This window comes from Corynebacterium sp. HMSC06D04 (assembly GCF_001807315.1).
Taxonomy (GTDB): Bacteria; Actinomycetota; Actinomycetes; order Mycobacteriales; family Mycobacteriaceae; genus Corynebacterium; species Corynebacterium simulans.
This window is the reverse complement of sequence record NZ_KV788540.1, coordinates 1-57,546: the sequence shown is the minus strand read 5'-3', so window position 1 is coordinate 57,546 and position 57,546 is coordinate 1. Positions and strand designations below refer to the sequence as shown.

Annotated in this window: 49 protein-coding genes, 2 tRNA genes and 2 pseudogenes (1 of these 53 only partly in view); 19 read left to right on the top strand and 34 right to left on the bottom strand. The window is 58.8% G+C overall.

The window, feature by feature from the left end; translation table 11 throughout:
- Both HMPREF3155_RS05360 and HMPREF3155_RS05355 read left to right on the top strand, forming a co-directional pair.
- A protein-coding gene (locus HMPREF3155_RS05360; protein ID WP_061921352.1) for an ABC-F family ATP-binding cassette domain-containing protein crosses the window boundary here: on the top strand, positions 1-90 show its end. Its footprint begins 1,761 nt before the window's first position; the window shows 90 of its 1,851 coding nt (coding positions 1,762-1,851); its start codon lies off the left edge, out of view; it ends in the stop codon at positions 88-90.
- Positions 91-180: 90 nt separating this feature from the next.
- Positions 181-762 carry a hypothetical protein gene (locus tag HMPREF3155_RS05355; RefSeq protein WP_201040673.1) on the top strand — a complete coding sequence of 194 codons (582 nt, stop codon included), beginning with the start codon at positions 181-183 and terminating at the stop codon, positions 760-762.
- Here the strand turns inward: HMPREF3155_RS05355 and HMPREF3155_RS05350 are convergent.
- Both HMPREF3155_RS05350 and HMPREF3155_RS05345 read right to left on the bottom strand, forming a co-directional pair.
- Positions 755-1,171 carry a hypothetical protein gene (locus HMPREF3155_RS05350; protein WP_061921358.1) on the bottom strand — a complete coding sequence of 139 codons (417 nt, stop codon included), beginning with the start codon at positions 1,169-1,171 and terminating at the stop codon, positions 755-757. The genes HMPREF3155_RS05355 and HMPREF3155_RS05350 overlap by 8 nt on opposite strands.
- Positions 1,168-1,542 carry a hypothetical protein gene (locus HMPREF3155_RS05345; RefSeq protein WP_141744799.1) on the bottom strand — a complete coding sequence of 125 codons (375 nt, stop codon included), beginning with the start codon at positions 1,540-1,542 and terminating at the stop codon, positions 1,168-1,170. Before HMPREF3155_RS05345 ends, HMPREF3155_RS05350 begins: the two co-directional genes overlap by 4 nt.
- Before the next feature lie 226 nt (positions 1,543-1,768).
- On the opposite strand from HMPREF3155_RS05345, the gene HMPREF3155_RS05340 reads away from it, so the two are divergent.
- Positions 1,769-2,095, top strand: coding sequence for a putative quinol monooxygenase (locus HMPREF3155_RS05340; RefSeq protein ID WP_070432755.1), 327 nt, complete (start codon positions 1,769-1,771; stop codon positions 2,093-2,095).
- An 85-nt stretch (positions 2,096-2,180) separates the two neighbouring features.
- On the opposite strand, the gene HMPREF3155_RS05335 is transcribed toward HMPREF3155_RS05340, so the two are convergent.
- The 3 genes from HMPREF3155_RS05335 to HMPREF3155_RS05325 all read right to left on the bottom strand — a co-directional run bounded on the left by HMPREF3155_RS05335 (position 2,181) and on the right by HMPREF3155_RS05325 (position 7,782).
- The gene (locus HMPREF3155_RS05335) at positions 2,181-2,882 is read right to left on the bottom strand and encodes a DUF1648 domain-containing protein (protein WP_168161736.1); all 702 of its coding nucleotides are present in this window, start codon (positions 2,880-2,882) and stop codon (positions 2,181-2,183) included.
- Positions 2,883-3,034: 152 nt separating this feature from the next.
- Complete coding sequence (locus tag HMPREF3155_RS05330; protein WP_246817683.1) at positions 3,035-6,772, bottom strand: acyltransferase family protein; 3,738 nt, start codon at positions 6,770-6,772, stop codon at positions 3,035-3,037.
- Positions 6,773-6,957: 185 nt separating this feature from the next.
- Positions 6,958-7,782: an HAD family hydrolase gene (locus tag HMPREF3155_RS05325; protein WP_210385644.1), complete on the bottom strand. Its 825-nt coding sequence runs from the start codon at positions 7,780-7,782 to the stop codon at positions 6,958-6,960.
- Positions 7,783-7,838: 56 nt separating this feature from the next.
- Between HMPREF3155_RS05325 and HMPREF3155_RS05320 the strand changes: the two genes are divergently transcribed.
- The gene (locus tag HMPREF3155_RS05320) at positions 7,839-8,891 is read left to right on the top strand and encodes a 3-hydroxyisobutyryl-CoA hydrolase (protein ID WP_062035559.1); all 1,053 of its coding nucleotides are present in this window, start codon (positions 7,839-7,841) and stop codon (positions 8,889-8,891) included.
- 17 nt (positions 8,892-8,908) lie between these two features.
- Here the strand turns inward: HMPREF3155_RS05320 and HMPREF3155_RS05315 are convergent, their stop codons facing one another.
- The 5 genes and pseudogenes from HMPREF3155_RS05315 to HMPREF3155_RS05295 form a co-directional block, all read right to left on the bottom strand.
- A complete protein-coding gene (locus HMPREF3155_RS05315; RefSeq protein WP_062035558.1) occupies positions 8,909-10,135 on the bottom strand; it encodes a DUF6882 domain-containing protein in 1,227 nt (408 codons plus the stop codon).
- Positions 10,136-10,151: 16 nt separating this feature from the next.
- Entirely contained in the window at positions 10,152-11,291 is a 1,140-nt protein-coding gene (locus tag HMPREF3155_RS05310; protein ID WP_070432754.1) for a glycosyltransferase family 4 protein, read from the bottom strand.
- Positions 11,292-11,306: 15 nt separating this feature from the next.
- Positions 11,307-12,518 (bottom strand): NAD-dependent epimerase/dehydratase family protein, encoded by a 1,212-nt coding sequence (locus tag HMPREF3155_RS05305; RefSeq protein ID WP_061921377.1) that lies wholly within the window; start codon positions 12,516-12,518, stop codon positions 11,307-11,309.
- A 196-nt stretch (positions 12,519-12,714) separates the two neighbouring features.
- Entirely contained in the window at positions 12,715-13,314 is a 600-nt protein-coding gene (locus tag HMPREF3155_RS05300; protein WP_070432753.1) for a TetR/AcrR family transcriptional regulator, read from the bottom strand.
- A gap of 2 nt (positions 13,315-13,316) precedes the next feature.
- Positions 13,317-15,705: pseudogene (locus HMPREF3155_RS05295) on the bottom strand (MMPL family transporter).
- A gap of 136 nt (positions 15,706-15,841) precedes the next feature.
- On the opposite strand from HMPREF3155_RS05295, the gene HMPREF3155_RS05290 reads away from it, so the two are divergent.
- Positions 15,842-16,495 (top strand): hypothetical protein, encoded by a 654-nt coding sequence (locus HMPREF3155_RS05290; protein ID WP_070432764.1) that lies wholly within the window; start codon positions 15,842-15,844, stop codon positions 16,493-16,495.
- Here the strand turns inward: HMPREF3155_RS05290 and HMPREF3155_RS05285 are convergent.
- Complete coding sequence (locus HMPREF3155_RS05285; RefSeq protein WP_061921388.1) at positions 16,492-17,034, bottom strand: gamma carbonic anhydrase family protein; 543 nt, start codon at positions 17,032-17,034, stop codon at positions 16,492-16,494. The two genes, HMPREF3155_RS05290 and HMPREF3155_RS05285, sit on opposite strands and share 4 nt — an antisense overlap.
- A 2-nt stretch (positions 17,035-17,036) precedes the next feature.
- Entirely contained in the window at positions 17,037-17,417 is a 381-nt protein-coding gene (locus tag HMPREF3155_RS05280) for a hypothetical protein (protein WP_061921390.1), read from the bottom strand.
- Positions 17,418-17,852: 435 nt separating this feature from the next.
- On the opposite strand from HMPREF3155_RS05280, the pseudogene HMPREF3155_RS12855 reads away from it, so the two are divergent.
- A pseudogene (locus HMPREF3155_RS12855) lies at positions 17,853-18,026 on the top strand (GntP family permease); the annotation flags it as partial.
- Here the strand turns inward: HMPREF3155_RS12855 and HMPREF3155_RS05270 are convergent.
- The 9 genes from HMPREF3155_RS05270 to pth (HMPREF3155_RS05230) all read right to left on the bottom strand — a co-directional run bounded on the left by HMPREF3155_RS05270 (position 18,004) and on the right by pth (HMPREF3155_RS05230) (position 29,579).
- Positions 18,004-18,753 carry a response regulator gene (locus HMPREF3155_RS05270; protein WP_070432751.1) on the bottom strand — a complete coding sequence of 250 codons (750 nt, stop codon included), beginning with the start codon at positions 18,751-18,753 and terminating at the stop codon, positions 18,004-18,006. The pseudogene HMPREF3155_RS12855 and the gene HMPREF3155_RS05270 sit on opposite strands and share 23 nt — an antisense overlap.
- A complete protein-coding gene (locus tag HMPREF3155_RS05265) occupies positions 18,753-21,428 on the bottom strand; it encodes a DUF4118 domain-containing protein (RefSeq protein ID WP_061921398.1) in 2,676 nt (891 codons plus the stop codon). Before HMPREF3155_RS05265 ends, HMPREF3155_RS05270 begins: the two co-directional genes overlap by 1 nt.
- Positions 21,429-21,532: 104 nt before the next feature.
- Positions 21,533-22,270 carry a potassium-transporting ATPase subunit C gene (locus HMPREF3155_RS05260; protein WP_082778573.1) on the bottom strand — a complete coding sequence of 246 codons (738 nt, stop codon included), beginning with the start codon at positions 22,268-22,270 and terminating at the stop codon, positions 21,533-21,535.
- A 3-nt stretch (positions 22,271-22,273) separates the two neighbouring features.
- Complete coding sequence (gene kdpB / locus HMPREF3155_RS05255; RefSeq protein ID WP_061921401.1) at positions 22,274-24,406, bottom strand: potassium-transporting ATPase subunit KdpB; 2,133 nt, start codon at positions 24,404-24,406, stop codon at positions 22,274-22,276.
- The gene (gene kdpA / locus HMPREF3155_RS05250; RefSeq protein WP_061921404.1) at positions 24,403-26,055 is read right to left on the bottom strand and encodes a potassium-transporting ATPase subunit KdpA; all 1,653 of its coding nucleotides are present in this window, start codon (positions 26,053-26,055) and stop codon (positions 24,403-24,405) included. Before kdpA ends, kdpB begins: the two co-directional genes overlap by 4 nt.
- Entirely contained in the window at positions 26,052-26,144 is a 93-nt protein-coding gene (locus HMPREF3155_RS13465) for a potassium-transporting ATPase subunit F (RefSeq protein ID WP_061921406.1), read from the bottom strand. The genes kdpA and HMPREF3155_RS13465 overlap by 4 nt, the downstream gene beginning before the upstream one ends.
- A 159-nt stretch (positions 26,145-26,303) precedes the next feature.
- On the bottom strand, positions 26,304-27,944 hold the full coding sequence (locus HMPREF3155_RS05240; RefSeq protein ID WP_061921410.1) for a peptide chain release factor 3: 1,641 nt from the start codon (positions 27,942-27,944) through the stop codon (positions 26,304-26,306).
- 52 nt (positions 27,945-27,996) lie between these two features.
- Positions 27,997-28,827, bottom strand: coding sequence for an SDR family NAD(P)-dependent oxidoreductase (locus tag HMPREF3155_RS05235; protein WP_070432750.1), 831 nt, complete (start codon positions 28,825-28,827; stop codon positions 27,997-27,999).
- Positions 28,828-28,865: 38 nt separating this feature from the next.
- A complete protein-coding gene (gene pth, locus HMPREF3155_RS05230) occupies positions 28,866-29,579 on the bottom strand; it encodes an aminoacyl-tRNA hydrolase (protein WP_083281254.1) in 714 nt (237 codons plus the stop codon).
- 65 nt (positions 29,580-29,644) lie between these two features.
- On the opposite strand from pth (HMPREF3155_RS05230), the gene HMPREF3155_RS05225 reads away from it, so the two are divergent.
- The 3 genes from HMPREF3155_RS05225 (at position 29,645) to HMPREF3155_RS05215 (ending at position 33,588) form a co-directional block, all read left to right on the top strand.
- Positions 29,645-30,637, top strand: a complete 993-nt coding sequence (locus tag HMPREF3155_RS05225) for a nitronate monooxygenase (protein WP_070432762.1) — start codon at positions 29,645-29,647, stop codon at positions 30,635-30,637.
- A 37-nt stretch (positions 30,638-30,674) separates the two neighbouring features.
- Entirely contained in the window at positions 30,675-32,153 is a 1,479-nt protein-coding gene (locus tag HMPREF3155_RS05220) for a glyceraldehyde-3-phosphate dehydrogenase (protein WP_210385643.1), read from the top strand.
- 418 nt (positions 32,154-32,571) lie between these two features.
- On the top strand, positions 32,572-33,588 hold the full coding sequence (locus tag HMPREF3155_RS05215) for a glycosyltransferase 87 family protein (RefSeq protein ID WP_083281253.1): 1,017 nt from the start codon (positions 32,572-32,574) through the stop codon (positions 33,586-33,588).
- Between the two features lie 28 nt (positions 33,589-33,616).
- Here the strand turns inward: HMPREF3155_RS05215 and ppk2 are convergent, their stop codons facing one another.
- The 9 genes from ppk2 to HMPREF3155_RS05165 form a co-directional block, all read right to left on the bottom strand.
- Complete coding sequence (gene ppk2, locus HMPREF3155_RS05210) at positions 33,617-34,525, bottom strand: polyphosphate kinase 2 (RefSeq protein WP_070432748.1); 909 nt, start codon at positions 34,523-34,525, stop codon at positions 33,617-33,619.
- A 71-nt stretch (positions 34,526-34,596) separates the two neighbouring features.
- Positions 34,597-35,463, bottom strand: coding sequence for a fumarylacetoacetate hydrolase family protein (locus tag HMPREF3155_RS05205; RefSeq protein ID WP_070432747.1), 867 nt, complete (start codon positions 35,461-35,463; stop codon positions 34,597-34,599).
- A gap of 108 nt (positions 35,464-35,571) precedes the next feature.
- A complete protein-coding gene (locus HMPREF3155_RS05200) occupies positions 35,572-36,642 on the bottom strand; it encodes an HNH endonuclease signature motif containing protein (protein ID WP_070432746.1) in 1,071 nt (356 codons plus the stop codon).
- Between the two features lie 102 nt (positions 36,643-36,744).
- Positions 36,745-37,284, bottom strand: a complete 540-nt coding sequence (pth, locus tag HMPREF3155_RS05195) for an aminoacyl-tRNA hydrolase (RefSeq protein WP_070432745.1) — start codon at positions 37,282-37,284, stop codon at positions 36,745-36,747.
- 121 nt (positions 37,285-37,405) lie between these two features.
- Positions 37,406-38,053, bottom strand: a complete 648-nt coding sequence (locus HMPREF3155_RS05190) for a 50S ribosomal protein L25/general stress protein Ctc (RefSeq protein ID WP_070432744.1) — start codon at positions 38,051-38,053, stop codon at positions 37,406-37,408.
- Positions 38,054-38,534: 481 nt separating this feature from the next.
- Positions 38,535-38,777, bottom strand: a complete 243-nt coding sequence (locus HMPREF3155_RS05180) for a TM2 domain-containing protein (RefSeq protein WP_062041439.1) — start codon at positions 38,775-38,777, stop codon at positions 38,535-38,537.
- A gap of 143 nt (positions 38,778-38,920) precedes the next feature.
- Positions 38,921-39,895: a ribose-phosphate diphosphokinase gene (locus HMPREF3155_RS05175; RefSeq protein ID WP_062035541.1), complete on the bottom strand. Its 975-nt coding sequence runs from the start codon at positions 39,893-39,895 to the stop codon at positions 38,921-38,923.
- Between the two features lie 15 nt (positions 39,896-39,910).
- Positions 39,911-41,356, bottom strand: coding sequence for a bifunctional UDP-N-acetylglucosamine diphosphorylase/glucosamine-1-phosphate N-acetyltransferase GlmU (gene glmU, locus HMPREF3155_RS05170; RefSeq protein ID WP_062035540.1), 1,446 nt, complete (start codon positions 41,354-41,356; stop codon positions 39,911-39,913).
- Positions 41,357-41,476: 120 nt separating this feature from the next.
- Positions 41,477-42,721 carry an MFS transporter gene (locus HMPREF3155_RS05165; RefSeq protein WP_061921440.1) on the bottom strand — a complete coding sequence of 415 codons (1,245 nt, stop codon included), beginning with the start codon at positions 42,719-42,721 and terminating at the stop codon, positions 41,477-41,479.
- 79 nt (positions 42,722-42,800) lie between these two features.
- Between HMPREF3155_RS05165 and HMPREF3155_RS05160 the strand changes: the two genes are divergently transcribed.
- Positions 42,801-44,432, top strand: a complete 1,632-nt coding sequence (locus HMPREF3155_RS05160) for a multicopper oxidase family protein (protein ID WP_070432743.1) — start codon at positions 42,801-42,803, stop codon at positions 44,430-44,432.
- A 67-nt stretch (positions 44,433-44,499) separates the two neighbouring features.
- Here the strand turns inward: HMPREF3155_RS05160 and HMPREF3155_RS05155 are convergent.
- Positions 44,500-44,574 (bottom strand) — tRNA-Gln (locus HMPREF3155_RS05155).
- An 84-nt stretch (positions 44,575-44,658) separates the two neighbouring features.
- Between HMPREF3155_RS05155 and HMPREF3155_RS05150 the strand changes: the two genes are divergently transcribed.
- On the top strand, positions 44,659-45,267 hold the full coding sequence (locus HMPREF3155_RS05150) for a TetR/AcrR family transcriptional regulator (protein ID WP_062039053.1): 609 nt from the start codon (positions 44,659-44,661) through the stop codon (positions 45,265-45,267).
- A gap of 12 nt (positions 45,268-45,279) precedes the next feature.
- Positions 45,280-48,924 (top strand): transcription-repair coupling factor, encoded by a 3,645-nt coding sequence (mfd, locus tag HMPREF3155_RS05145; protein ID WP_070432760.1) that lies wholly within the window; start codon positions 45,280-45,282, stop codon positions 48,922-48,924.
- 102 nt (positions 48,925-49,026) lie between these two features.
- Here the strand turns inward: mfd and HMPREF3155_RS05140 are convergent, their stop codons facing one another.
- Entirely contained in the window at positions 49,027-50,526 is a 1,500-nt protein-coding gene (locus tag HMPREF3155_RS05140) for an amino acid permease (RefSeq protein ID WP_061921540.1), read from the bottom strand.
- Between the two features lie 82 nt (positions 50,527-50,608).
- On the opposite strand from HMPREF3155_RS05140, the gene HMPREF3155_RS05135 reads away from it, so the two are divergent.
- Complete coding sequence (locus tag HMPREF3155_RS05135) at positions 50,609-51,235, top strand: MazG nucleotide pyrophosphohydrolase domain-containing protein (protein WP_061921542.1); 627 nt, start codon at positions 50,609-50,611, stop codon at positions 51,233-51,235.
- A gap of 22 nt (positions 51,236-51,257) precedes the next feature.
- On the opposite strand, the gene HMPREF3155_RS05130 is transcribed toward HMPREF3155_RS05135, so the two are convergent.
- Complete coding sequence (locus tag HMPREF3155_RS05130; protein ID WP_061921545.1) at positions 51,258-51,701, bottom strand: hypothetical protein; 444 nt, start codon at positions 51,699-51,701, stop codon at positions 51,258-51,260.
- 203 nt (positions 51,702-51,904) lie between these two features.
- Here HMPREF3155_RS05130 and HMPREF3155_RS05125 point away from each other — a divergent pair, with 203 nt between their 5' ends.
- The 6 genes from HMPREF3155_RS05125 (at position 51,905) to HMPREF3155_RS05100 (ending at position 56,668) form a co-directional block, all read left to right on the top strand.
- The gene (locus tag HMPREF3155_RS05125; protein ID WP_061921548.1) at positions 51,905-52,696 is read left to right on the top strand and encodes a lysozyme family protein; all 792 of its coding nucleotides are present in this window, start codon (positions 51,905-51,907) and stop codon (positions 52,694-52,696) included.
- Positions 52,697-52,838: 142 nt separating this feature from the next.
- The gene (eno, locus tag HMPREF3155_RS05120) at positions 52,839-54,116 is read left to right on the top strand and encodes a phosphopyruvate hydratase (protein WP_061921551.1); all 1,278 of its coding nucleotides are present in this window, start codon (positions 52,839-52,841) and stop codon (positions 54,114-54,116) included.
- A gap of 176 nt (positions 54,117-54,292) precedes the next feature.
- Positions 54,293-54,886 (top strand): septum formation initiator family protein, encoded by a 594-nt coding sequence (locus HMPREF3155_RS05115; RefSeq protein ID WP_070432742.1) that lies wholly within the window; start codon positions 54,293-54,295, stop codon positions 54,884-54,886.
- A gap of 93 nt (positions 54,887-54,979) precedes the next feature.
- Positions 54,980-55,528 carry a DUF501 domain-containing protein gene (locus HMPREF3155_RS05110; protein WP_061921554.1) on the top strand — a complete coding sequence of 183 codons (549 nt, stop codon included), beginning with the start codon at positions 54,980-54,982 and terminating at the stop codon, positions 55,526-55,528.
- Positions 55,529-55,568: 40 nt separating this feature from the next.
- The gene (locus HMPREF3155_RS05105) at positions 55,569-56,525 is read left to right on the top strand and encodes a Ppx/GppA phosphatase family protein (protein ID WP_070432741.1); all 957 of its coding nucleotides are present in this window, start codon (positions 55,569-55,571) and stop codon (positions 56,523-56,525) included.
- Positions 56,526-56,594: 69 nt separating this feature from the next.
- Positions 56,595-56,668, top strand: a tRNA-Leu gene (locus HMPREF3155_RS05100).
- A 297-nt stretch (positions 56,669-56,965) separates the two neighbouring features.
- Here HMPREF3155_RS05100 and HMPREF3155_RS05095 read toward each other — a convergent pair.
- Positions 56,966-57,247, bottom strand: coding sequence for a hypothetical protein (locus tag HMPREF3155_RS05095; RefSeq protein WP_070432740.1), 282 nt, complete (start codon positions 57,245-57,247; stop codon positions 56,966-56,968).
- Positions 57,248-57,546: the final 299 nt, after the last annotated feature.

The following is a 57,546-nucleotide window of genomic DNA, read 5'->3' as shown; positions in this document are numbered from 1 at the left end:
GAGTTAGACAGCAAGCTGAAGGAAGTAACCTCTCAGCGCGAGGAGCTTGAGATGGAGTGGCTAGAGCTTGGCGAGAAGCTCGAAGGCTAAGAATGCGTAGATAACAATGCTATTGCGATCTCGCTTTCAGCACTGCCTAATACTATTCAGCTCGCCCCAGTGTGTGGCACGGTGGAGGATATGAAACTGACGCGCCGTATTCTCCCCGTTTCCATCGCCCTTACTCTCGCAGCCGGCAGCTTGGCTCCTGCACACGCTCAGCTTCCGGATTTCTCCTCCCAGCTACCTGCGGGCATCCCGGCAGATGTCACCGCTGGCAGCTCCCAGTTCATTCCAGCTGGCGTCCCACAGGTCGAACTGCCACCGCAGGCTTATGACCTTGCAAAGCAGTACAACATTCAGCTTCCGCCGTTTGTCAAGCAGCCAGCTCCGGAGGTAGCTCACCACCTCGTCGGCGCCACCACTGAGCACCTGCGCAAGCAGGGCCACGTTGAGGATCCGAACGCTCGCAACATCGCTCAGGAATGGGCTGACCAGGGCGCGGCTGGTGCTCTTACCTACCGCAGTAACGTCGGTGACGGCCGCACTCACTTGAACGAAGGCAGCGGCAACGTCTACCGCCTGACCATTCAGGAAGCTCACGACCGCCTCAACTGGCTCAACCGTGACGTTCCAGTTACCCCAGCACCGGGCAAGCACTTCGGCGTAGCCACCAGCTTTGACGGCAACTTTGTCTACCTCGCCGAGTACTTTTTCAACTAGCTAATGCGGCCGGCTCTACGCCTAATAGCGTGGCGCTCGAATCAACGAAATTGGTGCTCGCGCGCAGATCTACAGAGCAGCTAAAGAAACCCACGTTTCGGGTACCGGCTGCGTCCTCCATAGTCACGCTGCCGGTGCCTGCATAGTGGACGATTCCGTCCTTTAAGATACGGTCGGTGACCATGTCAGGCGCGCCGGGAAAGTTCACTGTCTCGGGGCGGGCGGCAAGGTCTTGCACGGTGGCCTCACAGACCTGAGCCGCACGGTTGATATTGATCCATCCGTAGTACTTCGAAATTGAGCGGGTCATCGACAACGCAGTCACCGCGACTGCTCCCACCACAAGAAGAGCGACGCCGAGTTTTTGACGGCGTCGCCTAGCGCTTAGTTCCTTCGCCAGCGAACTCATGAAGCCTCCACTAGGGCAGCGGGGGCAATGCCAGAGACTTCGGCGCGGCTCGTGACAAAGCTATGGGTACGGAAACTCACCAAGCAGTCATAGGTGCCTTCATCCTCAACGCCCTCATCGTTGATGAAGATGACCTCACCGTGGGCGGTATAAACACGCATGGGCGCGCTGATCTTTGAATCCGTTTCCGGGATGGTCTCAGTAAGGAACATTGCGCGCTCCGGAATCTTGGCCTGCTTGAGCACCTCGCGCTCACACAGCGGGCGTGCTGCGTGATAATCGGCCCAGTTGCGGGCAGCCTCTCTGCCAAGGATCGTACCTACGCACAAAATCAGTCCGCAGACGACGATAAAACCCCGAGTGCAATCCATCGGCGAAGCCTCCGGCGCCACAGCGCGCGGCCTTCGTCCAAAGAGATTTGCGTAGTTACAGGAGGGTAGGGGCCTTTCTAAAGAGGATTCTTACACAATATAGTATTTGGCTACTGTTGCCGAAGGCGATCTGGGTGGCGCGTGCTGTGCTCGTTGGTGAAACCCCCAATCATGCCGCTGTGCTGCATCGTGGCGGACGAAAATACACATACGTACGATGGGGCTCATGATTTTGATTAACGTAAAATTCCACGTAAAGCCTGAATACGCAGAAACCTTCCTCGAGGAGATCGACTGGTACACCCAGGCTTGTAATGCGGAGCCGGGTTGCCTGAACTTTGATTGGTACCGTGATCCGGAGGACCGTCAGCGCTTCCTCCTCTTTGAGGCTTATGCCGATGGCAAGGACGTCGAGCACGTCGAGGGCGAGCACTTCAAGCGCTCCTGCGAGGAGTTCCCGAAGTACCTGCTTGAGACCCCAGAAATCATCAACGTCCACATCGACGGCAAGACTGAGTGGGACCGCATGGCCGAATACAAGGTCGAGTCCTAAGGCACTGGCTTAAAAGTAATCTGCCTCCCTGCACCGTGTATACAACCACGCAGCGCAGGGAGGCGGACTTTTTTATTTGGGCAATCTAGGCCGCGACGCTAAGAAGGATAATCAATAGGGCCGCAGGTACTAAGAGCCCAGCGAGGATAAACCAGGAATTTTTCTGCCCAAAGTTGAATTGGGAAGAACCGCTGGGAAGGGGCACCATCGCGCGGGTATCTGTGGGGTCGTAGTAGAACAATCCGTAACGAAGCTTGCCCGCTGTAGAGGAGTCAGGAAATTGTTCATCCAGCTTTTTATTTATGCTATTCAACCTGAACACGAGCCAGACGCAAACCACAAGGATGGCAACGACTAAGCAGGGGAAAATTAGCGGTCTAGGGCCGCTGAGAAAGATTCCAGTGAGCGCGAACGCCGTGCAGATCGCCGTTAGGGCGAAGAACCAAAAGCTTAACGTGGGAAGGATAGCAGCGGAGTGAGCACGGCTACGCTCGATATCAACCGCAGAAGCCTGCGAATAGCTGCTTGTGGTTGTCTTGGTGCTTTGTTGCGTTATTCCGATAGTTACTGCTGATGTAATCGTGAGAACGAGAGGTACAAGTAACGCAAAACCAATTGCATTTCGATAGGTCTTTGGCATCCATGCATCAGGTTCGCCTCGACCATTGAAATGCTTGGGTAGCGGGTCTGGGAGGCTGTCCCAGCCGAGAATTACAACTATTGCGGCGACTAGCGCAAGCGCTGCCGTGGCGGCCAACCAAATCCATTCCTTGCGTAGAGCTGTCAACAGGAAGTTCCTCGTGTGTTCAGTTTCCTACATAAATCCAAAAACATGATAACGAAGATATCGGCTCAAGCGTTAGACAAACGAAAAGGCGGACAGTCCGTTGTAAGGGACCGTCCGCCTTTTGCGTTCTAGGAGCTTTGGCTAAAGAACTACTAGATCTGGCACTTGGAATCCAAGTTCTTGTCGTAGTTGGAGTACTGCAACAAGGCGTAGTGGAACGCCAGGGCGTATTCCGAGGCGCCTTCCGGAAGCGGGTGAATGCCGTCGGAATAGAGCAAGTTCGGGTTGTTCTGTGCGTGGGTGCACCAGTCAGCGAGGTAGACGTTGTCGTACTTTTTCGCAGCGTCGATGACGTCGCTTTGAGACTGTGCCATCCATTCGCGGTCGCCGTAAGGAACGGCCATCACGATGGTGTGGTCTGGGCCGATGAGGTCAACGACTTCCTGAATCTGGTCGGGGAATGCCGGGCCATTGGTGCCGAAGCCAAGGAAGACCGTGGAGCGCAGGTCGCCGGCTGCCTTCAGCTGCTCGATGATTGGTGGGGCAGCGCTGTAGTGGCGGGAGACCTCAGCGTCGATGTAGATGCCTGGGTAGCGCTGCTGCAGTGCCTCGGAGGCAGCCAACATCACCGAGTCACCGATGGCGGTAATTTCATTGCCGGTTGGCATCGGGCGACGCGTCTTTTCCGTCTGCGTGCTTGGTGCGGCAGCAGGCGCTGGGCCGCCGTTTTGCGTGGACTTATTCTGCTTCTGCAGTTGCTCGAGCTGCTGCTCCAGCTCAGACTTATCGCTGGAGGTCGCCAGCGCATAGCCCACGCCCACTAGGGAAGCGACGACGATCAACGGCACGAGCGGCCAAAAGGCCTTGGCAAATCCGTCCTTCATCTCGGACATGGATGGGCGGGCCGCCCAGTAGCCAGTCCACGTCTTCTTGTAACCGCCGCGGCGGAAAGGATTCTCCACGAACTGGTAGGAAAGCTCTGCCAGCAAGAAAGAGATCGGTACCGCGACAAGGCCCAGAATCCACGGCTTGTCGGAGGAGTGGTTTCCGTCGAAAATCGCGCGCAAAATCATCACGACCGGCCAGTGCCACAGGTACAGCGAGAAGGAGCGTTGGCCGAGCCAACGCATGACGGCGGTGCTGAAGATCCACTTGAGCGGACCGAACTCACGGATAACGCCCCAGATCATCAGTGCGCCGAGAACGCTGGTGAGGATGAGGCCGCCGCGGTAGGTGAACTCAGCATCGTCCGGCATGAGGAACAGCTGCGCGATGTAGCCGGCCAAGGCGAAGGTGCCGATGACACCGGCCATTACCTGCTCAGACTTGCCAGGGCTTGGCCAAGAATCTGCCTTCGGGTGGGACTTGGTGCTGGTAACAATCAGGGACAGAATAGCACCGATGAGCAGGCCGAAGGCGTGGGTATCGGTGCCGTAGTAGACGCGAGTTGGGTCTTGGCCCGGGGCGTAAATCAGCCACATTGCTACGCCGGAGGCGATAGCTAGCAGCAGCGAGATTGCGATTGGTAGACGGCGCGGCTGTCGGCGGGAGATGGCAAAGATACCAAAGATAAGCAGCGGCCAGATGACGTAGAACTGCTCTTCTACGGCCAAGGACCAGTAGTGGGCAAAGACCTGGATCTCATTGTCCGCGAAGTAGGACTGGGAGGTGGCAATCTGCGTCCAGTTGTTGACGAAGAAGAACGTGCCCAGGAACTGCTCACGGATACCGACTGCGATATCGCCGCCGATGAGAGCAACGATCGCCGTGCAGATAATCAAAACGGTCAGCGCTGCGGGCAGGATGCGGCGGAATCGACGTACCCAGAAGTCCTTCAGGCTGATTCGACCGCTCACACGGAACTCACGCACCAGCAGGGAGGTGATGAGGAAGCCGGAGAGGACAAAGAACATGTCCACGCCAAGGTAACCACCAGGCAGCACGTCGCCGAAGAAGTGGTAGATAACCACAGCAAGAACGGCCAAGCCGCGCAGACCATCAAGGCCCTTAACCTGGCGCAGGCGTGCGCGCTTGGTGCGTTTTACTTCCTTGCTATCGTGCGGCGTCTTCAACGCTTCCGGTTCGTGCGGGAAGTGGTCCACCATCACCGGCTTTGCCGGTTTGGAGTCTTGCTTTGGCTGCGATGCTTTCTGCGGCGGCTGCACGTAGGAGGTCTTCTTTGGAGCCTCGCTTGCCGACGCCGTGGAAGCACCAGCCTCGCTTGCCGACGCCGTGGAAGCACCAGCCGCGCCTGCTGCCGCACCAGCCACAGCACCAGCGGCGGCTGTCTTAGCAGTTGCCGAACCCTTGCCAGCATCGTCGTGCTGATCAGAGTTTCTGCGCGCCTCGCGTGATGGCTTCGGCGCCTTCATCTGCTGCGGGGTAGGAGTGCCAACCGGCTGGGAACGGCGTGCGAGCGCACGTTTGATTTCTTGATCGGCCGCTGGTGCCTTCGCCGACGGAGACTTTGCTGCGGAAGCACCTGCTGCGCCTGCGGCACCAGCTGCGCCTGCCGCTGCAGCAGCGCCAGCAGCGCGACCAGCACCGCCAGCGCCGTCAGTGTTCTTTTTCGGTTGAGACGGCTGCGGCTTCTTGCCCGACTTCCGCTCGGTCTGTGGTGCAGACTTAGCAGCAGGCTTAGGCTTTTCGGCTGGCTTCTCAGCAGACTTAGCCTGCGGTGCCGACGGCTTCGACTGAATTGGTTTCTGAACAGAAGCTTTCGGAGCTGGCTGAGCCTGCGGCTGGGGCTTTTGCTGTGCAGATTTCTGTGCAGGCTGCTGAGGCTTATTGCTTGGTTGAGCCTTGGCGCCTGGCTGAGCATTCTTGGCAGGCAGAGACTTCGGGTTTATCGGCTTTTGAGTAGGAGTCTTTTGGGGTTGGTTGGCCTGCTTTTGTGCCGGTTTCTGTTGCTGCGCAGTTTGTGGCTTCTGCTGTTGAGTGGGTTGGGGCATCTGCTGCGCAGGCTGCTGAGGCTTATTGCTTGGTTGAGCCTTGGCGCCTGGCTGAGCATTCTTGGCAGGCAGAGACTTCGGGTTTATCGGCTTTTGAGTAGGAGTCTTTTGGGGTTGGTTGGCCTGCTTTTGTGCCGGTTTCTGTTGCTGCGCAGTTTGTGGCTTCTGCTGTTGAGCGGGCTGAGGCTTCGCAGCGGCAGTTTTCTGCTGGGGAGCTTGAGAAGTTTTTGGTTTCTGTTGCTGGGCAGGCTGAGACTTCTGAGGTGCTTGCTTTGGGGGCTGCGTCGGCTGTGCCTTTTGTGCAAACTGCTTTGGTTTTTCTGCAGCAGGCTTGTTGGCCTTCGCATCCTTGGATGAGGAGGCTGCGGAATCTGCAGAATTCTTAGGTGCAGAGTTCTTCGGCGCTACGCCCTTGGGGGCGGCAGGAGATTGCTTTGCCTCGGTCTTCTGTTGGGAAGCTGATGCTGGCTTGTTTGCAGCGCCCTTTTCCTGAGGTGGGTAGACCAGACGAGCATTCTTGGTGTTCTTCGGAGCTGGCTTTGCTGGAGCCTTGGAATCAGTCTGCTTCTTCTGAGGATCTGGCTGCGGCTTAGATTCAGCAGAACCTTGCTTAGGGGCTGGTGCACTTGGCTTCGGTACCGTATTGCCTGGCTTGGTATTGGAAGTGTCAGGCTTGCCCGATGCTGCGGCCGGCTTGTTTTGTGCGGCCGGCTTGTTAGGGGCAGCGGCAGGCTTAGAGTTCTCCGGCTTCTTAGGGGCAGAAGTCGACTTCTTTTGCTCAGGCTGCTTCTGTTCGGACTGCTTCTGCTGTGCTGGCTTAGAGGAGTTTGCCTTGGCAGACTTAGCCTGGGAAGGCATGTTCGCAGACTTGTCCTGCGAACCCTTGACTTGTGGCTCTGCCTTCTTTGGATCGTTGTTGTGATCCTTGTTATCCGCCACTGGTTGATATACCGGTTTCTGCGGGGCCTCCTGAGCCTGTTGCGCTGGTCGGCCGAGGAGGGACCTCAAAAACTGTTTCAAAACATTCTCCAGGGAAATAGTGGCTAGCAACTGGGTTATTCTAGCCCGCGTCGGTAAAAGAATTCTAAAAAATGGGGAGGAGTACTCACCCTTATTTGGGCAACCTAACTTGTGCCTAAATTGCTGGTAGCAGACTCCGCGAACAGCTTGCGCAGAACTGTGGACACACCGTTGTCTGCATTGGACGGGGCGATAATATCTGCGATCTCCTTCAACTGTGGATGCGCGTTTTCCATTGCTACCGCTAGGCCCGCGGCACGCAAAAGCTCGTAGTCGTTTAAGAAGTCACCGAAGGCGGCGGTCTCGGAAAGCGCGACGTCGCTAAGCTTGGCCATAGCAGTCAAAGCCTTGCCCTTGTCGACGCCGTCTGCCATGACATCGAGCCAGACCTTGCCGGAGATGGCCACGGTGTGTTCCGGCACGACCTTGCGGACCGTAGGGGCGAGGTTGGCCTCTGAGCCGTCCTTACAGTAGGCCGCAATTTTAATGACGTTATCGAGCGGCACCTCATCGAGGGACTCCACCCACTTAAACGCACTGTAATACTTGGTGATTTCCTGAACCGCGTGCTCTGGTATATCGCGTTTAATAAACGCGCGCTCCGGGGTGCACAGAACCAACGTGTGCTCCGCAGGGAACTCAGACGATGCCGCTAGAACGCGACGCACAGCTGCAGCGGGTAGGGGAAAGGACGCAATGATCTCATTGTCGCGCATGACCACCGCACCGTTTTCGGCGATGAAGGCGTCAAAGTCGGGGAACATCTTCTGCAAGGTGGCAAGCTGGCGGCCCGACGCCGGGATTAGAACGGACTCATTTTCGGCAGCGAGTGCCTTAAGTTCCGCAAAGTCATGTGGAAGTTGACCCTCTGGGTTTAAGAGAGTGCCGTCCATGTCTAGTGCAATGAGCTGCGGGGCCAAATCGTCCACCAATCTGTGATTTATCGGGGTAGCCGTATCTAATGTGATATGCCACACTGGAGGGCATGTCTGAGAATAATAGTGCTGTAGAAACAAGTTCTCACGCCGAGCCAGTGAAAGTATCAGTTCGCAACCATACCGGAGTTATCGAGCTGGATCGGCCGCGCGCGCTCAATAGTTTAAATCCTGAGATGCTTGACATTATTCGCCAAGCTCTTTCCCAGTGGCGCGAGGACGAAAATGTCCAACAAGTGCTGGTTCACTCGCGAAGCCCCAAGGCCTTTTGTGCTGGAGGTGACGTGCGTGCCGCCCGCGACGGAGTCTTGGAGGAACGTTGGGGACAAGTGGATGAATTCTTTGAAAAAGAGTACAAACTGAATGGTGATATCGCCGAGTATCCCAAGCCCTATATCTCCGTTATCGACGGCGTCGTCATGGGAGGCGGACTAGGAATTTCCGCCCACGGTTCGCACCGAATCGTCACCGACAAAGCATTTGCTTCGATGCCAGAGATGGCAATTGGCTACATCACTGACGTCGGTGTCGCCTACATGGCCCAACGCATGATTGGCACCCGTGGAAAATCCGATCCCGCACTGGCAAAGTTTTGGGGCCTTAGCGGCTACCGTATGTATGCCGCAGATATGCTCTGGGCTGGCTTGGCGACGCACGTCATCGAAAGCCCCCAGGCATTCATCGATGATGTTATTGCCGTAGGCGTCGATGCCGCTGCAGAAAAGCACGCGATTAAACCGGAAGGTAAACCAGAGCTAGCAGAGCTCATTGATGACATCGATGAAGTTTTTGCCTTTGATACATGGGCCGATATCAAGCAAGCGCTTCCTGCCCATCCGCAGCTGGCAGAGGTCTTTGCAAAACTTACCGAAAAGGCTAGCCCTTCATCTTTGGTTGCGGCTACAGAACTTTTCGCTGGGGAAGCCAAAGCGAAAGACGTCCGTGAGGCCCTGCGCATGGAGCTGGCTTTGGGCAAGCACATGTTGCGCCGGCCAGATTTTGTCGAAGGCGTGCGTGCGGTCCTGGTAGATAAAACGCATGATGCCGCGTTCCCCGCAGCGGGAGAGGCCGCCGAATTCCGCGAGGTTATCGCCAACGCCTAGATGCTGGCACTAATGCTTTACCAACTGGCGACGCCGCGGTTAGCGGCGTAAGCGGCACGGGCGCGTTCGGCGTCGCAGCCTGCAGGAAGGTCGACGGCCAGCACTGCCTCGGCAACTTCCGGAGTAGGGGCAGGCAACGTCAGCGTAGGCGAGCTCGCTAGGAGGATACCGGTCTTTTCCCCCAGCTGTACGGTCAGCAAAGTCCATGCGCCGAGGATGGGCATCGCAATCTGCGGAAGAAAGGCGTCCTTCGCCCACTCCATTGGTAGGCAAGGCCGGACAAGATCTGGGACGCAGTTATCGCGCCCGAAGCGCTGCAAGTTGAAGGAAGCGCGTGCGGAATGCGTGCCCGCATAGTCCGGATCAGCCCACGCCCACGTGAACTCATCGGAGTCGACCGTTGCGATGAGATGAGCATCGACGGGCGTCGAACCGGTCGAGGTAGAAAGCATCGCGGTGGCCGTCGCGGCATCAAACTGCACGGCGGCATCAGGAAAGCGCGACTCCAGGTAGAACTGGTGCTCAACGGCGGTGAAATGGGCGTCGGCAAGCACGTGCTCTGGCAGCACACCCGAATGGGCCTTGCGGATGCCAACGATGCGCTGGCCACCCGGTGCATCCTTGGCGCTCAAATGCACGCTGGTGCCATCGCTGAGCGTGATTGTCTCCGCTGTGGCGCCGCCCTTGGCGTTACCCGGCGCGGAATCAGCTTCGAGCCGGCGCGCTTGCGCGAGGTTCAGCAAGGCCAAGCGCTCGTCGATGCCGCCGCTGAAACGCTCAAGTCCTAAGGAGATAGTGCTGGCCGTATCGTGCGGAAGACTGTTGAACGCAATGGCCACCACGGCGTCGTGATCGCCCTGCGGTACCCGGGCGACCGGGGCGTTGCCCACGAGAAAGCGCGCGATATTAAGCAGTGAGAACTCGAAAGGTTGCGGTTCGTGGAACTCCGCGATGGGCGCTTGACGCGCACCTTCCGCGCACCAGGTGAGAATGCCATCCTTGATGGTGGCAAGGCGCATGCCTGGAAAATCGCGTATTCCCTGCGCAGTGTTGAAGCGAACCTGGACCTTTTGGTCCAATTCGGTAGTCCCATCAGCGCTCGGGGAAGGCTGGAAGTTGAACTCCGTCGCTTCAACCTCGCCTAGCTGCTTTGTAAATTCCGCATCGATACCTGCTTGCACGAAGGCGCCGGCGGAGTAAATTTCTTCCTGGTTTTCAGGCAGTGGCAACGGTGGCAATGGCATGGGGCGTGAAACTTCCTCAGCGTCGGTAGGGATTATCTATCGCTTCTTCATAAGCGGCAACGAGTGCCTTTGTGGATTCTAACCATGAATAGCGCTCTGCTTCGGTACGCGCGGCCTGACCCATGCGGGCGCGTCGCGCGGGATCTGTCAATAGGCTAATCGCAGCTGCGGCCCATTCGGCGTCGGAAGCATCGCGATCGATGAGGTGACCGGTTTCGCCTTCGTCGATGACGAAAGGGATGCCGCCGGCGTTTGTACCGATGACAGGCACTCCGGCAGCAAAGGATTCAAGGGCAACCAAGCCTAAAGTCTCCGTCGCTGAGGGGAAGAGGAAAACGTCACCGGAAGCGAATGCTTGCGCGAGCTTTTCGCCGGACAAATAGCCGGTAAAGACAGTGACTTCGGGGTCGAAGGACTTCTTGAGCTGCTCCAGATAGGGGCCAGCGCCCACGATGGCCAAGCGTGCCGCGGGTACTTCCTGGCGCACGAGTTTTGTTACGTTGGCGAGCCGCTCCAGGTCCTTTTCTTTGGAAATGCGGCCGATATAGGTAAGAAGCGGTGCGTCGGGATTACCTGCGCTGAGGCGCTCACGCATGACTAGTGTGGATTTTTTCGGGTGGTAGGTCTGAGTGTCTACGGCCTTTGGCCACAACTTCACGTTGTGCATCCCAATCATGCGGGCCTTATCCACCATGGGAGCAGACGTGCACAGGTTCACCGCGGCCTGGTTGTGTAGGTAGGTGATCGCATGCTCTGTCAGCGGGCGTGTCCACCCGATGCCGAGAGCGTCAACATATTCCGGGACGTTGGTGTGAAAGCTTGCCACCAGCGGGACCGCATCGCGCCGGGCAGCGAAGACGCCTAGTGCGGCAGTCCAAATGGGGTTGACGGCATGAATTACGTCTGGGGCCCATTCGCGGATTTCCCTGAAGAATCCCCAAGTTGGAAGACCGAATTTGATCTCCGGGTAGACCGGTAAGGAAAGGCTGGGGATCGGGGAAACCTCAAAGCCTGCAAAACTTTTCGGAGGATTGCCCGGGGCGAAAATTTTGACCTCGTGCCCTAGAACAGCAAGCTGCTCTAGGGTCTTGGTCAGGCGGGTGACTACTCCGTCGATCTTCGGGAGAAAGACCTCAGTAACGATTGCGATGCGCACGGTTTAAAAGTGGGGTTAGTGAGCGGCCTTGTCGAGGAATTCCTCCGGAATTCCAACCTGTTGCTGCTTCGTCCACAGCGACTGCGCTGGAATCTTGGAGCGATCCACGCGGTCCGCGTAGCGCCTTGCTACCTCCTCGATCTCGTGGAGGAGCCCCTCGCTCAAGGTAGTTGGCTCAAGGCCAAGTTCCAAGAAGGTGTTGTTGGAAACGTGCAGCTCGTTTTCTGCCGATTCCTTGCGCGGGTTCGGCACCATGGCGAGCTTCGCACCGGAAAGCTCGGCGACGAGTTCTGCAAGGTCGCGCACGCGATGGGTTTCTGTCATCTGGTTGATGATCTTTACGCGTTCGCCCTTGGCCGGCGGATTCTCCAGAGCCAATTCGATGCAGCGGACCATGTCGCGGATGTGGATGAAAGCGCGGGTCTGGCCACCGGTGCCGTGGACAGTCAGCGGGTAACCGATACCTGCCTGGATGAGGAAGCGGTTGAGCACCGTGCCATAGTCGCCGTCGTAGTCGAAGCGGTTGATGAGGCGCTCGTCTTTAAGTGTTTGCTCGGTGTGAGTACCCCAGATGATGCCCTGGTGTAGGTCGGTGACGCGCAGCTCATCGTTCTTGACGTAGTAGGCAAAAAGGTGCTGATCCAGCACCTTGGTCATGTGGTAGACCGAGCCTGGGTTGGAAGGGTAGAGGATGGACTGCTCGATTGGCTCCTGGCCCTCCACCTTGACCTGTACGTCGAGGTAGCCTTCCGGGATTTCCATGCCCGCGGTGCCGTAGCCGTAGACGCCCATGGTGCCGAGGTGAGCCACGTGGATGTCGAGGCCGGATTCCACGATGGCGGCCAGCAGGTTATGGGTGGCGTTGATGTTGTTATCCACCGTGTAACGCTTGGTACGCGAATTCTTCATGGAATAAGGAGCAGCGCGCTGCTCAGCAAAGTGCACTACTGCATCCGGTTGTTCAGTTACCAGGAAGTCGAGCAAAGCGTCGTAGTCCTGAGCAACGTCCAAGTTGTGGAAAGCGATGGTCTTGCCGGAGACCTCATGCCATGCCGCGATGCGTTCCTCAATCGAGACGATGGGGGTTAACGAACTCGCGCCGAGTTCCTCGTCGATAGCGCGGCGTGAGAGATTATCCACGATGATGACGTCATGGCTCTGGTCGGACAAATAAAGGGATGCTGGCCATCCACAGAAACCGTCGCCGCCCAGAATCGCAATCTTCACTGTGAACACTCCAAACTTACTCGAGGGATGCATGCGAACATGCGCTGACAGGAAGGTCTATCTTTGCCCGGAGGAGCGAGGCCTGTGGGCGGAAAATACGACTTATACGACAGTACCCCGGTACCGGCAGGTGTCGCCGCCGGTCCGGGGTGAATTTTCAGTGAACTGCAGGAAAGCGCAGTGCTTGAGAAATCGATTAGGAAATCTTTTTCAGCGCTGCAAGGCATTCGCTGACGATTTGCTTCTTTTCTTCAATGCTCAAAGCATGGCCTTCCTTTTCTGCGGCATTGATTTCCATCAGGGCAAGGCGTGCGGCCGCGCCATGGGCAGTCAAAATGACGCGCATTTCTCTTTCGGAAAAGTCGGCCATTCGCGTGCTGAAGGACTTCAGGATGTCTTCGGCACAAGACTCGTAGCGTTGGCGCTCTTCGGCAGTGTGGCTAAGCCCTTCGAGACTCTCGCCGATGGCCACCAAGGTAGCAATCGAATGCAGGTTTTCGTCCTCGGATTCCAGAACATCCGAGACTAGGTGCTCAAAGAATTCGTTGATGTCAGCCTCGGGATAGAGCTCGTCGATATTTTCCGAGAAGGACTCAAGGACGCTTGCGGTGAAAAACAAAAGCGCATCGGAAGCAGAGGTGAAGTAATTGTGGAAGGTACGTGGGGAGACCCCGGCGACCTCCGCAATGCGCGCCACGGTGAGTTTTTCCGCACCTTCAGCGAGCACCAGGCGCGCGGCAGAATCTGCGATGGCGTGGCGCGTGGCCCGCTTTTTTGCTTCTCGCAAGCTCGACACTTTTATGCTCCTTTTCCGGTGGACTTCGCTTCTACCTTATCGCGCTGGAATTGTTGGAGTTCTTCACGCTGCGCGCTCAGGGCTTCTCCTTCTACATCGAGGTTGGGCAGAATCTTCTCCAGCCACTTTGGCATCCACCACGCCTTGTCATCGAGTAGGAACATGGTGGCCGGAATCAGCATCATGCGTACGACGAAGGCATCCATGAAGACGCCGACTGCCAGCGCGAAGCCCATGGTCTTAATGAAGGGGAGGTCGATGAGCATGAAGGCCGCGAACACGGAGATCATGATCAACGCCGCCGCGGTCACGGTGCGAGCGCCATGCTTGAATCCGTTGGAGGTGGCGTTGCCGGCCGTCTTGCCGTGGACAAATCCCTCACGCATGCGGGTAACCAGGAAGACCTGGTAGTCCATCGCCAGGCCAAAGGTCAGGCCGATGAGCATGATCGGCAGGAAGGAAAGAAGTGGCTGTGGGTCATCGATGATGCCGAACATGCCTTCCTGGAAGATAGCGACGGTGATGCCGAACGTGGCGGCCATTGATAGGCCGAAGCCAGCCGCGGCAATCAGCGGTACCCAGATGGAGCGGAATACCAATAGCAGCACCAGGAAGGCGAGGCCCAGGACGATGGCGATGTAGGGGACCAGGACGTCGGAAAGCTTCTGCGAAATGTCATCGAAGATTGGGGTAATGCCGGTGATGCCGTAGCTACCGCCGGTGTTTTCGCTGAACTCGCCCTGGTAATCACGCAGACGCTCCAAGGTCTGGGTGGTTTCCTCATCGGTCGCGCCGGTGGACGGGGTGATCATGATCTGCGCGGCATCTTGGGAGTCGGTGGTTGCCACGATCTGGGCATTGACGACGCCTTCGGTGTCATTGAATTCCTGCAGAATCTGCTGGAATGCAGGCAGGCGGTCTTGCTCGGCGACGTTCGCGACGTCGACGAAAGCGATCATCGGAGCATTGCGTCCCGGGCCGAATGCCTCCTCGGTCATCTCGTAGGCATCGCGCTGGGGGGGTGCCTAGCTTGGAGGTGCCATCTGTCGGCATCGCAAGGCGCAAGTTGGCAGCCGGAAGTGCGAGGATGCCCAGCAGCACAACGCCGGCAACCAGGTGCAGGAATGGATGCGCACGCACGCGGCGTACCCACTTTAGGCCCATCGTTGGCTTTTCATCTTCTGGATCCGGAACCTTAGGACCGGGAACGCGACCTGCGAAGATCTTGGTACCCAACAGGCCGAGGAGGGCCGGTAGGAAGGAAAGTGCTACGCAGACCGCGATGACCACGGTGGCTGCGGCTGCGATGGCCATGGTGGAAAGGAACGGAATGCCGATGATAGTCAGCGCGGCGAGGGCGATGACCACGGTGATGCCGGCGAAAATGACGGAGGAACCGGCGGTGCCGAGCGCCATGCCCATTGCATGTGCGCGGGTAGCCTTGTCCATCTTCTTAAGCTCTGCGGCCAGCTCCTTGGGGTTCAAGTCATTGAGACCAGAGGAGGTAATCAGCTCGTTGCGGAAGCGAGCGACGATGAACAGGGCATAGTCGATGCCCACTGCGAGACCGATCATGGAGGCCAGCATCGGGGTCTGATCGGAGACAGAGTCCGTGAAGATGGTGGCGAGCTGGACGCCCAGCAGGCCGACGCCCACGCCAATGACGGCGGAGATAAGCGGCATGCCTGCGGCTACGAACGAGCCGAAGGTAATAAGCAGCACGACGGCCGCGACGATGAGGCCGATGACCTCGGAGACCATGTTCATCTCGGTGGCGCCGTTGAAGGCGTTGCCGCCGTATTTCACAGTGAGGTCGCCCTCGTCGTAGTCGCGCAGAATATCCGTGACCGCAGTCATCTCTTCTTGCGGGATGTCGGTGACGGTATCTGCATCGAATTCGATGGAGATGGTGCCTGTGCGCTTATCCTCGCTGAGCGGGGATAAGGCAGCCAGGTTTTCTTGGATCTGCTCTTCAGGCATGCCCTGCGCCGACATCTTTTCAGTCAGCTGCTTTTCCATGCCCATCGCGGCCACGACGGGATTGACAATCTTGTCGGAATCGCGCAGCGCGTCCGTGCCTTGCAACTCCTCGATCATGGAATCGACCTCGCCCATGACCTCTTTTGCACTGAGCTTTTCGCCTTCTGGAGCTTGAATGGTGATGGTGGCGCTAGGCGCGCTCATGGCATCGGTTTCATTACCGAAGCGCTCTATCATCTTTTCCTGAGTGACGGTGGAATCCATGTCAGGCATGGAAAAGGTTGGGCTAGGGGACTTGGCAAAAGCGCCCGCGAGGCCACCGAAGCCCACGAGGACTACGAGCCAGAACGCTAGAAATGGCCACACTTTTCGGTATGACCAACTACCGAGTCGGTAGAGGAATTTCGACATGTACAGACTTCCTTTGATTAAGTTTGCGTTACTTCTGCAATATTGCACACCTTACGCAAACTTGCAGTTGCTGTGCAAGTTTGCGATTTGGGATCAGTTTGGGGAGGCGCTGCATAAGCGCTGTAGACTTGCGCGCATGCTCCATGCCGTCCTTTACGCTCTCCTTGACTCCGTGAATGCGCTGCTCATAGGTATCCTCGTCGCGATTGGCATCATGCTGCCGCGCGGGATGTATCGCAAGATCGCTACGCTCGTGGTCGTGGGAGACTGGCTGGGCGTGCTCGCCGCGACGGCGCTCGTGTTCTCTATCTTCCTTGGCATCAAGGACCAGATCATCTCGGTGCTCGACTCGCCCATCGCGGGCATCGTGCTCATCGTGGTCGGCGTCCTCCTCGCGCTCGGCGCGTGGCGCTCCAAAGGCGAGTCGAACCCGCTCGTGGAGAAACTCCTAGGCCCGCTGCGCACCCCGTCGTTGCTTACGGCGCTTGTCGGCTTCGCGATGGGCATTATCCAATCGCTCACCTCGGTGCCGTTCTACTACGGCCTCATGCACTTGGCCGCAGGCGATCTTTCGGTGAGCTCGCGGGTGAGCGCAGGCCTGCTCTACGCCTGCCTGGCGTTGAGCCTGCCCACGCTCTGTGGCCTGGGGATCGCGATGGTGCGCCACTACCCGGACAGCCCAGCCGGGCGCATCTTCGCGGCTGCGCGCCGCAACTCGACCCAGGTCGCGCTGTACTCGGGCTACGCGGTTGCGGTTTTTCTAATCATCATGGGGGTGGTCTCGCTCTAGAACCAGACGTCCTCGAGACGCAGGGACTCGGACTCGGGCGCCTGGCCGCGGGCGGTCTCGACGTAGCGCGCGGCATGCGGGATAAACGCGGCGGATTCCTCGGGGTTCAGCTCGCGGCGGACCTTGGCGGGCACGCCAGCGGCGAGCGAGCGCGCCGGGATTTGCTGGCCTTCGAGGACCACGGCGCCGCCGGCGATGAGCGAGCCAGTACCGACATGCGAGCGTGAGAGCACGGTGGCCTGCATACCCACGAGCGTTCCGGACTCGACGTGTGCGCCGTGGACCATCGCCATGTGGCCCACAGTCACGTCGTCTTCGAGGACGCAGTCTGCGTCGCAGTCGACGTGGAGTACGCAATTGTCCTGGATATTCGTGCGTGCGCCAATGCGGATGGCGCCGACGTCGGCGCGCAGGACCGTGCCATAAAAGACGGACGCGTCGGGGCCGATTTCCACGTCGCCGATAATCGTGGCGTTCGGCGCGATAAACGCGCTGCGGTGGATGCGGGGACGGACGCCGTTGAAGGGAAGAATGAGCATGATTACTCCACGGAGATGGCAAGGGTTTTGGACAGCTCGTAGTCGCCCGGCTCGGCGCGCAGGGTCTCCAGCAGTGCGGCGCGTGTGTCCGGGTCGAGCGGGATGGCCCAGCCTTTCTTCGGGTCGCGGACGGGGACCTCGGGGCGTGGGGCCGGGGAGAAGAAGACGCGGGTGGGGGCATCGGCAAGCCAAGCGGGCTCGGCGGCGAGGGCGACCTCACGGAGGGCTGCGGCGCCGGAAGAGTCGGTGACGACGATGAGCAAGGTTCCGGCGGTGTGGACCTCCAAATGGCCGACCTCGACGACGGGCGCGCCAGCCTCGGGCGTGGCGAGGCGCGGGGCCTTGGGGCCGGTGAGCGAGCGGAGCGCGTCAAGTAATCCCATGTGAACATCGTAAGCAGCCGCGTGCGGTAAAACAACGTGATTGATGCAAGAACTTCCCCCTAATTTTTGAAGGCGGCGTGTCCGCGGGGGCCTCGCACACCGTGAATTATCTTTCGCGCGACGCTTGGCGGGCAAAGGATTCCTTCGTGGACTTCGCCCATAACCCGAGCTTTGGCGGGGGTGTCCTCGTTGCTGCGCGGCACGGGGTATTTCAAAGCGGAGTATATCTACGAGCGCTCCTCGGACAATGATCTGCCCTTCGACTGCGAAGCATTTCAGGCGAACTCGGAGGAGATGAACCTGGCGACGACGCGCGCGGATACCGGCGAGTCCATCTACATCACGCGCGACGATATCCACGAGCAGACCGACATAAACATGTACGTGCGCGCCCTCGACGTTGCCGCTCATTATGACGCTGCGCTTTATCGACGGCGCGTGACCGCCATGGCCTCCGTGAGCTTCGACTCGCTGCCGCAGAACGGCGCGGTGCTCACCAAGCTCATGGTCTGCGGTATGACCCACCGACTGTCCTACAAGGACGTTGCTGTCGTGACGATCATCATCCCGCTCGTGACTTTGGCCATCATGCGGGGGCGAAGCCGTTAAGGCGATAGCCCAAGCCCGGCTCGGTGAGGAAATAGCGCGGACGTGACGGATCCGGCTCGAGCTTGTGGCGCAATTGCGACATGTAGACGCGCAGATAATTGGTCTCTTGCTCATAGTTTTTGCCCCACACTGCCTGTAGCAAATCGGTGCTTTTGACGAGAGACTCGTAGTTGCGGGCCATGTATTCGACGATTTTCCATTGAATGGGTGTGAGGTGGATGCGTGAGTCATCCACGTAGACACTTGATTGGGCAAGGTCGAGGCGTAACCGGTTATCCGAGGAGACGAGTACGGGGTTCACTCGTTCGGTGGCGAAGGCGGTGGCGGCGCGGCGTAGGGCGGATCGGAGCCGGGCGAGCAGCTCACCAGTGGAAAACGGTTTGGTGACGTAGTCGTCGGCGCCCTCGTCGAGGGCGTTGATCTTGCCCTCTTGTTCATGGCGGGCGGAGACCACGATGACGGGCACAGTCGACCATGTGCGCAGCGAGCGCAGGACTTCTAGACCAGACGTGTCCGGAAGGCCGAGGTCCAACAGAACTGCCTGGGGTTGCCACTGCCCAGAGACTTTCAGGGCGGAGGCTGCTGTCTTTGCAACGCGAACTTGATAACCCCGCGCCTTGAGGTTGATTGAAACCGCAAGGGCTAGCGTATGGTCGTCTTCAACGATGAGGATGCGGGGCCCTTGGTCGGCTTCGGGTGCCGCAGAGGATGAATGGAGTTGGGACACTACTGCTTTCCACCTTCGGGTGTAGAGGTACAAGGCATTTCGATGACGATGGTCGCGCCGCCACCGGGGGTCTCGGCGGGGTAGATGTGTCCGCCCATGGCTTCAGTGAAACCACGGGCCACGGCCAGACCCAGGCCGAGCCCCAAGGCGTCATCTGATAGCCGTTGGAAAGGCAGAAACAAGCTATCCCACTGGTCTCGAGGAATGCCAGGGCCGTGATCAGCAATCCTAATCTGTACGATGTTATGGTCGTCGCGAAGGCCAGAAGGCCCGATTGAAGCGGCATCGTCGGCCACGCTGGCCAGGTGTGCCTCGCGCGCCGTGATATCGATGTGGGTGCCCGCGCCGTGGTTGACCGCGTTGGCGATGACGTTTGCTAGTACGCGCTGGACGAGGCCGTAATCCGCGAGGATCGGGGGCAGCGTGACAGGGATGTCCACACGCACGCCTCCTGCAGAGACGCTGTGCTCATCGAGCGCAGCGTCGACGATGTCCGCGACATCAATAGCCTGCGAGTTTGGTCGAAGCACCCCCGTATTGAGGCGAGACATGTCAAGCAGATGATTGATAACTATCTCGAGACGGTGCGCCGAGGACTCGATGGTGTTGATGAGGGCCTGGCGGTCGGCCTCAGAGATTTCGACGTCGCCGAGCGTGAGACCGGAGACTGCCGTGGTGATGCCGGCTAGCGGCGTTCGTAGGTCGTGCGAGACCGCGGTGAGCAGCGTGGAACCGACTCGGTTGGAGGACTCCAGGGCTGAGGTCGCCCGTCGCATCGCTTCCATTTCCTGCCGGTCGAGAATGGCGGTAATGCGAGCACCGTGGGCTTCGATCATATCGATCTCAGACGGGCTGAGTTCCCGGTTGCCGATGACTAGGCGCAGTGAGTCACCGATCCCCACGTGGTTGGCGGATTCACCGGCACGACTTTTTTGCTGTGCCACAACTACATCCGAGGACTCCGCGTTGGACTCGATGGTCCACCACTTCTTGTCTTCACTGGAATAGCGCTGAAGGAGGACCTTGTCCAACGAAAAAGTCTCGCCAAGTCGCCGCAATAGTGATTTGAGATCCGCCCCCTCGTAAATGACGCCGCGCGCAAGGTCTGCCATGATGACGGCCTGTGTTTGACGTCGTTTCGCTTCGTCTGCGCGCCGTTCAGCGTAGTCCACGATATACGCCACGGTCAGAGCGATGATGATGAAGAAGCCCACCGAGGTTATCGACTCCGGCTCGGTAATACTCAACGTGTGGGTGGGAGCGGTAAAGAACCAGTTGGCCAACAGCGAACCACTGATGACCGCGAGCAGCGCCGGCCACACGCCGGCCGCGATGGCGCTAAAGACCACGATGGTGAGAAATCCCAGCAGGATGGGGCTCAAGAACTTTTCCTCCGGATTAAAGAGCAACATGAGCACCGTAAACCCCGGGGGGAAGAGCAACGCCGCAAACCAACCGGTCAGTAGGCGGACTCGGCCGAAAATCGTGCCTCGCCGCGGCCGTTTTGGCTGGGGGTCATCTGACGAGGACAGGGAGACGATGTGGACATCAATCGTGCCCGAGCCATCGATCACACGCTCGGCAACTCCATTGGCAAGAGTGTGCCCCCAGCGTGGCCGGCGGCCGATAACCAATTGCGACGCGTTGATAGAGCGTGCGTATTCCAACAGCGTGCCGGCGACGTCGTCGCCGATGAGCACGCGCCACTGGCCATTGAGATCTTCCACCAGCTCTTGCAGACGGCGCAGCGCGGAAGGGGTTTGGTTGGAGGTCAAACCCTCGTTGCTGGCGACGTAGACCGCCACCATTTCTCTGCCCGAAACTCTTCCTGCGATACGGGCGGCGCGCCGAATGAGTGCTTCGGACCCGTCGCTGCCCGACACCGCTACGATGAGGCGCTCGCGGGTCGGCCATGTCGAGTCGATCTCGTGGTTCTCGCGGTAGGCCGCGAGACCTTCTTCGACCTTGTCAGCCAACCACAGCAGCGCCAATTCGCGCAGGGCAGTCAGGTTTCCCAAGCGGAAGTAGTTCTCCAGGGCCTTGGCCGCCATGGCTCCGTGGTAGATCTCGCCCCGCGCGAGCCTGATACGCAGCGAGTCGGGGGATAAGTCGACCAGCTCGATGTGGTCGGTATCGCGGAGCACCTGATCGGGGATGGTTTCACGCTGCCGGGTGTTTGTGACCGCCGCTACGACGTCGTTGAGCGATTCGAGGTGCTGGATGTTGAGCGTTGAGATGACGTCGATCCCGGCGTCAAGCAGCGTGTAGACGTCCTGCCAACGCTTTTGCGAGACTTCTGTGGCTGCGAACTCGGCATCACCGGTGACGACGGTGTGCGCGAGCTCGTCGACGAGAAGCACGTCTGGAGCAAGTGCCAAGCAGGCGTCGACATCTAGCTCTTCGAAGACCCGCCCGCGATAGGTGGTTTTCTTTCGCGGGATGACGGTTAAACCCTCGACCAGTTCCGCGGTGCGTTTCCGGCCGTGCGTTTCTACGACGCCGACCATGACGTTAAGCCCCTGCCGCTGCAATTCATGTGCTTCGTTGAGCATGGCGCAGGTCTTGCCCACGCCGGGGGCAAAGCCAAGGTAGACTTTGAGTTTTCCACGGTGGCTGTGGGATGGCTCGAAGGGCGCAGAGTCGGTAGTCGCTCGAGGAGACTCAGAGGCAGACATAGTTACCAATTATATCCTTGGGAGTGTTTATTCTGGGCGGCGTGTGTCGAGGGGAGAAAGACGGAGACAGACCCCGCGCGGGCGGGCACGGGGCGAAAAGAGGATTACTCGGCGACAAGCTTAGCGAGGTCGTAGTTGAGTGTGACTACGTTGACGGCCACACCATTCGGGCTTCCAGTAAAGGAGTTCATGAACCCTACCTGGTTGTCCTTGATAAGCTGACGGAGATCGTCCTCGCCTAGGCCGGTGGCCTTGGCTATGCGTGGCACCTGGATCTCGGCGTACGCGGTGGAGATGTGCGGGTCAAGACCGGAGCCGGAAGCCGTGACGGCATCGACAGGCACGCGGTCTTCACTCACGCCCTCGCGGGCAGCGACCTCTGCGCGGCGCTTTGCAATCTCGTCCTGATATTCCTGCGAGACCACGGCGGCGTTGGATGCGGACGAAGACATAGCGTCCCAGCCATTGTCGCCTGCGGCGGACGGCCGCGGCTGGAACCACTGGTCTCCCTCGACGGGGTTGGCGATGAGGCGGGAGCCGACGATCTCGTTGTTGGCGTCGCGTAGGAGGCCACCGTTGGACTTATCCGGGGATAGCTTGCCCACGCCGATGAGGACCATGGGATAGATGAAGCCCAGTATGAGCATCATCACCAACAGTGTTCGCAACGCAGTCCATTGCGCGCGGACGTTGAATCCCGTGCTAAAAGGACTTGCGCCGGCAGCGTGGTACAGATCCGGGTTGTTCCCGAATTCATCCGAGCGCGTCAGGTCGTGGCTGATGGGCTCATCCGTTGCTGTTGAGTGTGCCCTCGCGGATTGTGGAGTCTGAGGAGTGTGCATGGTTTAAATTCCTAACCCATTACCAATGATGAGGTCGATGATCTTGATGCCAATGAACGGGGCTACGAAGCCACCGAGGCCGAAAATGAGTAGGTTGCGGCGCAGCAGTGCGGAAGCACTGGCCGGGCGGTAGGACACGCCCTTGAGCGCCAACGGAATGAGCGCCACGATAATGAGCGCGTTGAAGATGACAGCGGACAAGATGGCCGAGGTCGGAGAATGCAGGTGCATGATGTTGAGGGCTTGCAGCCCCGGGAATGCGGTGATAAACATCGCCGGTAAGATGGCGAAGTATTTTGCTACGTCGTTCGCGATGGAAAAGGTCGTCAGGGAGCCACGCGTGATGAGCAGCTGCTTGCCGATTCCCACGATGTCGATGAGCTTCGTCGGGTCTGAGTCCAAGTCGACCATGTTGCCGGCTTCCTTGGCGGCGGTCGTACCGGTGTTCATCGCCACTCCCACGTCAGCCTGCGCCAACGCCGGAGCATCGTTGGTGCCGTCACCGGTCATGGCCACCATGTGACCACCGGCCTGCTCTTTTTTTATGAGCGCGAGTTTTTGGTCCGGAGTAGCCTCGGCGAGAACGTCGTCGACGCCGGCTTCCTTGGCGATGGCTTGAGCGGTCAGCTCGTTGTCACCGGTGATCATGACGGTACGAATGCCCATCTCGCGCAGCGTCTTGAAGCGCTCGACCATGCCGTCTTTCACAATGTCCTTGAGATGGATAACACCGAGGACGCGTGACAAGGAGGAATTGGCGGTCGCTTCACGAGGATCGGATCCGGGCTCCGGGGCGTTAATGAGCTCGGCGACCACGAGTGCGGTGCCGCCGTCTTGACTAATTGAGTTGACCACGTCCTCGGTCTCTGCCGGAACAGTGCCGCCGAGCTCGCGGACAGTTGTCATGATCTGCTTGGCCGCGCCCTTGACGATCATTTCGGAATCGCTGAGTTTCACCCCCGACATGCGGGTCTGCGCAGTAAATGCGATGAATTCGAGGTTGCGAAAGTGTTCCTCTGGCATTTCACCTCGGGCGGCTTCCGCCAGCTTGACAATGGAACGTCCCTCCGGGGTCTCGTCGGCCATGGAGGAAAGCTGCACCTTGTATATAAGCTCGTCTTGGTCGTACCCGCCCACAGGAATTACGTTCACGGCCTGGCGGTCGCCGACCGTAATCGTGCCCGTCTTGTCAAGCAACAGAGTGGAGACGTCACCGGCAGCCTCGACGGCACGCCCGGACATGGCCAGCACATTGTGCTGCACCAGACGGTCCATGCCGGCGATGCCGATGGCGGATAACAGCGCGCCGATGGTGGTTGGGATCAGGCAGACCAACAAGGCGACAAGAACCAGGGGATCCTGCGCCGCACCATTAAATGCCGCGGTCGGGGCTAGCGCCATGACAACGAGCAGGAATATCAGGGTCAATACGTTGAGGAGCGTGGACAAGGCAAGCTCGTTCGGGGTCTTCTGGCGATTGGCGCCTTCGACTAAACCGATCATACGGTCCATGAAGGACTGACCGGGCTCGTTGGTGACCTTGATTACGACCCAGTCAGACAACACGCGGGTACCACCGGTGACGGCGCACCGGTCGCCTCCAGATTCTCGGATGACCGGGGCGGATTCGCCGGTGACGGCTGACTCGTCCACGGAGGCCGCCCCAACGATGACGTCGCCGTCGGCTGGAATGGTCTGACCGGCTTCTACGAGGACGACATCCTCTTTGGCCAGCTCGGTTGAGGGGACTTCTTCGGTCTCGTAGTTGGCCGGGCTGAGCTCAACGTTGGTGCGGCCGGAGCCGGACCCGGCGGTGACGAGGACCGTGGAGGTGATGCGACGGGCAGTGGTGGTCGTCCGTGATCGACGTAGGGCGTCCGCCTGAGCCTTGCCACGACCTTCTGCGAAGGCTTCAGCAAAGGTTGCGAAGAACACCGTGGCCCAGAGCCAGAGAGAAATGGAGAAACTAAACAAAGTCGGTTGGGTACAGGCGATGATGAAGGTGAACACAGCGCCCACCTCTACTAAGAACATCACCGGCGTTTTAACGAGCTCTTTCGGGCTCATCTTGCGCAGAGCCAAAGGCACCGTGGCCTTGAGCTGCTCTGCGGAAAAAGTAGATGTGGTCGAGCTCATAGAGTCGCCTCCAAAATCGGTCCTAGGACGAGAGTGGGAAGGAATGTTAGTGCACCGACGATGAGAACGACGCCTATCAGCAGGCCGACGAATAGCCCGCTGTGCGTCGGCAGAGTGCCCGAAGTCGTCGGGATGATGCGTTGCTTGGCCATGGCGCCGGCAATTGCCAGGACCATAACGATGGGCAGAAAACGCCCCAACAGCATGCACATACCGAGGGAGATGTTGAACCACCAGGTGTCTGCTCCGAATCCGGCGAATGCCGAACCGTTGTTGTTGGATGCGGAGGTGAATGCGTAGACCAGGTCGCTAAAACCGTGCGGTCCCGCCGCGGATAGAGAGTCTGGGGTGCTTGGCAGAAGGACGGATAGTGCCACTCCGCCCAGCACGAGGGTTGGCATCACGAGGACGTACAGGCAGACCTTGATCATTTCGCCGACGCCAATGCGCTTTCCCAGGTATTCCGGTGTGCGCCCGACAATAAGGCCGGCGATGAACACCGACAGAATGGCCATGACCAGCATGCCGTACAACCCAGTGCCGACACCGCCTGGAGAGACTTCGCCGAGCAGCATATTTAAGATGAGAAGGCCGCCGCCGAGAGGAGTGTAACTCGAGTGGAATGAATCAACTGCGCCGGTCGACGTCATTGTCGTTGTCACCGCGAACAGCGCAGACGGGATGGTACCAAGCCGCATTTCGCGACCTTCCATGCCGCCGCCGATAGCGCCGGAAGCAGTGGCCTCGAGGGCGGTGACGGAAGCGAGTGACAGGAAGTACAACACCGCCATGGCGGAAAGAATGGCGTAGCCCTGGCGGGTATCGCGGACCATGAGACCGAATGTGCGAGTGAGAGACACCGGAATGACAAGGATGAGGAAGATTTCCAGGGCGTTGGACCACACGGTCGGGTTCTCGAACGGGTGGGCCGAGTTCGCATTGAAGTATCCGCCACCGTTGGTACCCAGTTCCTTGATGACTTCTTGGGAGGCCACAGCGCCGCCGGGGATGGTCTGGGTAGCGCCGGTAACTGTGGTAAAAGTCTCCGGGGGTTGCAGGTTTTGGATGACTCCCTGGGTCATGAGAAACAGCGCGCCCAAGGTTGCCATGGGCAGGAGGATGCGCAGACAGACGCGGGTAAGATCCACCCAAAAGTTACCGATGCGCCCGTCGCCGTTACGGGCCGCGAACCCTCGGATAAGCGCAGCAGCGACGGAAATGCCTACGGCACCGGAGACGAAGTTTTGGACCGTCATGCCGAGCATCTGCGTCAGCTGCGACATCGCAGTTTCACCGGAGTAGGACTGCCAGTTGGTATTGGTTGTAAACGAGACCGCAGTATTCCACGCTTGGTCCGGATCTACTGGGCCCATGCCGTGCGCCCACGGCAAGTACTGCTGGAGGCGTTGCAGTAGGTACAAGACAATGATCGAAAACATGGAGAAGGCCAAGAGGCTACCGGCGTAGCGGCGCCAAGTTTGCCGGGCGGAAGAATCTACCCCCAACACCTTGTAGATGGCCTTCTCTATCTTGAGATCGTTGGCTCCTGTGAAAACCTTTGCCATGTACCCGCCCAGTGGGACGTACAGCACGGCGAGGAGCGTGAATACCGCGACGAACGGGATATACCCGCCGATAACCCCGGTCATGAGAAGTCCTCAGGGTGCAACAGAGCGATGAGCAAATAGATGACGGCCGCGATCCCTAGAATCGCGCCTACAGTAAGTTCCCAGGTCATAGCTTATCCACCACCTGAGCTATCCATTGAATGATAACGAACAGCACAATGGTGGCAAGCGTCAAAATAATGTCGAATGCCATGGATGTATAAAAGCACCCATCGGCACCGCTACATCTGGGTCTTAACGAGATTTTGACATCTACGCTGAGGGAAGAGCTAGTCTGCGACGAGTGGCTCCATGGTCAGCTCCGGGTGCTCCTTCTCAATGAAAGCTAGCTTCCACTTATCGCCGAAGAGGGCGATTAGTTCGCCGTCAGTGCGGGTAAAGATTTCCACGCCACGCTGGCGGCCGAGCTCAGAGGCGGACTCGGCGTCGGTGCGACGGGCAACGGAATACGGGATGGGCTCCGTGACGGTTTCCACGTTGTATTCCACTTCCATGCGCGCCTGCATGACCTCGAACTGCATGGGACCCACCGCAGCCATCACCGGAGCTGCGTCGCCACGGGCCTCATTGCGCAGGATCTGGACGACGCCCTCAGCAGCCAACTGATCCAAGCCCTTACGGAAGGCCTTGTAATCGCCCAAAGACTTCGCACGTAGAATGCGGAATGCCTCCGGTGCGAACTGCGGCATCGGCTTGAACTGCACCTTCTTGCCAGAGTAGATGGTATCGCCAGGTGCCAGGGAACCGGCGTTGACGAGGCCCACGATGTCGCCCGGGTAGGCGGTGTCGATGGTGTCGCGCGTGCGGCCGAAGACAGTCAGCGCGTACTTCGTGGAGAAGCTGCGGCCGGATTGGGCGTGGGTGACCTGCATGCCGCGGTCGAACTCGCCGGAGACCACGCGCATGAATGCCAAGTTATCGCGGTGCTTGCGGTCCATGCCCGCCTGCACTTTGAAGATGACGCCGGAGAAGTCATCGGTGACCTCGCGGACCTCGTCGATGGCTGCGTTGGCGCCGCCGGACGCCTCGATTGCCTTCGGATCGGAATCGCGCGAGCGCGGGGCCGGGGCGATGGCGCAGAGGGTATCGAGAATCTGGTGCACGCCGAAGTTCAACATTGCGGAGGCAAAGATCAGCGGGGAAGTAACGCACTGCTCGAATAGCTCCTGGTCATGCAGCGCGCCGTCGGCAGCCAGTAGCTCTGCTTCCTCGACGGCGGTCTCCCAGGCATCACCTTCCTTGGCCTCAGCGCCGCTCGGATCGTAATGCTCCTCCGGTGCGATGGTCGAGCCACCCGCAGTACGGATGAAGTGGATGTAGTTATCCGCTTCGCCGTCTTCATTGATGTGCGCCAAGCCACGGAAGTCACCAGCGATGCCGACCGGCCAGTACAGCGGGGTGGGCTGTAGCTGAATCTCGTTGACGATCTCGTCCACGAGCTCCAGCGGTTCGCGGCCGACACGGTCCCACTTATTGATAACCGTAACAATCGGCAAACCGCGGGCCTTGCACACACGGAAGAGCTTGAGGGTCTGTGGCTCCAGGCCCTTCGCGGCGTCGATAAGCATGACTGCGGCATCAACCGCAGTAAGAACGCGATAGGTATCCTCCGAGAAGTCCGCGTGGCCCGGGGTATCGACCAGGTTGATCATGTAAGGCTCACCCGTATGGCCCTCCGGGGCGTACTCGAACTGGAGGGCAGAAGAAGCTACGGAGATACCGCGGTCCTTTTCCATCTCCATCCAGTCAGAGACCGTGGCTTTACGGTTTCCCTTGCCGTGCACGGCACCTGCTTCATTAATGATGTGCGCATGCAACGCCAGCGCCTCCGTAAGGGTGGATTTACCGGCGTCCGGGTGGGCGATGACGGCAAATGTACGACGGCGGGTGGCTTCGGAGGCAATACTCATGCGCGTAAGTTTAGCGGTCTTGACCTAAAGTGCTGGAATCGCGCCGCAGCAATTAATTCCAGTCCACGCCAAGTTGCTCGCCCAAGTCATCGAAGATGCGGCGAGCAACGCTTGCCTTCTTGGCCATCGGTCGACGCATGCCCGGCTTGCGCTTGCTGTTGAAATACTGGCCAGACTCAAAGTGCACGCCCGGCGTGCCAGTGAGGTAATATGCAAGGCTCTCGCCGCCGGCCTGGGCTTTTCCAAAGTACTTGGAGATGGCGCCGGTGTAGAACTTGCTCGTGCGGGTCTGCGATGACCGTGCAAAGTTGGTTGCCAAGACGCCGGGGTGGAAGGCCACGGAAGTCATCCCATGATCGTGGAGATACTGCGTAAGCAAAATATCGCCCAGCTTGGCGTTGCCGTAGGCACGCTCCGCGGTGAACTTCTGGAAGGTATTTGGATCGCCCGGATCGAATGCAGACATCAAGAAGTTAGCCACCGAAGCGGTTTGCACGATGGTGGCATCCGTTTCGCGCAGCTTCTCCCGCAGCAAGGAAGTTAGCAGGAAAGGCGCCACCACGTTAACCTGCCACGTGCGTTCAAATCCATCGGCCGTGGTGAAAGGGCCATCGAAGATCCCGCCCGCATTGTTTCCCAACGCGTGAATCTCCTCGAGCTCACCTAATTCTTCTGCCAAGCGGCGCACCTGGCCCAAAGACTCAAAGTCCGCTAGGTGGAAGGAAGCCCCCACGCTTTCTGCCACAGCCTTGGTCTTTTCGGGATTACGGCCAACCAGCACCAGGCGATCCTGCGGGCGTTGAGCGCGGAGCACGCGGGCTGCTGCAGCGCCGATGCCGTCAGAGGCACCAGTGATGACGATGGTTTGAGGGTCGTGGCTCATGAATTAAAGCTTAGAGGCTATGAGCTTTTTCTGGTGGGTTACTTGCGGGAATGAATCTCATTCTGCGCGAATTGAATGCCGCGGGAAACGATGAGCCCCACGGCGTCGGCAGCCGTGGCGATTGCGGCGTCGAAACCAGTACCGGAATCCACCGGCCCCAGGACATAATCCGGTATGGATGTGCCCTTCGGCGGGCGGGCGATGCCGATGCGAATGCGAGGGTACTCGCGGGTGCCCAAGCGTTCGCTCAAGGACTTCAACCCGTTGTGGCCGTTTTCATTGCCGCCTACCTTGATGCGAATCTTATGCGCTGGCAAATCGAGCTCATCATGAATCACGATGATGCGCTCCGCTGGAATCTGTAATTCCTCTGCGAAGGGAGCGATCGGGTCACCAGACAAGTTCATAAAAGTTGCGCAACGGGCAACGACTACGGCGATATCGCCCACCATTACCTGCGCCGCGGACAATTTATGGCCCTTAACCGGCTGCAGGATATCTCCGGAATCGGCTAAAAGGTCATCGACTGCCATGTAGCCCACGTTGTGGCGAGTCGCGGCGTACTGCGCGCCGGGGTTGCCAAGGCCCACCACGAGCCATTGGCCAGAAAGGTCAGAAACTTCCAGCAGGGGAGCCTGCTTCTGGCGTGCTGTGCTCCGGTGAAGCCCCTCCTTCACAATACTTGCTTTGGAACCCGCCGAAGAGCGAAGCTGCTGCAAAAATTCCTTGATGGTTGCGCCGAGGGAAGACATAAAGCACACCTTAATGTGGGGAGTAAAAAATAGCTTACGCGCATCCTTTGCCTAGTGTGGGCGAGATGAGCACACTACTTGAAAGCTTAGAAGCCAGAATACTTCCCGCCCCCATGGCCGGGGGACCCACGACCCCGCGCAGCGTTCTGGCGGCATCGGCAGCCGGCTCCTTTGGTGCTTTGGCACTGGGCACTGCTTCCCTCGAAGCGGCGCGGGAACAGATTGCGGCCTGCGAGGGTGAGCATTTTGGGGTAAATCTTTTCTGCCCGCAGAAGCCGCTGGGTGAAGACTCGATGGCGGCGGTGCGCGCTATGGCGGAATCAGAAGGCGTGGAGGTTCCTAGCGTCGACTATTCCAACGGATGGGAGGATAAGCTCCAGCTAGCGCTAGATGGCGGCGCGGCGGTGCTGTGGTCCATGTTCGGTACCTTTAGTCTTGGCGAGATTGACCGTATCCACGCTGCGGGAGCGGAGGCTTGGACCACGGTTACCTCGCCGGAAGAAGCTATCGCTGCTGCCAAAGTTGGGGTAGACGCGTTGTGTGTGCAGGGGCCTGAGGCCGGCGGGCACCGCGGGGTCTGGGATGCTGAAGCGGAGCCGGATTGGCGCCCGCTGCCGGAGCTGGTGGCGGCAGTTTACGCCGCGCTTGGCGACGCCCCTTTACCTCTGATTGCCGCAGGTGGACTGCGTACATCCGAAGACGTCGCCCGAGCCCTTTCATGGCCAGGCGTTGAAGCGGTCAGCTGTGGTTCGGCCTTCTTGCTGGCTGAGGAGGCTGGAACCAGCGCCTTTAATCGCGAGCTTCTTGCAAGCGGCGGCAAGAGTGTATCCACTCGTGCGTTTTCCGGCCGCTTTGCCCGCGGGCTGGAAACTGAGTTCACTCGGGCCCACCCAAAAATGCCCCCGATGTACCCCTTCTTGAATCCGATTTTGAAACCACGCCGCCAAGAACAGGATGCTGCAGTGGCCTATTGCCTGGTGGGGGAGCAGGTGGAGAAAATAAACGGGGGTAGTGTGGCGGAAATCCTGTGGCGTCTATGCCAAAACGGGCAACACTAGGCGTTAATATTTACGGTTGAATGTTGGTTTACCCCCCATGACGAGTAAAGGAAAAGAACACGTGACTGCGAACGCACAGGTTGGACATGCTGACTGGAACGAGCGCCTTGAGCTTGCTCAGGAAATGATCCCGCTGATCCACCAACTGCACCGCACCAACAACGTTGTTGCCACCATCTACGGCCGCAACTTGAATGGCGTGACGGACATCGACATCATGAAGGCGCACCGCTACGCACGCCGTATTGCAAAGCGCGAACTTTCCACCGCAGAGACCCTTCCTATCCTGAAGGAACTGTGCGACATGAACCTGGGCTCTGCTTCCATCGACCTGGGCCGCCTGGCTGCTGGCTACTCTGAGTCTGACGCCAACAACCTGCGCGACTACCTGGAGCAGGAACTCTGCGACCTGGTTGGCGCTGCTGTTGATAAGGAATGCACCGACGTTGTGCTCTACGGCTTTGGCCGCATCGGCCGTCTGCTGGCCCGTATCCTGATCGCTCGTGAGGCTGCATACGGCGGCGTCCGTCTGCGTGCCATCGTTGCCCGCAAGAAGGGCGACGGCGATATCTTCAAGCGTGCCTCCTTGCTGCGCCGCGACTCCGTTCATGGTGCTTTCAACGGCACCATCGCTGTGGATGAAGAAAACGACGTTATCTGGGCAAACGGCACCAAGATTCAGATGATCTACGCCAACGACCCGGCTGATATCGACTACACCGCTTACGGCATTGACAATGCCATCCTGGTTGATAACACCGGCGTATGGCGTGACCGCGCTGGCCTGGAGCAGCACTTGCAGTCCAAGGGCATCGACCGCGTGCTGCTGACCGCGCCGGGCAAGGGCGATCTGAAGAACATCGTCTACGGCATCAACGATGACACCATCGAGGATTCTGACAAGATCCTGTCTGCCGCATCCTGCACCACCAACGGCATCACCCCTGTTCTTAAGGTCATCAATGATCGTTACGGCGTTGTCCACGGCCACGTGGAGACCGCTCACTCCTTTACCAATGACCAGAACCTGATTGATAACTTCCACAAGGGTGACCGTCGTGGCCGCGCAGCTGGTCTCAACATGGTTCTCACCGAGACCGGTGCTGCGAAGGCAGTCTCCAAGGCTGTTCCGGAGTTTGAGGGCAAGCTGACCGGTAACGCTATCCGCGTTCCTACCCCAGACGTTTCCATGGCAGTGCTGAACCTGGAGCTGGAGAAGGAAGTCGAGCGCGACGAGGTCAACAACTTCTTGCGCAACGTCTCCCTGCACTCTGACCTGCGCCAGCAGATTTCCTACATTGCTTCTCCGGAGGTTGTCTCCTCTGACTTCGTCGGCTCCACCCACGCCGGCATTGTCGACGGCCTGGCAACCATCGCTTCCGGCAAGCACCTGGTTCTCTATGTCTGGTACGACAACGAGTTCGGCTACTCCAACCAGGTAATTCGCATCGTCGAGGACATCGCAGGCGCACGTCCTCGCGTATTCCCGGCTCGCGTTGAGGCACACGAGCTCTAAGCCTCTTCGCGCAGATTAAGCGCTACCCACCCCTGGGGCCACATTTTCGGTGTGGCTCCAGGGGTCTTTGTTTAGGCAGGCATGGGATCGGGTTGTAGTGCTAGGGCGCACGTACCCCTGAGTGGGTTGTTCGACTACGTGTATCCACGGCTGAGTTTTAGGATGTTTCGATGTGAAATCTAAACCCAGGCATTCGCAACCACACCGTGCCCAAAGCGCTGAAATAGCTGAAAATGCTGGTAGCAATCAATCTCCTGCGTCTCGGTGGATAAACGCCGGGCAATGGCTGATCGGTACGCCTTGGGGAAGGCTTGTCATTATTATTGCGTTGTGCGCGGCGCTGGCACCATCAGTATTACGAGGTTTTCACCTCCGGTATTACATCGATCTTGATGTCTACGCTGCAGGCGGTCGCGCGGTGCTGACAGGCCAGTCGCTCTACGACGACGGCTTCGATGTGCGTGGGGCGCATTTGCCTTTTACATATCCGCCGTTGGCCGCAATGCTTTTTGCCCCGTTGTCGCTTCTGCCGCACTCGGTCGCAGCGGTTATCATGCTCGCAGTATCAACCGCGGCGCTCTGGTGGTGCATTCACCGTATCGTGGACATGCTGGGGCTTGCTGAGTATCTCGGTGGCAGCAAAGGGTGGCTGAGCACCGGGCTGCTTGCGTTGGCCTTGGTGACAGAACCCGTGCGGCAGACCCTCATGTTTGGCCAGATCAACATCGTGCTGATGTTTCTCGTGCTCGCCGATGTCTTTGGTCGCCGCAGTCTCCGTGGGTGGGGCGTGGGACTTGCGGCGGCCATCAAGCTTACTCCTGCGGTCTTTGGCCTGTATTTCCTTATCACCCGGCAATTTAAGGCTGCGGCGATGTCCGTAGCGACCGGAATTGCAGCGACGCTGTTGGCAGCACTCGTCTTGCCGGCCGACTCCCGCGAATACTGGACGCATACCTTGGGCGATCCGACCCGGATCGGTGGAATCGATTACGTGGGCAATCAATCTCTCCGCGGCGTCGTTGAGCGTGCCCTCGGGCCAGGGGAGGGCCACGGCCTGTGGGTCGGCGCGTCGCTGGTGGTTTTCTGCGTCGTCGCGGTGGCCATGTGGCGACACCGCGACGACATGGTGGCGCTGCTAGGACTCAACTCGCTTGTAGCACTTCTTATCTCCCCGGTGAGCTGGTCGCACCACTGGGTTTGGTTGCCGGTGCTGCTTATCCCGCAGCTCGTGCGCTGGGCCCGCGGTGGGGTGCCGGGCGCTACACTCGTGTTGATCGCGACGATGCTGTTTACCTTCATCGGGCCGCACTGGTTCGTGGATGGTTTGGATACCAGGCAGTGGTGGGCGGCGATATGCGCAGCGGACTTCGTCCTCATCGCAGTGGCATACCTTGTGCTTGCCGTGCGCGCCCCGCGGCCACGGGTTAACTCGTAGCGGGCGGGATAGCGGTTGCCGGGGATGACTACTTGTCTGACTTGTGCTTCCCGGTCTTCTTTTTCTTCTTGCCCTTGTGCTTTTTGCCTTCGGACTTGCGCGCAGCAACTTTGTCGCGCTCAAGTTCGGCGGCCACATCGGGGACGTAGGCGAACTCATCGCGCGGCGGGCGCTGGTATTCCTCGCCGCTTTCAGCTGGGCGCTCCGGAATCTCCGGAACCACCTGCTCGACGTGCTGATACGGAACCGTCTTTAGGATGTGGTTGATGACGTTGATACGAGAGCGTTTTTTGTCTTCAGATTCAACGGTGTACCACGGAGCGTTCGGGGTATCGGTGTGGACGAACATCTCGTCCTTTGCACGGGAGTAGTCCTCCCAGCGGGTGATGGACTGCAGATCCATGGGAGAGAGCTTCCAGCGACGCAGCGGATCGTTGCGGCGGGACTTAAAGCGCGCGATCTGCTCTTCGTCAGAGACGGAGAACCAGTACTTCAGCAGAATAATGCCGTCTTCAACGAGCATGTTTTCGAGCTGGGGCGCCTGGTGCAAGAAGCGGACGTATTCCTGTTGGGAGCAAAAGCCCATGACTCGCTCGACGCCGGCGCGGTTATACCAGGAGCGGTCAAAAATGACTATTTCGCCCGCGGTCGGAAGCTTTTCGATGTAGCGCTGGAAGTACCACTGGCCGGCCTCACGGTCGGTGGGTTTAGGCAGAGCTTCGATGCGGCAGGTGCGGGGGTTGAGGTACTGGGTGATGCGCTTGATAGCAGAGCCCTTACCCGCAGCGTCGCGACCTTCCATGATAATGACGATGCGGGCACCGGTTTCTACAACCCACTGCTGCATCTCGACGAGTTCGGCCTGCAGGCGCTTGAGTTCTTCCTCGTAAGCTTCCTTATCGAGCTTGGCAGGGGCGGTTTTGGATTTCTTGCTCATGCATTTAACTTTAGCCCGCTATCTGCGAAGATAGGTAATAAATCCAGGGCAATTATGCACAAGCATAGTAATTAACCACACGTGCACTCGGGCCCGCAGCCAGAAGGCGCTTCGCCGTAGTGCGTGGTGTTTTCGATAGCTCCTAAGCCTTCGACCTCAATGCGGACGGTTTGGCCGTCCTGAATAAAAGCCTGTGGCTCACGCGCAAATCCCACGCCCTCGGGCGTGCCGGTTACGATGACGTCGCCGGGATTAAGCGGGTACAGCTTTGAGCAGAACGCGATGAGCTCTGCGACGGAGAAAATCAGGTCATCGGTGTTATCTGCCTGGCGCACCTCGCCATCGACGGTGGTGGTAATGCGCGCGTTGCCGCCGGGTGCCCACTCATCAGAAGTGGTCAGCCATGGACCGAATCCAGCAGTGCGGTAGAAAGATTTGCCGGCATGGAATTGAGTGGTACGCCGCTGGAAATCCCGCAGCGTGTAATCATTCATCACGGCGTAGCCTGCGGCGTGTTCGAGCGCGTCTGCCATCGCAACATTGTGCGCACGAGAGCCGATAACCACGGCGAGTTCGCCCTCATAGTCGAGCTTGCTCGTGGCCCAGTCGGGGACATAGATATCGTCGTAGGGGCCGGTGAGCGCCTCCGGAAACTTAATGAACAAGGTAGGCTGCTCAGGCAGCTCACGCCCCATCTCACGCGCATGTTTGGCGTAATTGACGCCCACGCAGATAATCTTCGACGGCGTCGGGATGACGGGCGCTAAGTCCTGCTCGCGGAAAGCAATCGGCTCGCCAGAAAGCTGCGCGGACTTGCACCAATCCTCGGCCTGCAGGAGCTGGCCGACGTCGTCAAAGTCGAGCTCCACGCCCACGCCGGGGCCGTCGATGCGGATCGCAGTGGTGCCAAACTGGGTTCGCAAGGTGGCAAGTTTCATGTCGGAAAGTCTACGCGGAGTTGCAGGAAGCTTGGCGCAAAAGCCGGGGAGAAGCTTTAAGGCATGCGAATCTGGCCCGTGGGCGGGCTAGACAGCTTGCTTCGCGAGCTAAGTAGCGTGTTCTGAGAAATTGCTCAGCTCTTCGTCGAGGTAGGTGCGTTCTTCTTCCAACCAATCCGGCAGCGGCGAGTTAAGCGGCGGCGGAGATTTATCTGTCCAAGGTGGGATGTACCAGCCGCTGGGCGGAACCCAATAGACTGTGCCATGCCGCTCGAGCCATCCGCGCCCGCCGGCGGTGTCGTCGTCATTGACGGCATTGTGATACTGGCAGGCCATGGTGAGGTTTTCCGCGGATGTTTCGCCGCCATGGCGCCAGGCCTTTAGATGGTGGACTTGGCAATCGTTCGCGCCCTTTTTGCAGCCGAGCCAGGTACAGCGCGGGTTTTCCGCAGTAGCCATAAGCCGCTGCTTGGTGGAGGCAAAACGCGAGACTCGGTGTAGGTTCACAGGACCATGCACAGGATGCATGAGTACGTGGAAGCCGTGATCAAGGATGTTCCGGGTAGCCAGTTCAGTCGAGGAGATGAGCGCGCCATTGCTCAATTGGAACCAGACTTCGTGGCCTTCCAAGGCCCGCGCGTAGTTTTCCATTTTTGTCACCAACATGACAGAAATTGCTGGCTGACTAGGGTTTCCTTCGCCGAACCAGCGTTGTTTTAGCCCCGCGAGTGCAGATTCAGCGCTGCTGCAGTCAAGGCTGTCGCGCATATCGGTGAGGTCGGCGGAGGGGCCGCAAATAGTCAGGGTAGCTTGACCATCGGGATGCTGGGCCAGGCGTATTCCAGGCTTGCGTTCGCGGCGAGGCGAGTGCGCAGCAACCAATTCGCGGGCCTTCTTCTCGACGTCTCTCGTATCACCGGCCGTGGCCAAAGCCGTATGGCGCACGCGCCACCGTTCGGCCTCCGTGCGCAACTTGCGGGCCTGCTTTTCCACGGCAAGGAGCGTAGTAAGGGAGTGAGCACGCCCGCGTTCCATGGTTTCGCGACGCAAGCGCTGAAAAGAGTTACTGGGCGCGAAGGGCTCAGCGAGGGCTGCAAGGTCTATTGCCAGAGCATCGGGCACCCCGAGACTAGCGATTTCACTCGCTGTCTTGCCCACGGCTTCTTCGACAATATCCATGCCCCGACTTAACGTGCTGGCCAGTTCCCCCAAAACTGTCATAGCCCAGACCCTAAAGCAGCTTATGCCACGCCGCAACTGGAGCGGCGTCGGCAAGCGCAGCTAACTCGCGGACGCGATGCGGGTGATTTCTTGCGCTGCGTCTGCGCAGATGATGGGGATGTCCGCTTGCTCTTTCTTTGCCCACGGTTTAAGCACGAAGCTTGCGGGATCCATTCGACCCGGTGGGCGTCCGATGCCTACGGAAAGCCGCTGATAATCCTTGGTACCCAGAGACTTGGTGGTGGAGCGCAGGCCATTGTGCCCGTGGTCGCCACCGCCGACGCGGTGCTTGACGACGCCGAATTCCAGCTCCAGCTCATCGTGGACCACGATGAGGTTTGCAGGAGATAGCGAAAAGTACTGGAGGAGTGCCTTGATGGGGCCACCAGAGAGGTTCATGAAAGAACGCGGCTTGGCAAGGAATAACTTGGTCGAGCCAAGGCGAACTTCGGCAACTTCGGTGTTGGTCTTTTTATGCACTGAAAAGCTGGTGAAGTTGTCGTTAGCTAATTCATCGACAACACCGAAACCGATGTTGTGGCGGGTTCCGGCATATTTGGGGCCCGGATTGCCCAGGCCGACGATGAGATAATCAGTCACTAAGCCATTGTCTCATGCAGGTGCGAAAGAGCGCCCCTTGGCGTGAAAACGGGCAAACGCCCGCGCCGGCCACGATGGCCAGTGCGGGCGAATGTGCGTAAAAAGAGCGTGAAACTCTAAATTACTCTGCGGATTCCTCAGAGGATTCCTCAGCGGATTCAGCGCCAGCCTCAGCGCCGCCTTCCTCAGCAGCCTCAGCAGCTTCCTCGAGCTCTTCGTCAACCTCAGGCAGGGAGATGGAAGCGATGACGGTCTCTGCATCTGCAACCAGGGTGGTGCCTTCTGGCAGGGTGACGTCGCCAGCGGTGATGACAGTGCCGTCCTCGAGGCCCTCGATGGAAACGGAGATCTCCTCTGGGATGTTCAGAACGTCTGCCTCAACGAGGAGGACGTCAGCATCCTGAACGGACATGGTGCCCGGTGCGCTCTCGCCCTCGAGAACAACCGGAACCTCAACCTCAACCTTCTCGCCGCGCTTGATGGAAAGCAGGTCGACGTGGTCGATGTCCAGGGTCAGAACGTTCTGGTCAACGTGCTTGACCATGACGAGGTGCTGCTCACCCTCGAGCTCGAGCTCGAAAACAGCGTTGACGCCGTGTGCGCGAACCAGTGCGGTCAGCTCGAGACGGTCAACAGCGAAGTGCAGAACGTCAACGCCGTGGCCGTAGACAACGCCTGGGACCTTGCCAGCAACGCGCAGGCGGCGAGCGAAGCCCTTGCCGAACTCGTTACGTACTTCTGCCTTCAATACTGGGCGGGTGTTTGCCATAGTAAAACTCCTAGTGTCAAAGATTGGTGCGGCGAGACTTTAGCGAGTTCGAAAAACGGCGAAAGCCTGCCGATGGTCGTCTTGGTCGAGTCATCGCAGGCTTAAAACGTGTGAAATAACTTCTAATCGCGTCGATAACGGCTTTCCAATTCTGGGCAGCCCTCGCCGAGACAGCGAGAATACTAACACGCAGCGCCGAGAGCAGGCAAGTTACTTCTGCTCTTCTTCGCCGACAACTCCCTAGCCTTCGTCAGCTTCGTAGTCCTCGGCCGAAAAGTCATTGGAATCATCGGCCTCGCTAAGCGCGCTGCCTACCACCTTAGCGAGGCTATCGACGCTATCCCACCAGCTCTTCATGGAGATAAGCTCATGCAGGCTGTCCAATTGTGCAGGCGGAATTACCTTAAGATGTAACAAGCAGAACAACAACACAAGGAACCTCCACCTGGATCAATTCAGGTGGAGGTTCCTTGTGTTCTGTTTAGGAGAGTAGCTTGTATCCGCTCTTGTCTTTGAATTCCCCTGTGGCGATCATAATGAGATCCACGATGGTTCCCACTAAGAAGAGTCCTCCTGTGAAGAGCCAGAGCAGACCAGTTCCGATCTTTCCTACATATATGCGGTGAAGACCAGCCACAAGGAAGAGACCAAGGACGCACAGCACAGCTGCGACACCTTTGCTGTATTTGCTTTCCCCGGGGAAATAGTTCGCATTGTAGGTCATATCATTATGTCCTTTCCTTGTGGTGCGGTATCCGTTGCCGACATGCAAGTCTTAGCACAGGTTCATTCATTTCTGTTTGTGGAAATGGAAAAGACCGCCCAGCCGTGTGCTGGACGGTCTTTTATGTGCTGCTTATTAAGTGCTTAGTTCGACTCGAAGAGCGTGGTTACGGAGCCGTTTTCGAAGATCTCGTGGATGGTACGAGCCAGCAGCGGAGCAATCGAAAGAACGGTCAGGTTGGACCAGCCCTCGGTGGACTGCGGAAGGGTATCGGTGGTGATGACTTCCTCAGCGCCGCACTCGGACAGGCGCTCACGTGCCGGATCGGAGAAGACGCCGTGGGTACAAGCGATGACGACGGACTTCGCGCCTGCTTCCTTCAGCACACGAACTGCGCCAGCGATGGTTCCGCCGGTATCGATCATGTCATCCAGAAGGATGCAGTCCTTGCCCTCGACCTCACCGACAACGCGGTTGGAGACGGTCTCGTTTGCAACCTCGGTGGAACGAGTCTTGTGAACGAAGGACAGTGGGGCGTCGCCTAGCTCATGCGCCCACTTCTCAGCCACCTTGACGCGGCCAGCATCCGGGGAAACCACAGCGAGGTTATCCAGGGAGTACTTGGACTTGATGTAGTCCACGAGGATCGGCATTGCGTGCATGTGATCGACCGGGCCGTCGAAGAATCCCTGGATCTGGTCAGTGTGCAGGTCAACAGAAACGATGCGGTCTGCGCCCGCTGCCTGCAGCAGGTCAGCAACGAGGCGAGCGGAGATCGGCTCGCGGCCGCGGTGCTTCTTATCCTGACGTGCGTATGGGTAGAACGGCAGGATAGCGGTGATGCGCTTTGCGGAACCACGCTTGAGCGCATCGATCATGATGAGCTGCTCCACCAGCCACTTGTTCAGCGGCTGGGTGTGGGACTGCATTACGAAGCAGTCTGCACCACGGACAGACTCTTCGAAGCGGATGAAGATCTCACCGTTTGCAAAGTCACGAGCGGTGGTTGGAACGAGGTCCGTCTTCAGTTCCTTGGCCACAGCCTCAGCCAATTCTGGGTGTGCACGCCCAGAAAAGAGCTTCATATTCTTGCTGCTGCCGGTTACCTTGCCAGTCATGGGCGGTAATTCCCCTTACTTGTTGTTGTCCTGTGCGCGGGCGGCAGCTTCTGCTGCCGGAGTGCCCGGACGCTTCTTTTGAACCCAGCCTTCGATGTTGCGCTGCTTGCCACCGGAGACCACGAGTGCTCCCGCAGGAACATCTTCCTTGATAACTGTACCCGCCCCGGAATAAGCGCCGTCACCGACATTGACTGGTGCGATAAACATCGTGTCAGATCCGGTGCGCACGTGGCTGCCGATTACGGTGTGATGCTTGTTAACACCGTCGTAGTTGACGAATACGGAGGAAGCGCCGATATTGGATTCCTCGCCCACGGTGGCATCGCCGATGTAGGTCAGGTGCGGAACCTTGGAACCGCGTCCAATCTGGGCATTCTTTGCCTCGACGAAGCCGCCGAGCTTACCGCCTTCGCCGAGCTCGGTCTTCGGGCGGATGAAGGTAAACGGGCCGACGTTGGCGTTAGCGCCAATCACAGACTCGGAACCGTGGGTGCGGATGACCTTGGCGCCCTCGCCGACCTGCATATCGGTCAAGGTGGTGTCTGGTCCGATTTCTGCGCCATCAGCGATGTGGGTCTTGCCCCACAGCTGGGTGCCCGGGTGGATGAGAACGTCGCAGCCAATGGTGACGTCAACGCCAATCCAGGTGGTGGCAGGGTCGACGATGGTGGCACCGCCGCGCATGGCGGCTTCCACGGTGCGGCGGTTGAGCTCGCGGCCAGCTGCGGCGAGCTGGACGCGGTCATTGACGCCTGCCAGCTCGCCGGCGTCGGCAGCAATGTGCGCGCCGACGTTGTGGCCTGCGGTGCGGGCGATTTCCAAAACGTCAGTGATGTAGAGCTCGCCCTGGGCGTTGTTGGAATCGAGCTTGGTTAGGGCGTCGCGCAGAATTGCGCCGTCGAAAGCGAATACGCCGGAGTTGACCTCGTCGATGGAAAGCTGCTCGCTTGCTGCATCCTTCTGCTCAACGATGGCTTCGACATTGCCATCTGCGCCGCGGACGATGCGGCCATAACCGGTTGGGTCAGCAAGCTGCATCGACAGAACCGTCACGGCGTTGCCGGCGGTAACGTGGGCGTCGAAAAGCTCGCGGATGGTCTCAGTGCGAAGAAGGGGGACGTCACCGTTGGTGACGATGACGGTGCCATCGAAGTCGGGGAGTGGCTCGAGACCGCACTGCACTGCGTGGCCGGTGCCGTTTTGTTCTTCCTGCACTGCCTGGGAGACTTCGGTTCCCAGTTCTGCGGCGATGGCCTCAATGGCGGGAGAGACCTGCTCGCGCTGGTGGCCGACGACGGCGACGAGGTGCTCCGGGTGCATACCAGCCGCAGCATGCAGCGCGTGCCCGATGAGCGGGCGCCCGCCGATTTCGTGCAAAGTCTTTTGCTTTGCGGATTTCATTCGGGTGCCAGCGCCCGCTGCTAGAACAACAATCGCGCACTTAGTTGTATCTGCCACGAGTTTCTTCGTTCTCCTGTCGTCGAGTCTTATTTAGGGAGTAATGTCCCACATCTTAACGCCCCACGTAGTTATTGGGGGATAAAGCACACCCCAGTTCGGCGCTGGCTTTGCTATGAACTAGGCAGAGACCTCACGCAGCATCCTGGCGCGCCAAGCTCCGATGAAGCCGAGTGCAGCCAAGAAAAGCAGGGCAGCGGTAGGCCCGGCAAGGGAAATGACTGCGGAGATTGCGCCTACAACAAGCAAGATTGCGCCCATCATCGTGTTGGCCGCACCGACATAAAAGGTGCGTTTATCGCCACCTGCCATGTCCACGATGTAAGTCTTACGCGCGACGCGGATGCCCGTGTGCGCGAGGTTGACCAAAAAGAACCCCAGCGGCAAAGCCCAAGCACAAACCCAGGTTGGCGCCCAATGAGCACAAGCGACCACGAGCATTAGGGTCAGCGATGCCGCAACCGACGCCCACGACATCACCAATCGGGAAGAGCGATCCGACCAGATGCCGGAAATTTTTCCACCCACCAGGTTGGCAAGGCCAGAAGCAAGCACGAAGCCCGCGAGTCCGCTGAGCACCGTGGTGCCGCTTTGATGGGAAAGCGTGACGATGAAGGTGGTTGATAGCGCAGTCACTAGCAAAAGGGCGCGCACGTTAACAAAGCGGCGGAAATCTTCGTCGGAGGTATATAGCTTCCAGGTATCGCTCCACCAGTGAGGGCCCTCGGATGCATTCTTTTTGGCGGCCGCGGTTTCTGCTTCATCCGGAACGGGCTCATCGATGGAGGAGAATATCGCTGCCGCAACGAACCAACTCAGCGCACCACCACCGAGAACTGCGGCAAGCCCCAGCGGCGGAAGCTGGCCCAAGAACGCGAGCACAAGGCCAACGAGTAGGGTTACCGCGCCCGATGCTTGAGCAGCAAGCCCCGTCACCTCACCGCGGCTGCCTTTAGAAATGGTCCGGCCTTGGACGTCTTTTCCCGTCAGCGAGCACAAAGCGCGGAAAACAGAAAGCACGGCAAGCGCAGCGATGGTTATCGTGCCGAGAACCCAACCTTCAAATACCGCTGCGGCACCTGCAATCACGAGGGCGCTAATGCCTTGAACGACCGAGCCCCACACCCATAGCTTCTTGCGGGTCGGACGGGAAGTTACCCACGGGGTCAGTGCGGCCTGCGGGAGCATGGAGCCAGACTCTCGGATAGGCACCAGTAGTGCGGTAAAAAAGTGCGGGACGCCCAGCTGCGCAAAGAGCCAGGGCAGGACGGTCTTTCCGGAGACTAATTGGTCACCGATGCCTTGTAGGGCGTTTGAGGATGCGAAAAGGCGGGCGGGACGAGCTTCTTGGTCTGGGATCGGCATAAATCAAGCGTATGTGATAAATACCTGAATTGGCCGAAATAGGTTTGGCTTAGCAGCCAACTAAAATATTCTGGAATTTATGGGTTTTACGCGTCGTGTCTTTTTCAAAGGTACTTTGTTTACTGCTTCTGCCGCTGCGGCAGGTGCGGCTCTCACGGCATGTGCCAATACGAAAAATAAGGATCAGCCGGCCCCGGTGGGCTATGACGCAGCGCCGCGGCCCCTTCCTATCCCGCCACTTTTAGAAGGTGAGATGGATGGCGGTACAAGGGTCTTCAAGCTCACCGCCCAAGACGGCCATTCGGAGGTTATCTCGGGCAATAACAACACCCGCACTTGGGGATTCAACGGCGCCTTCTTAGGGCCCACGCTGCGGGCGCACAAAGGTGAAAAGGTCCGCGCGGAAATCACCAATAACCTGGTCGAAATGACCACCGTGCACTGGCATGGAATGAAGCTTCCGGCCTATTCCGATGGTGGACCACACTCGCCGATTGAGGTGGGCAAGACCTGGAAGCCACAGTGGGAGATTTCCCAACCCGCCGCCACCGTCTGGTATCACCCGCACCCGCACATGGCCACGGCAACCCATGCATACCGCGGACTTGCTGGCATGTTTATCTTGGACGACGACGTATCGGATAAGCTCGACATTCCTTCTGAGTACGGCGTGGATGACATTCCGGTGGTCATTATGGATGCGAAGTTCACTGAGGACGGCCAGTTTGATCACCAGGTTGACGGCACTCTCGGTCTCATGGGCACTACTCCTGTGGTTAACGGCATCACGAATGCAGCTTTCACCGCCACCACGCGCCGGGTTCGACTCCGTTTGCTCAACGGCGCTTCGATGCGTTTCTACACGCTGGCCCTGGATAACGGGACGCCGTTTAACGTCATCGCTACTGACTCCGGGCTTCTCGACGCCCCCGTTGAGGTCGACGAACTCCTCATCGGGCCAGGCGAGCGCATCGAGGTCCTCGTGGACTTGGAGCCCGGCAAGGACGTGGTGTTGCAGTCGGTGCCGCGCAAGGACAACTTCAGCATCCCCGAAGATGAGTACTCTGCGGACTTTGGCTTCAAGGACAGCTTTGACATCCTGCATATCACCGCGCCGGGGGAGGATGCGCCTGCAGCGCCAGCTCTGCCGCAAACCTTGGATCCCGCGGCTGCCGACGTCCCGTCTGCCGAGGGGCTGACTGAGCGCGAGTTCGTGCTCAATACCTTCATGATTAACGGTGAGTCCATGGACATGGCCCGCGTGGACACCGTGATCGAGGAAGACAAGCCTGAGGTATGGACTGTGACCAACGAAAATAGCGATTGGCCGCACAACTTTCACATCCATAATTCGCGTTTCAAGGTCTTGTCTTATGACTATGGCGATGGCAAGGACATCGCGGTTCCGACGATGGGCTGGAAGGACATCGTCAATCTTCCGCCCAAGGCAACTGCCAAGCTGCTCGTGGAGTTGGGCTACTTCCCGGATAAGACCATTCCGTACATGTACCACTGTCACATGCTCCTGCACGAGGACAAGGGCATGATGGGCCAGATGGTTGTGGTGAACAAGGGCGAAAAACCTGACGTGCGCGTCAAGCCGGCGGCGCTTGTATTCGAGAAGTCTGCTGGGGCGTCGCATAGCGCACATGCTGGGCAAGTCGTGGACTCATCCCGTAGCCCGTACGCGACCCCGTCTGCGACTTCCTAGGCTTTTCGAGGTCTCAAAATAAAAGAACTCCTGCTCCTTCGAAATGCGAAGTGAGCAGGAGTTTCCTTGGCTTCCCCACCAGGACTCGAACCTAGAATGACGGTACCAAAAACCGTAGTGTTGCCGATTACACCATGGGGAATAACCGCGCGCTCAAGGCGTGCGTTGCTAATAGTACCTGACGCGTATGCCTTAATTACAAATGCCACCCACTAAGCTTGATCGCATGGTTCGACAGAGGATGACTGGACGCGAACGTCGCGAGCAATTGATCGTGATTGGCCGAGCGGCTTTTGCCGAGCTGGGGTTCGACGGAGCCAGCGTGGAGGAGATTGCGGCGCGAGCTGGCGTTTCCAAGCCCGTGGTCTATGAGCACTTCGGGGGAAAAGAAGGCCTCTATGCGGTCATCGTGGACCGCGAGATGCTCGCCCTGGAGAAGGTGATCACGCATTCGCTTAGCGAAGGCACCTGGCGCGAGCGCATCGAGAAAGCCACTGTCGCACTTTTAAACTACGTGGAGCAAGAAACCGATGGATTCTTAATCCTCGTACGCGACTCCAAGCCCGGCGACGAACGCTCCTATTCCACTTTGCTTAATTCCTCCGTGGGGCAGGTCTCCTATATCTTGGGCGCCGCCTTCGAGCGCCGCGGCCTCGACGCGAAACTGGCAGGACTTTATGCCCAAGCGCTAGTCGGCATGGTCTCGATGACCGCCCAATGGTGGCTGGATACCCGCCAGCCGGCAAAGGAAGTGGTGGCTGCGCACATCGTAAACTTGTGCTGGAATGGGCTGTCTGGAATGGAAGCTAAGCCAAAACTGAGAGGAACTAACTAAGTGGCAACGCCGATGCTCGCCGGACTACTCAAGGTCGCGGCTTCCGACCCGAAACTCAAAGGGCTTGCCACCCAGGTAGGCGAGCCACACCTGCACATCACCGGCATCGACCAAGCGCGCCCGTGGGCTATCGGCACGCTGGCGAATCAGGCGCCCGTTCTCGTCGTTACCGCCACCGGCCGTGAGGCCGAGGACCTCACCGCGGAGCTAACCGCGATGATGGGGGACAAGGTTGCCCAGTTCCCGGCCTGGGAAACCCTTCCACACGAACGCCTTTCGCCCGGCGCGGATATCGTGGGCCGCCGCGCGCAGGTGCTGCACCGCATTGCAGAAGGCAAGCTGCGCGTCGTCGTCACAGCAGCGCGTGGATATAGCCAACCGATCTTGAAAAACGTGGAAGGCCGCAGTCCGATCAGCCTGGCCGAGGACATGGAAATCGAGCTCGAGGCCATCGTCTCACAGCTGGAGTTTCGTGCCTACAAGCACGTGGACATGGTGGCCAAGCGCGGCGAGTATGCCGTCCGCGGCGGCATCTTGGACGTCTTTCCCACGACGCTCGATTACCCGGTGCGCGTGGAGTTCTGGGGCGATGAAATTACCGATATCAGGCAATTTTCCGTCGCCGACCAGCGCGCGATTCCAGAGATTGCGGTCGGCGCGGTGGACATCTTCCCGGCGCGTGAGCTTCCGATTACTGACGACGTCGCCAAGCGTGCCCAAGACTTTGCCCTGCAGCACCCGGGCAATGCTGCCCTCGTGGAGCTTTTGACCAAGGTCGGTGAGCATATTCCGGCCGACGGCATGGAGGCGCTGCTGGCGGTGCTTAGCGACGCCCCGCTGGTCACCCTTCCCGAATTCATGCCGGAGGGTACCCACGTGCTGCTGGTCGCGCCGGAAAAGATTCGCACCCGAATCGCGGATCTAGAGTCCACGGACGCGGAATTCTTGGCTGCCGGTTGGGAAGCCGCTGCCATGGGGGCGGATGGTCCTTTGACCGCTGAAGGCCTGGATACCGAGGCCGCTAGCTACCGTTCCTACGAGTCTTTGGAAGCAACGTGTGCTAACACGAATTTGCCGCTGTGGACCTTTGCGCCTCCTGGAATGTTCATGGCCGACGAGGCGCAGACCCTGCCGCTCGAGTATGAACCGGGCCCGACGCCGCGTGGTGACATCAAGGAAATCGACGCCATGATGGCCCAGTTGCTCGCGCATACCCGCGACGGCGGCCGTGCGGCGTTTATCGCTCCTGCGCAAGGCGCGATCAAGCGCATGGTTGAGCGTTTTGCGGAAAAGGGCATCCGCACCAAGGTCGCGACTCCTGGCTGGGAGCCGACGCCTGGCGAGGTCACTTTGTATCAGGCGCTTTCACATGCGGGCTTGGTATTCCCGAAGGCCCGCAGCGCCGGCGGCTCGCAGAAGGAACAGCTCCCGCTGGTTGTGGTGACGGAGACCGACCTGACTGGTAATCGCGTGGGCGATATCGCCGGCGCTAAGCGACGCCCAGCTAAGCGCCGCAACCGCGTCGATCCGCTGGCGCTCAAACAGGGCGACCACGTGGTGCATGAAACCCACGGCATTGGCCGCTTCCTCAAGATGGCCGAGCGCACGATTCAGTCGGGTGATGAGACCTCCCGACGTGAGTACATCGTGTTGGAGTACGCCTCCTCGAAGCGCGGCCAGCCGGCCGATCAGCTCTGGGTCCCGATGGACTCGCTGGATCTGCTCTCCAAGTACACCGGCGGCGAGAAGCCGACTCTGTCCAAGATGGGCGGCTCGGACTGGAAGAACACCAAGAAGAAGGCCCGCGCCGCAGTCCGCGAAATCGCGGGCGAGCTGGTGGAGCTCTATGCCAAGCGCCAAGCCGCGCCGGGACACCAGTTTGCGCCTGATAACCCGTGGCAGGCGGAGATGGAAGATAACTTCCCATATGTCGAGACTGAAGATCAGATGATGGCCATCGACTCTGTGAAGCAGGATATGGAATCCAGCGTGCCGATGGACCGCGTCGTCGTCGGCGATGTGGGCTATGGCAAGACCGAGGTAGCGGTGCGCGCAGCCTTCAAGGCGGTGCAGGACGGAATGCAGGTGGCGGTTTTGGTGCCGACCACCTTGCTGGCGCAACAGCATGCTGATACCTTCCGCGAGCGCATGACCGGTTTCCCGGTCAACATTCAGGTGCTTTCGCGCTTTACTTCTACCAAGGAAGCCAAGGAGATTGTCTCCGGTCTGGCAGACGGTTCCGTCGATATCGTCATCGGAACGCATCGCCTGCTGCAAACAGGTGTGCATTGGAAGAACCTGGGCCTCATTGTGGTTGACGAGGAGCAGCGCTTCGGCGTGGAGCATAAGGAACATATCAAGGCGCTTAAAGCCTCCGTTGACGTGCTGACGATGTCTGCGACCCCAATTCCGCGCACCCTCGAGATGTCCATGGCGGGCATCCGCGAGATGTCTACCATCCTGACCCCGCCGGAAGACCGCCATCCGGTCCTGACTTACGTGGGTGCTTACGAGGACAAACAGATTGCTGCGGCGATCCGCCGCGAGCTGCTGCGAGACGGCCAGACCTTCTTCATCCACAACAAGGTCTCTGACATTGAAAAGAAGGCCCGCGAGCTCCGCGATCTCGTGCCGGAGGCGCGCATCGTCGTGGCGCACGGCCAGATGAACGAGGAAGCCCTCGAACGGACGGTGCAGGGCTTCTGGAACCGCGAGTACGACGTCCTGGTTTGTACCACGATCGTGGAAACCGGCCTGGACATCGCTAATGCGAATACGCTCATCGTGGAAAACGCGCACCACATGGGCCTGTCTCAGCTCCACCAGCTGCGCGGGCGCGTGGGTCGTTCCCGTGAGCGCGGCTATGCCTACTTCCTGTACCCGAAGGGCGCCACGCTGACCGAGACCTCCTATGACCGCCTGGCAACCATCGCCCAGAACAATGATCTGGGCGCCGGCATGGCCGTGGCGATGAAGGACTTGGAGATGCGCGGTGCCGGCAACGTCTTGGGCGCGCAGCAGTCCGGCCACATCGCGGGTGTCGGCTTCGACCTTTATGTCCGCTTGGTCGGGGAGGCAGTGGAGACCTTCAAGGCCCTTGCCCGTGGCGAGGTTCCGAAGGCCACCGACGAGGGACCGAAGGAGATCCGCATCGACCTGCCAGTCGACGCCCATATCCCAGAGGATTACATCAACTCCGAGCGCCTGCGCCTGGAGGTCTACCGCAAGCTCGCGGCCTCGAAGGACAATAACGATCTGCAGTTGGCTGTAGAAGAAATGGAAGACCGCTACGGCCCACTGCCGGAGCCAGTTACCCGTTTGCTGGCTGTCGCTCGACTGCGTCACCAGGCGCGCCGGGCAGGCGTGGGCGATATTGCGGTGCAGGGAACCCGCATTAAGGTCCACCCAGTGGATTTGGCGGATTCGAAGCAGGTGCGCTTGAAGCGCCTTTACCCGGGCTCCAATTACCGCGCCGCGGCGAAGGCTATTCAGCTGGGGTTCCCCAAGGCGGGCCGCAACGTCACCTCCCCGAAGTTGCGGGATATCGAGCTGCTGCAGTGGATGGCGGATTTCTTTTCCGCCATGTTCGAACTGGACAAGATCGATGTCACCGGCGCAAAGGTCGGCGGGAAGAATGTGATCTCTGTAAGCCAGTAAGACCCTATTTCACCTGCAGAGCACTGTCCTAGCAGAAAAGTACTCCCTACGGGCCCAGCGTGAAGCCGAGCCGGTAGGGAGTCTTTATCTATGCAGTTATCCTTAAAGAGAGAGCTTGCCGCTTGCTAGTCCCCACAGAGCGGCGATTGCGCCGATGAAGACGATGGCCACGACACACCACTCGAAGGAGTTGAAGACTCGCTCCTTCTTGTACAGGCGCGTTCCCACGTAAGGGATAAGACCTGGAATAACAGCGAGCGCACCGAGCAAGACATAAACCAGGTCGGCGGCGTAGATAAGCCACAGCGAGTAAACGAATGCGATGGCGCCAATGACGATGTGACGGCGGTTTTCCCGCTTCGAGATTTCCGGGCCCGAAAGATCGAACTTCACACCTGCGTGCGGGTGCGAAAGGCCCGTGCCGCGGATACCCAGTAAAAGTAGGTAGAGCGAGGTGAAGATATAAGGCAGCAGGTACATGATGGTGGCCAGCTGCACCATGGCGTTATATGAAGTCTCATTGAAGAAGAAGACGATGATGAAGACCTGGATAACAGAGGTGGAGATAAGCTGCGCTACCCATGGGGCGCCGGCCACGTTGATGGTGCCGATCTTGCGAGGCAGCAGGCCGTCGGTAGCCATCATTACGATGGGCTCAGCACACAGCATCTGCCAAGACACGTAAGCGCCCAGCACCGAAAGGCAGAGGCCGATGGAGATAAAAGCCGCGCCCCATGGGCCGACGACAGCTTCTAATACGGAAGCCATGGAGTTATCCGGCAATACTGCCAGTTCAGCTTGGGAGAGCACGCCGAATGACAAGGTGGAGACCGAAACTAAAAGCGCCAGCACGGAGAAGAAACCGATGACGGTGGCACGGCCGACGTCCTTGCGGGAGCGGGCCTGCTTGGAGTAGACGGAGGCGCCCTCCACACCGATGAATACCCACACGGTGTAGAGCATGATGCCCTGAATCTGCTCAGAGACGGTTGAGCCGGAGTCCTTGCCCCAGAAATCAAAGGTGAACTTGTCCCAGCTAAAGCCGAGGAACACGATGAAGACTACGAAAGCCAAGATAGGGACGATCTTGGCAATCGAGGTCACCATGTTCATCACAGCGGCCTGCTTAATGCCGCGCGCCAAAACTGCAAAAATGGCCCATGACATTACCGACACTGCGATGGCGGAGGCCCAGCGATGATCGGCGTCGAAAAGCGGCACATAGTGGCCCACGGTGTTAAAGAAGAGCGTGGCATACCCCACCTGCGCGATTACGGAGCCAATCCAGTAACCCCATCCTGCGGTAAAGCCGATGAAATCACCCAGGCCCGCGCGGGCGTAGGAGTACACGCCGGAGTCGAGGTGCGGCTTGCGGTGCGCCAAGTACTGGAACACGAACGCGACAGAGAGCATGCCCACGCCGGCGATGAGCCAACCGATGAGCATTGCGCCGGGACCTGCAACCGAGGCGATGTTTTGAGGGAGCGAGAATATTCCACTGCCCACGGTGGAGCCGATAATCAAGGCGACGAGAGTCCACAGAGTCACCTTGTGAGTACTCGATGACTCGGCGTTCGCCGGGGAGGAAGTAGTGGAAGTCATGCGACTAAAATACCCCGCAAAAGCCACGGAGCGAAGTCAGCATTTAAAACCTGATTACTAAACTGCCCTATACTTTGTGGCCATGACTGTTCTGTTGCTCGATGAACGCTGGCCCACGCTGATTCCGATGGAGGCACATGGGGCGCTTTTGGGCCCTGTTAGCTTCACCGGTGAGGTTCCAGTGCGCGTGCGATGGAACTTTAGCGATCTCCTAAAAGGAGAGGACCCATTGGGCGTTGGCCTGCTGGTTTCCACTGATGCGCACGAGCCGGAAGTCGTTGCAAGGCTGGAAGCTGGCGAGCGTCTCATCGAAGCAGAGTCGCGCAAAGATCCGATGTTTCAGGCGCGTACTGCAATGACCCAAGCGGTGCGGATTGGCGAGTGGGAACGTGCCCAAACTCACGAAAGTCTGTTGCCTTATCTCGCCGAAGAATCCGCCGAATTTGCCGAATCGGTGCGCTCCCAGGCCGGCGATGAGCATATGCGCGGCGAGCTTGGCGACGTCCTGCTACAAGTTCTCTTCCACGCCGAGCTAGCCTCGCGGCGCGGAGCATTCACGCTTGACGACGTCGCGGATTCCTTCGTGGCGAAGCTGCGCTCCCGCGCGCCCTATCTCTTTGATGGAACGAATGAGCTTGTTGCGATTGAGCGGCAGGAGCAGCTGTGGGCAGAAGGAAAGGCCCGCGAAAAGTCGCAGGCCTTGGACTAGCCGGAAATTCTTCTGAAGTTCCTTAGAGCTTCGGTAGGTTCAGCATGGAAGAGAGCATCGGAGCGTAGTCCGAGATCTTGGAGGACAAGCCAGTACCGCCAGTGAGGATGTTGTCCTGCTTGACGATGCCGCAGGCTAGGGCGCGGTCTGCGGTTAGCCCGGAGTACTTCACGGCAGCGATGGTCAGCGGGGAGACCTGTGCGTTCGCGTTGCCGCCAAGGTTCTGCAGGTTGTGAGCGAGCTGGTTGCGGGTGGTGTTCTCGTTAAAGAGCACGCCCTCGGTGTTTTGATCGATGACGGTCAGCGTGGTGCGAACGGTGCCGCAGTCGGCGCCGCTAATGAGCTGCGTGGCGACATTGTTAAGGTCGCCCAAGAAGCTGAGGTCTTGAGCCTGTGCGGCAGCTGGGGCGGCGAGGGAAAGGCTAAGCGCTGCGACGGCGGTAGCGGCGTAACGGCGAAGGGACATAGAAAGGCTCCTTTTTAAGGTGTGCGGTGCAGGGACAGGCGTGAAACCTGACCTCGTTACTGTAGCGCAAAATGTTAAATATGGTGCAGTAGTGAAAGATCTGACATAACTTCTTGTTGCTTACTGTTAAATCTCTGAAAGGGAAGTGGGGGCCGCAGTGTCAGTTCGGGAAGTGGCTAGGGGAGTCATTATGATTGGCGCTTATGACTAAGCGGCTGCGGAAACTCGGGGGCTGCGGCCTGGCCGCAGTCCTCGCTGTCGTCGTTGTGGTTTCCCTTGTGGGCTGGGTGCTTTCTGCTCTAGGCAAGCCTGCAACCTTGAAGCCGCTGCAGCCGGTTCCGCAGGCGATGCCGCCGATTGCTGGCATGGAAGTTCCTAATATTGACGTTCATTCGGAAGGGCGCACCGCGGACAAGCTGACCTACTGGTCCTCGCAGCTGGAATCGCAGACAGGAATCTCCGGCCAAGCATTACGTGCCTACGGAAACGCCGAGCTCATCGCCCGCGATGCGTGGCCCGAATGCAACCTGCGATGGAATACTCTGGCCGGTCTGGGTTGGGTAGAAACCCGCCATGGCACCTACAACGGCAATTGGCTGCGCCCCTCCAAGCTGGATGAAAATGGGTACCCAGATCCGCCGATTACCGGCATTGCTCTCGACGGCTCGAATGGTACCGCACATACCCCTGACACGGATGGCGGCCAAATCGATGGCGACGCTGAGTTTGATCGCGCCGTCGGGCCGTTGCAGTTCATTCCTTCCTCGTGGTCCCACGTGGGCCGCGATGCCAACGGTGATGGAGTAGCAGATCCCAATCAGATCGATGATGCCGCCCTCGGCGCAGCGGCCTTGCTTTGCTTCGGCGGGCGCAACATGGACAAGTCTGAAGACTGGGAGGCTGGCATCCTTAATTACAACCAGTCCAGGGACTATCTGGAACGCGTTGCCGCTGCTGCCAACTCATATTCGATTCCGCAGCCTGCTTCTTCTTAGAAAAGCCAACTTTTTAGGCAAGTATGTGACATAGTGCCCGACGCAGCCCGAAGTTTTCTGGAACAATTGTCTTCAGGTGATTTGGGGCAAGGAACCCGAATCTCATATCAAATCAATTTGGCTCAATAGGAGTGAAAGCAGCATGGCTGACATCATCCACGTATTTGCTCGAGAGATTCTTGATTCTCGCGGTAACCCGACCGTCGAGGCCGAGGTTTTCCTTGATGACGGAGCACGCGGCGTAGCCGGCGTTCCTTCCGGTGCTTCTACCGGTGTGCACGAGGCTCATGAGCTTCGTGATGGTGGTGACCGCTACCTGGGCAAGGGCGTTCTCAAGGCTGTTGAAAACATCAACGAGGAAATCGTCGATGAGATCGCCGGCTTCGAGGCAGACGATCAGCGCCTGCTCGACCAGGCGCTTATCGCGCTCGATGGAACCGAAAACAAGTCCCGCCTTGGTGCAAACGCAATCCTCGGTGTTTCCATCGCTACCGCGAAGGCAGCTGCAGAGTCCGCCGGCCTGCCGCTCTACCGCTACATCGGCGGCCCGAACGCACACGTCCTGCCGGTTCCGATGATGAACATCGTCAACGGCGGCGCACACGCTGACTCCGGTGTTGACGTACAGGAGTTCATGATTGCACCTATCGGCGCCGAGTCCTTCGCTGAGGCACTGCGCATGGGTGCTGAGGTTTACCACTCCCTGAAGTCCGTTATTAAGTCCAAGGGCCTATCCACCGGCCTGGGCGACGAGGGCGGCTTCGCTCCGGAGGCTGAGTCCACCAAGGCTGCACTCGATCTCATTGTCGAGGCAATCAAGAAGGCTGGCTTCGAGCCAGGCAAGGATATCGCCCTGGCTCTTGACGTTGCTTCCTCTGAGTTCTTCAAGGATGGCAAGTACCACTTCGAAGGCGGCGAGCACACCGCCGAGGAGATGGCCAAGGTCTACGAGGAGCTCATCTCCGAGTACCCAATCGTCTCCATCGAGGATCCGCTGCAGGAAGATGACTGGGAGGGCTACACCAAGCTCACCGAGACCATCGGTGACAAGGTCCAGATTGTTGGCGACGACTTCTTCGTCACCAACCCGGCACGCCTGGCTGAGGGCATCGAGAAGAAGGCTGCTAACGCACTGCTCGTTAAGGTCAACCAGATCGGTACTCTGACCGAGACCTTCGACGCAGTCGAGCTCGCGCACCGCAACGGCTACCGCACCATGATGTCCCACCGCTCCGGCGAGACCGAGGACACCACGATTGCTGACCTCGCAGTTGCTCTGAACTGTGGCCAGATCAAGACCGGTGCTCCGGCTCGTTCCGAGCGCGTTGCTAAGTACAACCAGCTGCTGCGCATCGAGCAGGAGCTGGGCTCCGGCGCGGTCTACGCAGGCCGCTCCGCGTTCCCGCGTTTCCAGGGCTAAACCCCCGCGCTGGTTTTAGTTAGGTCGCCTCTTCAAGGCCCCTCGCTACCTACCCTTGGTTTTCAAAGGAAGGCAGCAGGGCTTTGGGAAGGCGGCCTTTTAATTTGTGAGAATTTACTTCATTCACACGCGCGTCACCCGTTTCAATAAGCTCGCGCCGCTAGGATAGAAACCCTATGGCACGCGAGAACCACCCTTCAAAGAAATCCCGGACCACCGTCCCCGTGGTCTCGCGTGCTGCTACCCAGCGAGAGGCTGCAGCCAAAGCCAAGAAAACGCAGAAGGCACGCGGCGAACGCATGGGCCGCATGGACATTGTTGGTCTCAGCGTCATCCTCGTGGTGGTCCTCATCGTGTTGCTGACCATCGCGGTGCCGCTGCGCAATTACTACCACGTGCGCTCTGAAACTGCGCGCCTGCAACAATCCATCGCTGCTAAGCAGGCCCAAAAAGAAGAGCTTCTCAACGAGATCGATAAATACAAGTCGGAGGATTACCTCGAGCAGGAAGCGCGCCGCCGTTTCGGCGTCATCGCGGAGGGCGAGACCGCTTATCGCATCATGGATCGCCGAATGAATCCGGACAGCACGGTCACCACGAACAAGCTTGACGACGTCGATGAGCGTCCGTGGTACGAAATCCTGTGGGGCTCCATCGCAGAAGATGAAGACGTCAGCGCCACGGGCTCGACCAACTCAGACCCGGGCAGCCTGCCGGTAACCCCGGCGTCGCCAAGCGCGGGCCCTGAAAACCCGCCAGCTGCCCAGTAACGCGTACCGTAATTAGCCCGGCTAATAGCCTTGATGAAGGCGCGGTGAATCCTATGCACCGCAAATGCGCTGCGGCATGAGACAATAGCTGCCATGACCGTCAATGATGCAGACCTAGAAATCGTTAAAGAGCAACTCGGCCGCGCGCCCCGCGGCGTGCTCGACATCGCTTACCGCACTCCAGATGGCCAGCCGGCTGTGGTGAAGACGGCGCCGAAGCTACCGGATGGAACTCCATTTCCTACGTTGTACTACCTGACCGACCCACGCCTAACCGCTGAGGCCTCCCGGCTTGAGGTCGCGCACGTGATGAAGTGGATGGAAGCCCGCCTAGCTGAAGATAAGGAGCTGGCAGAAGATTACAAGCGTGCCCATGAGTACTTCTTGGAAAAGCGCAACGCTATTGAAGACCTAGGCACCACTTTCTCAGGTGGTGGTATGCCAGATCGCGTGAAGTGCCTGCACGTGCTGATTGCTTATGCGCTGGCTGAAGGGCCACAGCATTTCCGTCTAGGCACCGAAGCGGTGGCGATGGCTGCGGACCATGGCCGCTTGCGCGGCACCGCAATTCCGGAGGATTGGCCGAGCGTCAACGACCTGGGCATTGATCTGAGCCAATTCGATTTCTCTAACGCTGAATAGTTTTTCCAGGTAAGGCTGAGACCAAGAAGGCAGGTATTACATGACTCGCGTCGCTGCGGTGGATTGCGGCACCAACTCGATTCGTTTGCTCATTAGTGAAGTACAAGCTGACGGCAAGATTCGCGATATCGTCCGCACCATGGAAATCGTGCGTCTGGGGCAGGGCGTAGATGCCACGGGCGAGTTTGCACCAGAGGCCCTTGTGCGCACCCGCGTGGCGCTGGAGGGCTACGTAAAGCAGATGAAGTTTGAGAAGGTTCAGCACGTGCGCATGGTGGCAACGTCTGCTACCCGCGATGCGAAGAACCAAGACGAGTTCTTCGAAATGACGGCGCAGTTGCTGAGCCAGATCGAATCCGGTGCCAAGGCTGAGGTCATCACCGGTGAAGAAGAAGCTCTGCTGTCCTTCAAGGGGGCAGTGGCGGACCTGCGTTCTGAGCGCGGGCCATACTGCGTTATCGACTTGGGCGGCGGCTCGACGGAATTCGTCGTCGGAACTATCGACGGTGACATTCTCGGCGCGCATTCCGCGCAGATGGGCTGCGTGCGCCTGACAGAGCGCATCATGCGCACAGATCCTCCAACGGATTCTGAGATCGAAATCGCGGAAGATTACGTGGAAGAGCGCATGCAGGAAGTTGAAAAGATTGTGCCGATTTCCTCGGCCAAGACTTTCGTTGGCTGCGCGGGTACCTTCACCACACTGTCTGCTTTGGCACAAGGCCTGGAAAGCTATGACCCCGATGCAATCCATGGCTCGGAGCTGCGTTTTGATGCGCTGCGAGTGCTCACGCGCCAGCTGATGGGGAAGCCTTCGGCTACCCGTGCGCTCAATCCAGTCATCCACCCAGGCCGCGCTGACGTTATCGGCGGTGGCTCGGTGGCTGTCGAGGGCATCATCAAGATGATTGAGCGCAACAGCGACGCCTCTTCATTCTTTATCAGCGAGAAGGATATCCTCGACGGAATCGTCGCAGGCATCGCCGCTGACCTCTAGCGATTCGCATTGAAGCCACCCCATTGCGCAGCAGTGCTGACGGGGTGGCTTAAAATAGAACCGCACCAAGCCCCCATAGCCCAATCGGCAGAGGCAGTTGACTTAAAATCAATTCAGTCTGGGTTCGAGTCCCAGTGGGGGCACCGTGTGAAGTCTCGAGGCATCATTCCTTTTGGATGGTGGCTTGAGGCTTTTATTTATGCCTTGGTCGTGGGCTTGCGGCAGCTGCAGGCACACGCTCAAGGGCCGCTGACCGCAAATACCCAGACGGTAAAACTAGATGGCAAACTCCATTCCTCAGCTGGCAGCGACGTTTACAGCTGTCACAGTTCATAACAAGCGGATTTGCCATCTGGAATCCCAGAAAGAACGCGAAAGGCCCAGCCTTGAAAGGCCGAGCCTAAAGCTAGGGTTCACTCAAACCCGTGACGGTATGGACACTACTGCAGTGCGATGAATTCCTTGCCTGCGAGCATGTCCGGGCGAACTGCGAGAACGCCCTGGTCTGCCGAGGCAGCCGGAACAGCGAATGCAAGATCGCCGGTAGCGGTGCCACCTTGGTACAGGGGGCTGGTGTTGTCGAAGCGGTTTTCCAAAACAGCCATGGTGTCGAATGTGTTGACGGTGCGGTCATCTGCGGACTCGCCATCCGCATTGTTGGAGACAGTGGTGTCGCCGCCGGTTGCCTCATTGATGCTGGAGCCAATCGCTGCGATGAACATGATTACCGCGATGATGCCGAGTGTTGCGGCCTTTGGGAGCCTCGGCAGGCGTCGCCGCGCTTTGCGCTGGGTACGCCATCTGAGGGCTGTTCTGGGATCCAGTGTTTTCTGGACCAGTGGCGGGAGTAGTCATTGCAAGACTCCTTTGGAGAGAAGGGTGAGAAAGAAAACCAAGGTCTCAAGTCCTTGAGTGAACCCGAATGAGACCGCGAGAAACGGTCGCGATTAGTTGCCAAGAACAATTGAAAACGTTGGCGTCACGAAAGATGCCGTTTCGGCGTAGTTGGTAGGGGCAATCC

Coding starts and splice junctions, on each gene's coding strand:
- HMPREF3155_RS05355 (WP_201040673.1), top strand. CDS start 181: ATGAAACTGACGCGCCGTATTCTCCCCGTTTCCATCGCCCTTACTCTC.
- HMPREF3155_RS05350 (WP_061921358.1), bottom strand. CDS start 1,171: ATGAGTTCGCTGGCGAAGGAACTAAGCGCTAGGCGACGCCGTCAAAAA.
- HMPREF3155_RS05345 (WP_141744799.1), bottom strand. CDS start 1,542: ATGGATTGCACTCGGGGTTTTATCGTCGTCTGCGGACTGATTTTGTGC.
- HMPREF3155_RS05340 (WP_070432755.1), top strand. CDS start 1,769: ATGATTTTGATTAACGTAAAATTCCACGTAAAGCCTGAATACGCAGAA.
- HMPREF3155_RS05320 (WP_062035559.1), top strand. CDS start 7,839: ATGTCTGAGAATAATAGTGCTGTAGAAACAAGTTCTCACGCCGAGCCA.
- HMPREF3155_RS05315 (WP_062035558.1), bottom strand. CDS start 10,135: ATGCCATTGCCACCGTTGCCACTGCCTGAAAACCAGGAAGAAATTTAC.
- HMPREF3155_RS05290 (WP_070432764.1), top strand. CDS start 15,842: ATGCTCCATGCCGTCCTTTACGCTCTCCTTGACTCCGTGAATGCGCTG.
- HMPREF3155_RS05285 (WP_061921388.1), bottom strand. CDS start 17,034: ATGCTCATTCTTCCCTTCAACGGCGTCCGTCCCCGCATCCACCGCAGC.
- HMPREF3155_RS05280 (WP_061921390.1), bottom strand. CDS start 17,417: ATGGGATTACTTGACGCGCTCCGCTCGCTCACCGGCCCCAAGGCCCCG.
- HMPREF3155_RS05265 (WP_061921398.1), bottom strand. CDS start 21,428: ATGTCTGCCTCTGAGTCTCCTCGAGCGACTACCGACTCTGCGCCCTTC.
- HMPREF3155_RS05260 (WP_082778573.1), bottom strand. CDS start 22,270: ATGCACACTCCTCAGACTCCACAATCCGCGAGGGCACACTCAACAGCA.
- kdpB (WP_061921401.1), bottom strand. CDS start 24,406: ATGAGCTCGACCACATCTACTTTTTCCGCAGAGCAGCTCAAGGCCACG.
- kdpA (WP_061921404.1), bottom strand. CDS start 26,055: ATGACCGGGGTTATCGGCGGGTATATCCCGTTCGTCGCGGTATTCACG.
- HMPREF3155_RS13465 (WP_061921406.1), bottom strand. CDS start 26,144: ATGACCTGGGAACTTACTGTAGGCGCGATTCTAGGGATCGCGGCCGTC.
- HMPREF3155_RS05240 (WP_061921410.1), bottom strand. CDS start 27,944: ATGAGTATTGCCTCCGAAGCCACCCGCCGTCGTACATTTGCCGTCATC.
- HMPREF3155_RS05235 (WP_070432750.1), bottom strand. CDS start 28,827: ATGAGCCACGACCCTCAAACCATCGTCATCACTGGTGCCTCTGACGGC.
- pth (WP_083281254.1), bottom strand. CDS start 29,579: ATGTCTTCCCTCGGCGCAACCATCAAGGAATTTTTGCAGCAGCTTCGC.
- HMPREF3155_RS05225 (WP_070432762.1), top strand. CDS start 29,645: ATGAGCACACTACTTGAAAGCTTAGAAGCCAGAATACTTCCCGCCCCC.
- HMPREF3155_RS05220 (WP_210385643.1), top strand. CDS start 30,675: ATGACGAGTAAAGGAAAAGAACACGTGACTGCGAACGCACAGGTTGGA.
- ppk2 (WP_070432748.1), bottom strand. CDS start 34,525: ATGAGCAAGAAATCCAAAACCGCCCCTGCCAAGCTCGATAAGGAAGCT.
- HMPREF3155_RS05205 (WP_070432747.1), bottom strand. CDS start 35,463: ATGAAACTTGCCACCTTGCGAACCCAGTTTGGCACCACTGCGATCCGC.
- HMPREF3155_RS05200 (WP_070432746.1), bottom strand. CDS start 36,642: ATGGATATTGTCGAAGAAGCCGTGGGCAAGACAGCGAGTGAAATCGCT.
- HMPREF3155_RS05190 (WP_070432744.1), bottom strand. CDS start 38,053: ATGGCAAACACCCGCCCAGTATTGAAGGCAGAAGTACGTAACGAGTTC.
- HMPREF3155_RS05180 (WP_062041439.1), bottom strand. CDS start 38,777: ATGACCTACAATGCGAACTATTTCCCCGGGGAAAGCAAATACAGCAAA.
- HMPREF3155_RS05175 (WP_062035541.1), bottom strand. CDS start 39,895: ATGACTGGCAAGGTAACCGGCAGCAGCAAGAATATGAAGCTCTTTTCT.
- HMPREF3155_RS05165 (WP_061921440.1), bottom strand. CDS start 42,721: ATGCCGATCCCAGACCAAGAAGCTCGTCCCGCCCGCCTTTTCGCATCC.
- HMPREF3155_RS05160 (WP_070432743.1), top strand. CDS start 42,801: ATGGGTTTTACGCGTCGTGTCTTTTTCAAAGGTACTTTGTTTACTGCT.
- HMPREF3155_RS05150 (WP_062039053.1), top strand. CDS start 44,659: ATGGTTCGACAGAGGATGACTGGACGCGAACGTCGCGAGCAATTGATC.
- mfd (WP_070432760.1), top strand. CDS start 45,280: ATGCTCGCCGGACTACTCAAGGTCGCGGCTTCCGACCCGAAACTCAAA.
- HMPREF3155_RS05140 (WP_061921540.1), bottom strand. CDS start 50,526: ATGACTTCCACTACTTCCTCCCCGGCGAACGCCGAGTCATCGAGTACT.
- HMPREF3155_RS05135 (WP_061921542.1), top strand. CDS start 50,609: ATGACTGTTCTGTTGCTCGATGAACGCTGGCCCACGCTGATTCCGATG.
- HMPREF3155_RS05130 (WP_061921545.1), bottom strand. CDS start 51,701: ATGTCCCTTCGCCGTTACGCCGCTACCGCCGTCGCAGCGCTTAGCCTT.
- HMPREF3155_RS05125 (WP_061921548.1), top strand. CDS start 51,905: ATGACTAAGCGGCTGCGGAAACTCGGGGGCTGCGGCCTGGCCGCAGTC.
- eno (WP_061921551.1), top strand. CDS start 52,839: ATGGCTGACATCATCCACGTATTTGCTCGAGAGATTCTTGATTCTCGC.
- HMPREF3155_RS05115 (WP_070432742.1), top strand. CDS start 54,293: ATGGCACGCGAGAACCACCCTTCAAAGAAATCCCGGACCACCGTCCCC.
- HMPREF3155_RS05110 (WP_061921554.1), top strand. CDS start 54,980: ATGACCGTCAATGATGCAGACCTAGAAATCGTTAAAGAGCAACTCGGC.
- HMPREF3155_RS05105 (WP_070432741.1), top strand. CDS start 55,569: ATGACTCGCGTCGCTGCGGTGGATTGCGGCACCAACTCGATTCGTTTG.
- HMPREF3155_RS05095 (WP_070432740.1), bottom strand. CDS start 57,247: ATGTTCATCGCAGCGATTGGCTCCAGCATCAATGAGGCAACCGGCGGC.